This is a genomic window from Chryseobacterium potabilaquae (genome assembly GCF_902728265.1).
GTDB lineage: Bacteria > Bacteroidota > Bacteroidia > Flavobacteriales > Weeksellaceae > Chryseobacterium > Chryseobacterium potabilaquae.
Window position 1 is genome coordinate 173,015 of the sequence record NZ_CACVBR010000002.1, and the last position, 57,671, is coordinate 230,685.

Sequence of the window (57,671 nt, forward strand, 5' to 3'; positions counted from 1 at the left end):
TTAGGAATAGAACTGCCTTTTAAGATACAATATTTAGGATTATTTGTTACTCTTTTTTCCTGTCTGAGACTCGCTATTTTCAATTTAGATGAAGAACAGAAATATTATTTTAAAGGCTTAAATACTCCATCAAATACGATTTTAATTTTCGGTTTATATTATGCATGGAAAGAAAGTGGAAATTTTCAATTTTTATTTGAAAGCGCTTTATTTCTCTTACTACTTACTGCTATTTTATCATGGCTTTTAGTCAGTCCTATTAAAATGATTGCCATGAAATTTAAATCTATGAAATTGCAAGATAACTATCCTAAATTAGCTTTATTGATAGGTGCAATTATCATTATAAGTATTTTCAAAATAGTTGGAATCCCCATCATAATTATTTATTATATTTTTATATCTATAATTTTTCAAAAACAACTCAACTAAATGGTATGAATATATCATATTACTCTAATTTATAACTAAAAAATGAATTTAAAATTACATAAACCCTTGTGTGTTTTTGACCTAGAAACAACAGGAACCAATATCGGAAAAGATAGAATAGTTGAAATATGCATATTGAAAATAAATCCGGATGCTTCCCGAGAGAGTAAAACATGGAGAGTAAATCCGGAGATGCCTATTCCAAAACAATGTAGTGAGATCCATGGTATTTATGATGAAGATGTAAAAGATGCTCCCACTTTCCGGGATATTGCTTCTAAAATAATGGAATTACTTGCAGGAAGTGATCTTGGAGGTTTTAATTCCAACCGTTTCGATGTTCCTCTTTTGGCTGAAGAATTATTGAGGGTTGGTGTCGATTTTGATTTGAGCAAATTCAAATTAGTAGACGCTCAAACTGTTTTCCATAAAAAAGAGCCTAGAAACTTAGGGGCTGCCTACCAGTTTTATTGTGGTAAGACGCTTGAAAACGCTCACTCTGCAGAAGCTGATGTGATGGCTACTTTTGAAGTATTGGATGCCCAGGTTGGCAAATATGATGATATTCCTAATGAAATTGCAGGATTAAGCGAATATTCTTTCCATAATAAGAATGCAGATTTAGCAGGTTTCATAGGATATAATGATCAGCAAGAAGAAATTTTCAACTTTGGAAAATACAAAGGACAAGTAGTAAAAACGGTTTTCCAAAAAGATTTAGGATATTTCGGATGGCTTCAGAATGCAGAGTTTCCTTTGTACACAAAGAAAATATTCACTAAAATTCAATTATCAAAATTATCAGGTAAATTTTAATTATGTCTCAACTTATTACATTTCAATTCTATGAAACTGCACTTCAGGCAAACCGTGAAAAACAAATTTTAGCTGAGAATGGTATTAATAGCTATATTGCTAACGAACAATTGATACAATCTGATTGGCTTCTTTCTCAAGCAGTCGGAGGAATCCAATTACAGGTTTTTGAAGAAGAGGTAGAAAAAGCTAAACAAATTTTACAAGAATATAAAGACAACAATGAGTTTTCTTTAGAAGTAGAACATACTATTGAAAACCCTGAATTTGATTTTGTCTGTCCTCAATGCAAATCAAATCACATCTATAGAGATGATAGTGCAACTAGTTTTTTTGGAATTTCAATTTTAACAAGTCATACATTTATTTGTTATTATTGCGGTAATAATTTCACTCATTAAAATAGTACTCAACACTCTATTTTACAAATATTTATTGCATTTGTATAAAAATAAAAAATGTACATTATAAAAAATTATGAAAATTATCTGCATAGGAAGAAACTACAGTGAGCATGCAAAAGAATTGGGAAATGAAGTTCCTGAAAATCCAGTTATATTTATAAAACCAGATACAGCAGTCTTAAAAGGTAATGATTTTTACCTTCCCGATTTTTCTAATGATATTCATTATGAGCTAGAAGTTGTATTAAAAATTTCTAAAGGAGGAAAATACATTCGAAAAGAATCTGCCCACAAACATTTTGAAGAAATTACATTGGGAATTGATTTTACCGCAAGAGACCTTCAAAGTGAGCTTAAATCTAAAGGACTACCTTGGGAACTTTCAAAAGGTTTTGATGGTTCTGCAGTGGTTGGAAACTTTTTTAAAAAAGAAGATTTTAATCTTGAAGCACTTCCTTTTTCTTTGCTACAAAATAATAAAGAAGTTCAGAATGGAAATACAAAAGATATGCTTTTTTCATTTGACGAGATCATTTCTTTTGCTTCACGATATTTCACCTTAAAAACAGGTGATCTTATTTTCACAGGGACTCCAAAAGGTGTTGGAAAAGTGGAAGAGAATGACATTCTTGATGTACATCTTGAAGATAAAAAAATTCTTAGCATACGAATATTATAGCTAAATTAATACCATATATCGCATTTTTTTCTTATCTTTAAACAACAAAATTAAAGGTAAAATTAAAAATTATGATAAATATTGTATTACCCGTAGATTTTGGGGATAGATCAGAACAACTTGTGGACGCGGCAGTAAAATTTGCAAAACAAGTTAATGGTAAAATTTTTCTAATTCATGTAGCCCCTTCAGATATTGGCTTTGCGATCGGTGATATGGGATTTCAATATTTTCCTGAGGTAGAGGAAAATGAAATAAAAGAAGAATTGGTTCAACTCAATAAAATCGAACAAAGAATTATTGCTCAGGATATAGATTGCGAACATCTTCTAAAGCAAGGTATTGCCAAGGATATTATTTTAGAATATTCACAATCTAAAAATGCAGATTTTATTGTCATGGGTTCTCATGGTAGAAGTGGTATTTATGATGTTTTTGTAGGAAGTTTAACAAAAGGGCTTACAAAAGATTCGAGTATTCCTGTTTTAGTAATTCCCATACACGATTGATAAACAAACAGAATAGATTTAATCAATTATTAAATTAAAAAAGCCGATCAAACAAGTTTGATCGGCTTTTTACTATATAACCAATTAATTAACCTTCTTTTTTATATATATTCGGATCATAGTAAGGAAACTTACCTTCCGTTGGAGAATGATAGTCTTTATCTTTATCACCGCCTAATGTTACTACTAAAACGTAGCACCAATATGTAAATAATATACAACAAACGATAAATAGGATCCAGTTTAACACATTTCCAAATGCATCAAAAAAACCGAAAGACCATTTGAAAACTTTGCTTAAGAATAACCAGAAAGACGTCATTATTTTCCTTTTTTAAATTAACTTTGTACAAATTTATAAAAAATGTTTAAATTACTTTCAAAAGAAAGCAATATTTTTTCAATTCCTGTTTATATTGGTTTTCTTCTTTTAATAGTAATCATATTTAACATACTGAATTTCAACACATATGAAGCTATTATAGCAGGAATTACATTCTTGGGAATTGCTTTGGGATATTTCTGTTTTCATAGTATTGCACTGAATTATCAAACGCATCTCCCTTTATTTTTATATACATTTTTTATTTTCGGATTGTATCCCGGCAGTTTAGATATAGGTATATCTATTTCATTACTTACCAACTCTTTTCTTTTATTACTTCTCACGAGCACCAATGAAGAGATTAGAAAAAAATCATATGTTTTGGTAGGGTCTATTGTATGTCTAAATTTTATTTTCCTTCCAACCACTTGGCCCATGGCTGTTTTTGTGATTATCCATGTCATTGCAACTTCCGAAAAAGTAGGGTTAAATCTTTTTAGATTTTTGCTAGGGATTATTTTGATTGCATTTAGCTATTTTTCTATCATGTTTTTCCTTAGATTTACTTCATGGGATACTGATTATTTTCCTTTTGGAAAAATGCGTCCGCTTACTTTATCCGAATATATAGCTTTATTACCTTTAGCCCCCACTATACTAATGCTACTGTATGCTCTTTATGATCATTTTAGCAATTACAATAGGAAGAGTCCTATAACTCGTTATAAGTATACTTTTTTATTGGTATTTTCTATGGCCCAGCTTGCTATTATTATAATGTATATGAATACAAGTTATGAATATTTATTACTTCTAGCATTCCCTTCTAGCATTATATTAAGCCGAATGCTTAAGTTTTTACCTAAATATTGGATTCAAGAATTAAGTTTATGGTTGATTATTTTCAGTTTAATCACCTTTAAAGCAACTACTTATTTTGATTTATTTTAAAGATTATGATTCAAATAGACGATAAATTGATTTCTGAGGAGATATTCTCCGAAGAGTTTGTTTGCAATCTTACAAAATGTAAGGGTGCATGCTGTGTAGAAGGAGATGTGGGTGCCCCACTAGATAAAGATGAGCTTGAAATTTTAGATACGATCTTTGATAAAATTAAACCTTATCTTACCGCAGAAGGCATCAAAGCGCTTGAAGAGCAAGGAACATGGACTACAGATCCTCTTGATGGGATGTATGTAACTCCTATGGTTGAAAACAGAGAATGTGCCTATGTAACTTTTGATGAGAAAGGCATCACAAAGTGTGGGATTGAAAAGGCTTACGAAGATGGTGCTGTAGAATGGCAAAAACCAATATCTTGCCATCTTTATCCTATTCGCATTACGGAATATTCCACTTTCACCGCATTGAATTATCATGAATGGAGTGTTTGCAGCGATGCTTGTACATTAGGAAAAGAACTGCAAGTGCCTGTATATAAGTTTTTAAAAACACCTTTAATCAGAAAGTATGGCGAAGAGTTTTATACTATTCTGAGTGGGGCAGCAGAAGAATGGAAAAAAGAATATGGCTCTTAATACAAAAAACCACAGATTAATCTGTGGTTTCTCAGTTAGTTATAAATAAATGATTAATTAATTACTCCAGTACTTACTGTTGTAGAAGATTTCGCTTCTTGATTTTTATCTTTTTCCCATCCATCTTCAGGCATTAATGTCGCTATTATTTTCCCTTTTGTAAGGTATTTTTTAGCCACATCTTGCAGATCTTTTATTGTAAGAGCCTTTACTTTGGCTTCATAATTTAAGATTTCATACTTATCAGTTCCATCTAATTGATTCTTAGCTATAGAAGTTAGCCAGAACATATTATCTTTCAGGCTTGTTTTATGATCATTGTACTCTCCTTCTTTATATTTATCAAGATCTTTTTGCTCAGGGCCTTTATCAATAAGTTTTTGAACCTCAGCTAACGCACTTTTAGTTAGTTTTGCTGAATTTTCAGGACCACAAGGGAAGCTTATGCTAAAATTATAGGTATTATAAGGTACTTTATTCATATTTCCTCTAGCTCCTCCTCCATAAATTCCACTTTCCTCTTCCCTTAATTTTTCAATTACTTTAATGGTAGCCACCTCTCCTAGAGCTTCTAATGCCAACGCTTCTTTTTCATTATATGGAACTTCACCACTGTAAGCGATGGTTACCATACTTTTAGGATCTTTTCCTTTCTTATACACTTTTGAATAATCACCTGTTACTTGTCTATATCCAGTATCTTTAAATGTAGCAGCGACACCTGTAGAAGGAAGACTTGCAATATATTGTAAAACATCATTTTTAAAGGTAGCTTCATCAATGTTACCTACAAAATAGAAATGAAAGTTTCCTGCATTGGCAAATTTTTCTTTATAAATGTCATATGCTTTTTTATAGTCTGTATTGGCCCATTCTTTTTCCATAGGAACTACCCCAATAAATCTAGGATTTTTCTGATTCAGGAATTTAGCATGCTCATTGGCAAAATAAAACTGAGGATTAGATAAAAGATTATCCAACATCGCTGATTGTTTCATTTTATAAGCATTGAAAGCATCTGTGCTATAATTAAGACCTGTGAAATAAGAATACAATAGCTCCATTGCCGTATTTAAATCCTTCCGTGTTGTTTTTCCCGAAACTCCTTCCGTTAAACTACCTATTGATGGATTTACACTTACTTGTTTTCCAGCGAGATAATTGGTAAGTTCTGATTTTGAATATCCGTTCACTCCAGCCTCTGTCAATGCAGAAAATGCAAACTGAACTTTATTATAGTCAACATCAGGAATTAAAGAACTTCCCCCCAAACTTCTTGCGGAAAATACAATTTCATCATCCTTATAATCTGTTTTTTTGAAAGTAACTTTCGCTCCATTGCTTAGTGTCCAGGTTGTTGTTCCTAATTTAGCATCTGTTTCTGTTTTAGCAATTTTACCTTCAGACTTAAATGGTTTTACTAGGTTTTTGATAGCAGCCTTTTCCTCATATGGCTTAAGATCCGCCATTTTAATACTTTCAAAAGTATTAAGAACCATTGCTTCCGTAGGCATTATTACCTTGTCTTTCTTAGGACCTGTTATCACGATTACTCTACTATCATCTTTTACCATTTGTTTGATAATAGCATTTGTTTGATCCAATGTCACAGATGGTAAGAACTTCTTAGTATCCTCGTATTCCCATGCTATTCCAGGTATCGGTTCTTGCTCTAGAAAATTTCTTACGTATTCTCCTACCAATCTATCACTTTCTGTTTTATCCCTGTTATTATAGGATTTTTCAAGATTGGATAAAATTTGTGATTTTGCACGATCTAATTCTGTTTGGGTAAAACCAAATCTTTTTGCTCTTTCCACTTCTTCCAAAAGAACTTTAAGCCCATTCAATTGATCTCCTTCTTTCGTCATAGCAAATCCCTGAAAAGCTTCTTTACTTCTTGCATAAGTACCACCATGATAAACGGATCCAAAAGTAAACGGAGGGTTATTCGAATTGATTAACTCTCGCAGCCTATTATTTAACATCGTTGTTGTAAGGCTTTCTATCTGGCTTTGGTTATATTGTTCAATAGTAACATCCGGCTGATAGGCTTCAGCATCTTTCATAATAAACTGTACCATTGAGCTCGTTGCGTCCGGGTCTGTTTCAATAGACACAAGAGTTTCTTTATGATTAGGAAGGTCAAAGTTTTTTCTCTCCCTTGGTTTTGATGGGTTTTTATATTTACTAAAGTTACTTTTAATTTTCTTTTCTATCTCATCTACATTGATATCTCCTACTACTACGATTGCCATTAAATCCGGTCTATACCAATCTTTATGGAACTGTCTAATTACATCAGGTTTAAAATTCTGCAAAACATCTTTTGTTCCAATAGGCAATCTATTTGCATATTGAGAATTATACAACATTTTTGGAAGGTATTTCTCCATCATTCTTTTATCTGCTCCTAACCCTAATCTTAGCTCCTCCAATACCACTCCTCTTTCTTTATTGATTTGCTCATCAGAAAGTGTTGCGTTAAATGCCCAATCTTCCATTACTTTTAAACCAGCATCCAAATTTCCAGGCTTATCCAATGGTACCGGTAACATATATACCGTTTCATCAAAACTTGTATATGCATTAAGGTGTTGGCCAAATTTCACTCCAATAGATTGAAGAAAATCAACAAGTTTATTATCTGGGAAGTTTTTAGTTCCATTAAAGTTCATATGCTCCATAAAGTGAGCTAATCCTCTTTGATTTTCGTCTTCAAGAATTGACCCAGCATTGATTGCCAGACGAAAATCCACTTTCTTTTCAGGTAATGTATTTTTCTTGATATAATACTTCATCCCATTTGAAAGGGTGCCTATTCTCACTGATGGGTCCACAGGAATATTCTGCGCAAATACATTTGATGACATCAAAAAGATAACAGCAAATGATGATAGAATTTTCTTCATAATATGTTATTAATTTCTTTACGGCGTTAAAATTATTAATTAAAAACAACCTAAAAAAACACAAAACACCATATTAAAGTTAAATTTGAGTTAAAATTATAAACATAAATAAAAAAAGACCGGAAATTCCGGTCTTTTTTTATTTATGTTTATTAAATTCTATTTAAAGTCAGCATCAGTAACATCAGCATTGATTACTACTTTCGTTGTTTTGATTACCACTTTCTGCCCGTTTCCTTCTGCTTCAATTTCTGAAGGGAACTTAACTCCGTCTACTGTTAAATACCCTTTAATAGTAGCGTTTCCTTCTGCAGAAGTTGATTTGTATAACAATCCTGTAGAAGCGTCAAAATAATGTTTACCTTTATCAGAAGTTAATACATTATAGTCTTTTCCATCTATTTTTTCAACATTTACAGTAGGAAAATTAGCAGGATTATAACTTAAAGCATCAATAGTTTGACTTTTCTTTAATTCCGGGATTTTATCTGCAGGAATATCCATTTTCTGACCCATCTGATCGAAATATCCTTTTTCTCCATCAAACACCTGAATCATTTTTTGTCCCATTACACTTTGTTCGGACTTGAACTTATTTCCCATTTTTTTAGTGGTCATACTCACTTCCATACCTTGAAGGGAAAGGGTGTTATCGGTAACGGTAGTTTTTATAGCTTCTAATTTATCTTTACCTCCTAAAGCTTTAAGGTAATTATCTATAACTTCTTTAGCAGTTAGTTTTGATTGTACAGCTTCAATTTTCTCAGGAGCAGCTGACTGCTGTGCATATATAGATGTTGAGCCAAGCATCAAACAAAAAAACGGAATGATAATCTTTTTCATATATTAAGTTTAAGGCCGTAAATATATGAATATTGGCCGAAATAAAATAAAAAACTACATTTAATAAAAAAACCGCCAAATTTGGCGGTTTTACCTATTTATATCAAAATATAATTACTTTTTAAGCTCAGCTAGAAACTCATCATGAGAAATTTTAGTTTCTTTTTTACTTGCTTTATCAAGAATAGCATCTTTCAATTTAGCCATAGCTACTTCAGAAGAAATCTGTCTTACTTGCTCTTGATCTTTCAACATCTCAACTGCATATTTCTGAATTTCTTCATCTCCTAAATGATGAATTCCATAAATAGCCAATTGATTTCTTACTAACTGTTCAGCTTGTGCCAAAACATCTGTATAATCTAATTGGATATCATTATCAGTCATCAATTTACCTTCGATAATTTGATTTTTCAATTGATTTTTCTCTGCCGCAAGAATTTCTTTAGCCTGCTCTTCTGTTTGGATATTCTGATTAGAGAATAACAACCATTTTACCAAAAATGCTTCTGGAAGTACGACTTCTTCTTTTTCTGAAACCTGCTCCAATACTTTATTTACAAAATGAACATCTGCATTTTGTTGGAAATATTCATCTAGTTCAGACTTTACCTTTTCTTTAAGCTCATCTTCAGACTTAATATTTCCTTCTCCGTATACTTTATCAAAAAGACTCTGATCTAGTTCAGCAAGATTTAGAGAGTAAAAATCTTTTACTTTTACTTCTACCTCATTATGGTGTAGATGCTCAACTTCTTCTTTACTGAATCCTAATTCTTTTGCTAATTCTTCGTCACCCGCAAGAGTTTCTTTAGAAACTTTTACAGCTCCATCCATTTTCAAAGACTTTACTAATTTAAAAGCTTCTTTGTTTTCAGCCGTAATCGTAACATTCTTTGGATGGTGGTGGTGCTCTCCTTCAGCATCTTCTTCTACAACTTGAGAAACCTCTAACGCAATATAAGAGTCTTTGGTAATTTTATCTTGAGGAACCTGCTCAGCGAAACGCTTTTGCATGTTTTCAATACTCTTGTTAATTTCTTTTTCAGAAGCTTCTACTTTATAATGAGGAGCTTCATATTTAGCTAAATCTATCGTGAATGCAGGCTCATATCCTACTTCAAAAGCAACTTCTAACTGATCAGCATTGTAATCAAGTTCGTTTACTGGTTGAGGAACAGGCTGCCCAACTAATCTTAATTTGTTTTCATTAACATAGTTGTTGAGGGCATCTGAAACCTGCTTGTTGATTTCTTCAAACGCAATTCCTGCCTCGTATTGCTTTCTAACCATACTTAAAGGCACTTTCCCTTTTCTGAAACCAGGAACTTGCGCATTTTTAGCATAATTAATCAATTGCTTTTCTACTTTTTCTTTATAGTCAGATTTTTCCAATGTTACTGTAAGTAATGCACTTACATCATCATGGTTTTGTGCGGTAACCTTCATTATCGATTAAAATTTTAGGTTGCAAAAGTATGAAATTTTTATGAAAATAACTCATTTCAAATAAATTCTTAATAGACAAAATATTATAAATAAAAAACCATTGAATTCTTCAATGGTTTTTTTAACAAGATTAAAAGGTATATTAGTTTATAATATTATAACTTGCCTGGGCATCAGTTTCTCCTCCCACCTGCGTTCCGAAAATGATTCCATTTCCATTTGTTTGAGAGTCTTCAGTAACACTTGCCGGCTCATGATATAAAGTGAAGATCAATTGACTTGTTGCTGAAGGATTCTTTTTCGCTTTGTTCACCACCCATTCTGTTCTCAATCCTACGCGCTTTTCATCACCCCTTGTAGAGTTAGCATCATCTGTACGAGTTAAAGAAATATCAGAATTTGGGAAATTAAAAATTAAAAAATGTTCATTTTTCGCATCTATGATTTCCTGAGTTACATCTTCATTTCCATTTTTAAACTCTGCAATTACTTCATATGTTTTTCCGTCTTGTAGCTGAATTGTCGGAGCTCCCCCTGCTCCCATACTATAATTATATGGAATTGCCGGAGCCGTGCTCCCTGGAGAAATATCTCTTACTTTTAAAATAATATTGGTAAGCTCCTCCTGCGGAAGGTCATCTTCTGCCACTGAACCATTTCTCTGACAAGAAACGATAGTAATTGCGATCATTAAAACAGCTAATACATTGATTATATTTTTAGTATTGAATAATTTCATTTTTTTTTAATTTTTAAGGTTGTAAATTGTATTGTAATAATTTTTTTGAAGTCTTTAGAACCTGTATCTAAAGTTTAAAATAAAATTTCTACCTGCCTCATCCGCAAAGAATCTCATTCGATTCAAATAGTCTCTATATGAAACATTGAAAAGATTATTTACAATAAGACCTGCAGAAAGATTTTTGCTAATATTGATCCCCATTTGGATATTCCAAAGAGAATAGCCTGCTGGTGGAGTACTCAAATCAACTTCTTTTTGTTCTTCTTCCCCGTTTATATAAATAGGAATAGTTGCATTATAAACCGGAAATCTGTCTTGCTTTAAAAACGTCTGATTTTCTACTATACAATAGAAATGATTCCAGTTTTCTTTATTGAATTGCAATGCATTTGAAAAATTCGGAGGCATCATCAAAATCAATGGAACACCGTGTGTCTCGTCTTGTCCATACACATAACTTCCTTTTCCTATATACGAAAAATGATTGGTAAGTTTAAAGTTAATATCTAAGTCTATACCATACATTTTGGCATCAATTTGCTGATACGACCAAACAGGAAATACTCCTCTGATTGTATTTTGGACTCCTGTCGGAACTTCATTAATGAAATTTTTAGTAATAAAAAGATAAGGATTCACAGAGATATTTAATCCTTTCAATACATTGAATTTTGAATCCACCGTTAGATTAAATTGATGCCCTTGTTCATTTTTCAATCCCATATCTCCAATTTCAATTACGGAAGCAGAATGATGCAGTCCGTCTGAAAACAATTCAGCAATATTGGGGGTTCTTCCCACTTTCGCATAATTAAATTTCACATCCAAGATTGAATTTGGGCGATATTCTAAGCCTGCATTGAATGAAAAATTCTGATAATTCAATTGAGGACGTGTAAGAATTCTGTTTTGATTCGTTTTTACATAAAACTGAGGATAAGAATCTGCATACCGTTTTTCCCAATCACTTTTGTCATACCATTTCGTCACATCATAGCGAGTGAAATCATATCTTACTCCTGCCTCTACATTAAAATCATGCGAAATTTTATATTTGAAAATAGAATACATTCCGGCAGCATATTTGTCATAATTTGGAATCAAGCGTCTCGCCTCTGTTGCAGGATCTGAATAATTATTTTGAAAACTCGCATCTAATCCTGTTTCCAAAGAAAACTTACCTCTCTCCAATAAATCATTAAGATTGAATTGATGCGTCATTAATTCCAAATCTAAAGATGGCGTATCTGCTAAATCTCCTCTTCTGATATCATATTCTTGTCTATGATTATACTGATAGCTGTAAGTTGCAGAAATTTTTCCGATATTTTCAAACCTTTTGAACGCTGAAACTTTTGCAATATGATGCTCAATCACTTGTCTCGGATTATCGATATCATAACTGAAATTTCCCGTATATACCGGAATTTTTGAAGTAGCTGCATTATAGAAATCTTCATTATTACCAACATGAGAGCCTCTATAAATTCCTATATTTTGGTTGGTTAAATAATAATCAAATGAAATTCCCCTTTCATAGGTATTATTTTGAACGGTAAAATTGAAGGAAGAAAAATCCATTCCCGTATTCATCAAATTATAATCGGGAGCATGTTGATCTCCTAATTTTTTGATACCTCCACCCGATTTCACTGCCCATCCGTTTTTCCATACTTTTGCTACGTCTACTTCCAGTCCAAGACCTCTTCCATTAGAAATTCCGGATAGATTTACAGAACCTTTTATGGTATCTTTTTTAGGGAAAACTTCAGGTTCCATAACGACCACTCCACCAATCGCATCACTTCCATACTTCAACGCAGAAGCTCCTTTGATCACGTCGATATGTTGAAAATTATTAATATCAACACTCGGTGCATGCTCAACTCCCCACTCTTGTTCCGCAAGCTTTACTCCATTATTCAGAATAGAAATCCTACTTCCATATAACCCATGAATAATAGGTTTAGAAATATTATTTCCCGTTTTCAATGCACTAACACCCGAAATTTTCGAGAGCAAATTCCCCAGATTATCCGTAGAATTCCTTTCAATTTCAGATTTATCGAGTATTTTAATAGATAAAGAACCATTCCTTTTGTGACTTCCGTGAATGGTTACCGTTTCAATATCTTGAACATGGTGCTCAAGGGTAATATTCAAATGCATGTCCTGACTAACTCCTATATTTTCAGTATAATCATTACAATCAGGGTGATTTACCATAAGTACATATTGTCCTGCAGGTATTTTACTAAAAGAAAATTTCCCTTTTTTATCTGTTTTTGTAGAAAACTCTCCAATTTTTACCACCGCACTTTCCAACATTGTTTTGTCATGGAAATCTTGGACAATTCCTTCTACCCTATAAGTTTGTTGTGCGTTTGTAAATGCCAACCCGCAAAGGATTAACATTAAGCTATATATCAATTTCATTGTTAAATAGATTGATTAGGTACTTTTTATAAAGTACATTTTTTCGAAAAATAGATCGGATATATTATATAACAATTTATAACATACACTGTATGAAGTATATTATAATGTCCTCTATCTCTTAAAATCATTAAGCCATTTAATAGCTAAAATTTTACTAATAAAAAACTTAAGAAATAGGATAAATCCAATAAGAAAATCTATAATTATGAAATAGCGGGAGGTCCCCGAAGCTGAAATGTAAATTTAGTCTGAGACCATATTTTCTCCTGAACGAGTATAATTTCTTCTACTTCATGGGTGTACGCTTCAAAAGAAAAGGTAAATTCTTCAGGAACTAAAGTATGTCCATTAGCAAGAAAATGACAAGCCAAACATTCTCCGGCTTTTTCCTTTGCTATATTTTTGGAGATGGAATGTTCTGCTTTTTTAAGATTTAAATTCTTGAAATAATCCACAGAATCATGATGATGAAAACTTTGAAAAAATAACGCAATAAAGTATATTCCAAACAAGAGCTTGGAAATAAAACCTTTACAATTTTCGTTTTTTTCAAAAATCATACTTCAAAATTATAAAAATAATTTAATTTTTAAATCAAATATTAATTAAAATTCCATTAACACTATAATATTAATCAAGTTGTGATCCCAAATACTCCCATTCTTGTAGAGCCAATTCCAGCTCTTCTTTAGCTTTATTATACGTTTCTAATGTTTCCTCAGAAGGGTTTTCTTTGGTAAAAGAACTTTCCATTTCTTGCACTTTAATTTCAAGCTCAGAAATTTTCTCTTCAATCTTTTTTAATTTATTTTGAATATTTTTTTGTTCTTTACTTATAATTGTTGAAGACTTTTCCTCAACAATTGTTTCTTTAGGAGATTGTTTTACCTCAACTTTAGGTTCATCACTATGAAGTTTGGCCTTTTCAGCAGAAATCTCTCTTATCGTTTCTTTTTGTCTGTACTCTAGATATTCATTAATACTTCCTAAAAACTCTTTCATTTTTCCTTCACGGAATTCGAAGATTTTATCACAAAGACCTTGTAAAAATTCTCTGTCGTGAGAGATGACAATCAGTGTACCTTCAAATTTTTGAAGCGCCAGTTTGATGATTTCCTTAGATTGAATGTCCAAGTGATTGGTAGGCTCATCCATTATCAAGGTATTGAAGGGGCGTAATAGCAATTTACAAAGTGCTAAACGATTTCTTTCTCCTCCGGAAAGTACTTTTGTTTTTTTTGTTACGGCCTCACCCTGAAATAAGAAAGATCCTAGTAAATCTCTTACTCTTGGTCTTGTTTCTTCTGTTGCAGCATCTTCTGCTTCTTCCAACACTGTTTTATTGGGAGTTAAAACTTCTTCCTGATTTTGGGCAAAATACCCAATATTGACATTATGTCCTAAATTCCACATTCCGGAATACTCTTTAATATCTCCGGCAAGAATTTTAGCTAAGGTAGTTTTCCCTTGTCCATTTTGGCCTAACAGAGCAATTCTATCTCCTCTCTGGACAAAAAAGTCTACCTCATCAAAAATTTGTTTCTGCCCATAGGCTTTACCTAGGTTTTCTGCTTCAAAAATTACTTTCCCGGGAACAACAGATTGAACGAAACGGATATTAAATTTCGAAACATCTTCATTATCGACCTCTATTCGTTCAATTTTATCTAATTTTTTAATAAGTGATTGTGCAAAAGATGCTTTTGTCGCACTCGCACGGAACTTATTAATATTATCCTCCATTTGTTTGATTTCCGCATCTTGATTCTTCTTAGCCTGAATAAGCTTTTCACGACGCTCTTCACGCATCACCAAATATTTTGAATAATTGGCTTTGTAATCATCCACTTTTTTATTGTTGATATCAAACGTTCGGTTACAAACCGCTGTCATAAATTGTTTATCGTGACTCACTAACACAATAGCTCCCGGATAATCTTTAAGAAAATTTTCTAACCAGATAATGGATTCCATATCCAAGTGATTAGTCGGTTCATCAAGAAGCATGATATCATTTTTCTGAAGTAAAAGCTTTGCCAGCTCTATTCTCATTCTCCAACCTCCGGAAAATTCATCTGTGATCTTTTGGAAATCTTCTGCTTTAAACCCTAAACCAAATAATACTTTTTCCATATCACCTTCCAAATTGTAGGCATCATGGTTCATGAGTAGATCATTGAGATCTGTCATTTTATTGATTAAGTCGGTATAAGAGTCACTTTCATAATCCGTTCGAGTTGCCATCTGGTGATTGACTTCATCAAGTTCATTTTTCCAGCTATTAATCTGTTCAAATGCTTGCATTGTTTCATTCCACACAGTTCTTCCTTTTACAAAATCAAGATCTTGCTTTAGGAAGCCAATCGTAATATTTCCTTCAGGAACTACATTTCCTTCATAGAAGTTAATTTCTCCTGAAAGCATTTTTAATAACGTGGATTTCCCGGCTCCATTTTTACCTACTAAACCTACTTTATCATCTTTTTTAATTGTGAAATTCACATTTTGAAACAAATAGTTTCCCGAATGATGTAACCCTAAACCTTGAACAGAAAGCATGTTATTTTAATGATTATAAATGAATAATGAATTTTCGGGTGCAAAAATACGGAAAAAGAAATGAATGAACTACAAATAAAAAAACTCCTTTTACAAGGAGTTTCATATTATCGTTAAATAATCAATAATTTCTAACCGTAATGTGATAACAACTTTGTTGTTTTTCTTTGATATAATAAATCTTTCCTGTATTTGCAAAATATTGCAAGACCTTTTCCAACGCTTGTTCCATTTTGGGATTGTATTTTAAAACATCATTAAATCTTATATAAGAAATATCAAAGGAATTTCCATAATTATGTGAGCTTAATCCTAAAGAAGCATTAGAATTAATATGTCTTAATTTACACTGATCTTCCAAAGTTCGTGTAATGGACGTTACTGTAAAGGTATGTCCTTTTGTTTCTTTAGTAAACCTCATCCCTATTTTTTCTAAGATTAAGGAAGCCTTTGAAACCATCCAAGCACTGCTATAATTCAATTTTTGTACACGATATCCTTTTCCTTTCTTTTTGATTGCATGGAACTTTCCGTTAGAAATATACTTCCGAATAGTTTTGGTGTCTTTAAGTAATTTTACTCCAAAGCTCTTTGATGCATCAAGATGAAGTTTATAAAGAGGAGTTGGTTCAACCTTTAATACATCCATCAAATCATAACAGGATGTTTTTTTACTAGGGTTTTGGGAATAATGAAGATTAAAAATAAAAGTTACATAAATCATGCATAACAACCTTTTCATTAAATAGCCTTTTAAGTTTGCTCGAAAATAGTCATTTTTACAATATGATTCAATACCAAGAAAGAAATTGTGTAAATAACCTTTAAAAATACAAAACCCTCATCTTTTATTTCAGAGTATCCTTAATGTAGATCATTATATATTAGAAAAATTTCTATCGTATTTTCCACATCTAGTTTTTCATATATTCTTTTTTTATAAGTTCCTACGGTAGGGGGTTCTAAATTTAAAATACTTGCAATTTCAAGATTTCCATTTCCTTTTGCCAATAACTCGAAAACTTCATACTCTCTTTTTGATAATATCGTTCTGGGATCATTATTTTCTGAATTATTTCTCATTTTTTTTATAATTTGACGCGAATAATAAAATCCATCCTTAAATACATTATTTACGGCATCAACTAAACTTTCCTCATCACTTAACTTGTTTAGGAAGCCATCTGCTCCCTCATGAATATATTGAATCGCTATATGTTCCTTATAATTTGAAAATATGATAATCAACACATCCTCTTGAATAGTTTTTAATTCTTTAACCATTCCCTTACGAATACTTCCAGGCATATCAATATCCAGAAATATAAGGTCAAATCTATCGATTTTTAATTTTTCTTTAACCTCCGGATAGTTGATGGCATATTCAATGGAGTAATCCGGGAACGTCTTATTAAGAACGAGGGCAGTTCCTACTCGAACCACATGGTGGTCATCTGCAATTAATATTTTTTTACTCATAGTGTGATAATATTTATATTGTGTTATAATTGTGGGTCTAAAATTATACTTACAATGGTTCCATGGGGAACATTGGCCTGAAAACGCATTTGTGTATTAGTTTTTTTAACTAATTGAACAACCATATGTAAACCTAATCCATAATCCTTAAACTCGTCCCTTCCCTGGAGAACCTCAGTATAATAATCCATTTGTTCTTGAGACATTCCTATCCCTTTATCAGCTATTTTAATTTCAACATACTTATCATTTATTTCTGTAGAAATTATAATTTCACTTTTTACCGTATGCTTTACTGCATTATCAATAAGATTATGTAATATTGCCCCCATCACATCTCTATTTATATTGATTTTCAATTTTTGATCACAAGAATTCTTGATAAAGGTCCCGTTCTGCTTGGCAATATTTTGGAATATTAATATTTTTTCTTGTACTAAGGGATAAAGCACATATTCCTCACTCTTAATATCAATTTTTTCTTTATACAATTGAGTATAGGATTTTAACCCGAGAGTAAATTTGTATAATTGCTCGGCCGATTCATAAATGCTCTCAAAATATTCTTTTTGAACAGAAGGACTGTCTATTTCACGAAGCTGTTGTGATAGTAAAGAGATAAATCTTAAAGGACTGGTAATGTCATGACTTATTGATTCTACCAACTGTTGTTGATATTGGGACTCATTTTTCAGTTTGATTTTGGTTATCGTAAGATTATGACTTGTTTTTTTCAGCTTTTTATTCAAAGAATATGTTCTTATTCTTATAAGAAAAACAATGATTGTAAGTCCTAAAGCAATAACTAAAATCCGAAATAAAAAGGTTTCATAAAATCGCGGAAGAATCTCAACACCTACTTTTTTATAAGCAAAAGTCCCGTTTTCTGAAGTTATAAATCGAACCAATAAGTTATATTTTCCGGGTGGCATCTTATTGATCGTATATTTTCTATCATTATTAATCACTTTCCATTCTCCCCTATTATCTTTTTCCAGCTTGGCTTCCATATAAGTATTTTCTATGTCCTTATAATAATAAGGAATGTCTATATATATATCGGTCACTTTATAGGTTCCGTCAATCGAAAGATTATTTTTAAAAGCTATTGGTTTATTATCAATAGATGCTCTTTCAATAAAGATATGATCCTGCTTTGGAAAATATGTTTTTATTTCATCAGGGTTAAAAAAAACAAATCCTTCCATGGAAGGAAAAACAAAGTCTCCATCTTCCAATATATTAGCAGCTGGAGTAGAACTTCCATTAAATTCATTATTTAAAAAACCATGTTCAGTAGTATATCTATAATAATTTACTTGAGTTTTTTTATCCTTGACATAGTTGAGTAATTTTTTTTTAGCAATCTTAAATAATCCGTTATTGGAACTGATCCAAAAATCATTTTTATGATCTTCCAAAATCATATGTGCTTCTGCTAAATAATTATTTCTATCATTAGGCAGCTTAAAAAGTGTATTATTTTTAAAGAAAAAAAATCCATTCCCATGTGTAGTAACCCAAAGATTTCCATCTTTAGTTTTTATAATATTCTTAATGGAGATATTGGCAGCAAGTTTTTTTTCTATTTTATTTTTTTTAACAGAGACTAAATACAATCCATCATCACATCCTACATATAACAAATCATCATTTAAGCTCAATATAACATTCACACCGGAAGGAAATAATATTTTATTTCTAATACAACTAAAACTTTCATCAGTAAAAAAATACAAGAAGCGTGGAGCCATTTTGGTATCGAAAACCGTCATCATATGTTCTTTTCCACTTTTAAAAACGGCTTTCATTCTCCTGAAATAATTAATAGAATCTTCTTTAATAAAATTTGACTTTTTACTACGTATCCGAATCTTAGAGAAATACTCATAAATCAAATTATGAGAACTATCATACAAAATAGCCCTAGGATCCATTCCTCTTTTATAGGGAAATATAAGTCTAGTTTTATCTCTATAATATTCAATCCCCTCTTGAGTAATAACAGAATTTTTACTGTATGGTAAAGCTGCATATATAGACTCCTGGGCATAAGGAATTTTTTTTTGAGAAGTGTAAAATTTTGTAAGAGTCAAAATATTAAGTCCTTTTGTAAGAGTCCCCATATATAATTTCCCAAATTCTTCATCGTAAAACATAGATGTTGAGAATTCTCTTTCAAGATTATCATATTTAACTAGATGCACTAACACCAATTTATTATTAATCAACTTACTTATATAAATATTCCCGCCATTAAGAATAAAAACTTGGTTGGTTATCGAGTGCCAATAAATGTTAGATTTAGGATCATTATATAATGTCGGAGTATTATCATAATATGCTTTTCCTTCATGAAAAAATACTGTTCTTCTTCGTTCTGGCTCCGCTATAAATAAATAGTCATTATGGGAGAAAATACTTCTTAAATTTTTGGAAGTATATCTAAAATTTATATTTTCTTTTTTTAATTTATCTTTATTTTCAAACTCAATATCCCCGTCATTATTTAAATAATATATTCCTGAACCTATCTTAATAAAAAAAGAATCAATACTATTATCATTTAATAAACTATTTTTTACTAGCCTATAGTATTTATTTTTAATAAAAGAACTGTCATCTTTTTTCTTGGACCACATTGGATTTCTTTTAGATATAATGACACTCCGATCATCATGAAGAACTGGAACACTTATACTATCCTTATCCACATTTCCGAAAAAATTACCCCCATATATTCTATCAAAATTCTTATAGATTAGAAACTTTTTTCCATCGTATTTTAGTAACCCAGATTTTGTAGAAAACCATATAAAGCCATACTTATCTTTAATGATATCAATAATGCTATTTTGTGGCAACTCTTCCCCATTACCACTTCCATACCCGTTTCCATACCATTTATAACTGTAATTTTGAGTATGTGCCTGTATAAAAAATAAGAGAAAAAGTAAACAATATAGCCTCATTTGTGATATTCCCATCGTGTTTTCGTGACAAATATAGCGAACTACACCTATATAAATGTAATAATAAATCTACAAAAAAAACACCACATAATGACAATTTCAATTGAAAATATTAAAAATACTTATAAGGAATTTTTATGAAAAGTATATTTCCCGGAAGGTATATTGATCTAAAAAACAAAATTCCGGAGAAGATTATCTCCGGAACAAAAATACATTAAGGATGATGAATGATGTATCTACACTAATTTATAATTTTTATATAATGTATTTTTTATATTATATTAAATTAAAATAAATACTATTCATTTATTCTTGGATACAACGAACCGGTTGACCATTGGTTTTTTTATCCGAACGTGCAGGAAATATCTCACCTGATAAAAGATTAAAGTTATGGCCATAGGCATTAGTATTATCAATAGCTGTACTACTTGAGTAACCACCTCCTAATCCTCGGTTTTCCAAGGATCCATTATTGATAGAGCGTCCTCCAGTAGCCGGTAGTGTTATTTTATTATTTCCGCAAGTATAAATAAGAGCAGATCCAAAATTGGAAGCACTATTGGTGAAGGAACCTGTTTTACTAACAGTACTATTATTTCTTAGAGCACCCCATTCGTTTCTTGTTGGGACACGGAATCCTGAAGGGCATGGATCATTTGCTGTTTTCATAGGAGCATTTTCATTTCCACTTCCATTCCAAGACAAATCAGGAGCATAAAACGCAGCATCCCATCCACTTATAGCACCTGCTGGCGTATCAGCGTCCGCTACAATCGTACTACTTCCCCACTGGTAATAATTTCCATGAATTTGCTTTATAGGAATATCCGGATCAAGACTTGTATCTGCTCCTAAATTATGTGCCATCCAGACTTTCGTCGTATTATTCCCCATACACATCGTCACTACACTTCCGCCTCCCGCTGTGGTCACTACTGTACTTACATTACATGAGACATTGCCAAAACTAATAGGAATAGACATCGTCAAGGCACTGGTTGGAATACCCGAGATAGTATATATAAAATTCCCATTTCCGGTGGCTAATGTTCCCGCAGGCAGTGTAAAGGTTAAACCATTTTGGCTAAACTGTTGCTGAGGATAAGAGTCACCATTTCCTCCTGTGTAAGGAATAGTAAGAGTGCCCGTATAAGACTGCCCTTGAATGATAGATGCCGGAGAGAATACACCGTTACCACAATCTATTGAAGTAACACTTGCAGTAAAATCATCTACATCCACCGTAAATGTACACGTTTTTTCTCCTACCGTAATGTTAAAACTAGCCGTACCCGCACCTGAAGGTATACCAGTAATCTCAAATACCAAAGAACCATTCCCATCAGAGATAAATCCATCATTTATATGGGCAACTAACCCGGTTACTCCCGTAGAATTAAAGTTCCCCGCAAAGTGCGTTCCATTATGGCCTCCCGAATAAGGGATAGTGGTAGTTACTCCACTTACTATAATTCCGGAATGTAAAGCGCCTGAAGTAGTTGCGTTTGCGCATTGAAGATCATCAATAATTCCGGTAGCAACATTTGTCGAGCATAACGAGCCCCAATTAGGGGTAGTAGGAGCAACAGAATCATTGATCATTAAGCATCCTTTATTCGCACCAAAACAATCTGTACAAAAAACAACAAGGCCATACAAAGGATTCTGTATCGCATCCATCTGAACTTTAGTCATTCGCGGAGGCAAAAGTCCAAGGGTAGTACTGGTAAGATCCAATATGGCTGAAGGATCGGGAGAGCTTGTCCCCATCCCAATTCTTCCACCGGTAAAACCTAAATTATTTCCATCCATTATAACATGACGTGTACTAGATAAAGTTCCATCTGAGTTATAGATATTACTACTACTCCCCAATTTTTTCCACCGATTTTGACCAGCATCAAAATAATAGAATCCGACCTCATCAATTTGAACCGTCTGTCCTATCTGATTGGCATTACTGGCAGGTTGCGTAACAAATACTATAACACCATTCTGATTTGATCCATACGTTCCTAAGGTGGAAGCAGTAAAAAGAACATCTCCCGTGAGTTTAGGAACAAGAATCCCTTCGGGTAAACTACCATCGGTATTTTTTGCCACAATATCTACAGTGGCCTTCGGAGAAGGGGTGTTTATCCCAACCTGTCCCGAAGTCATTATACCAATAAAAACTAAAGGTAATAATTTTCTCTTTTTCATTGTTTTCAAGTGTATTATGAGTTATTAGTGAAGCACAACATATTTGTGCTTTCTTCAAAAAATTCATTTTGTTTTTGAAAACCCAAAGAATAAAACTCCCAATGATTATTTATTGTTGAACTATTTAGTAAAATCCCAGAGGTACGATTTCCTTTTGGATCTCGTGTATCACATTACAATGAAAACATTTTATTTATAGTGTATATACAATCATTCATACATCTCAATGTGATCTGAATTAGAAAATAGAATAAATATTTCCGGTTATTTTTTCCTTTGTTTTTTATATTTAACAAAAGTCGTTTTTATTTGAGCTAAAATACAGACCATTCCATTTTAAGAATGAATGGATTCAATGATACGATTGTAGAATTACGATGACACGAAAACTTTTTGGCAACTCCAGCTTTATTTCTATATTCCTATAAATAAGGCGTTCTGCCTCTTCCATTAAAATCTGACAGAAACGCCTTAATAAAATAGTAATAATATAATCCTTCTTTAAAAACGATTTATTTTTGGAACTCAACAAAAATATACCCCAAAGCCCCAAAACCTAAACTATCTCCGTCAGCAATATGCACATTCACTCTATAATAAGTTCTATCTACATAAGAGAAAAAAGAAAATTGAGCATGCCCATCCTGTATACAGTTCATAGGAGCCATTGTAATATCCATAAATGTAGGAGAAATAGTGGTTGGCAAAGTATTCACAAAGCCCGTAGTGTTTTGGGCAGACAGATAAGCGCCATGAATCATTCCTATATTATTTGAACCCGAAGTAGAACGTATTTGCATATAAGAATTAGCTCCCGAACAGTTCGTATTAGCATACCTGAATTCAAGAGTTCCAATAGTAATTAAAGAATTAGAAGCCACATTCTGATCAATACTAAATGATTTAAATGCGGTTAATATAGGAGCTGTACTTTGAACTCCTACATTACCATTACTATCAATTCCTAGACTTGCTATATTACTGTTGGGAAGTGTAGAACTATTAATATTATTAAACTTCAAACCTGAAATTCCATTCGTTCCCGAAGTAATTTCCAATTTTGCCGTAGGGTTTGTTACTCCTATTCCTATATTTCCCTCCGGTGTTACCACCACATCATTGGCTTGTTGTGCAACAGAAGGCATACCTATTGTTGGATTATCTTTTCCTCCATCAATATTAAAAGTCCCTTGAGGATTAATTGTATTAATACCGACTTGCCCTGATACAATACAACTACTCACTAATAAAAATAATGAAAATTTTTTCTTCATGGTTAATAAAGTTTTAAATGTTTTAATATTATCATTTTTATCTATCATTATAGATAAATGTTCTATTTTTATAATTCTCTTTGTATTTTAATGAGTACTGAGAAATATCATAAAGTATTTATTGAAACTAGCTATCTAATAAAAGAATTTGAGGAAAAAACCTTGCTATCTCTTACACAAGATATCTCTTTTTCCATTTCCTAAGAGTGTATCGGCTCAACTTAAAATGTTTGGCCACTTGAGAATTATTAAGCCTATTTTGTTTTTGATAATCCAATATATATAAAACACTAGACTGATTATAAGCTTTGTGGTTTTGGTTAAAAGATTCTGTTTTTTCATCAACAGTATCAAAAATTCTTTTATTCAAATCTATAATATCTATTGTCGATAATATTTCTTTATTGAGAAGATCTTTACATATCTCCTTTTTTTCCGGGTATTTTTGGTCCAAAATATCCGAAAAAATGCGTTTATAATTAATCGTGGATTTCATTCTAATTAACAGTTTATTTACATTGTTTTTTTAATATTCTTACTTAAAAAGGGAATATTTTAATTAAGGGGTGTAGAATAAGAGACATTTCTTTCTCCATTATTCTATAGTCTGTCCATATTTTATGAGCCATGTATGCAACGTGCTGGAAGGGACTCCATAATCTTCCATAATTTTTTGAGGGGTCTTCTTTCCTTTATTGATAAGATCCAAAATAAAATCAATAATCCCTTTGGAATAAATATTCTTCCGAAACTCTAAAGGTTTACTACTCTTTTTTGGACTCTTTGCCCAAGAGGTTGAATACCGCGTATAAAGAATAAGATGTTGAGAATAAATTCTGAAAAAATCATACTTTAGGAGTTTACTCCAGGCTAGCAAAATATCCAAATCCAGACTGTTAGAAGCATACATTTTTTCCAGTTCCTCTTCTTCACAATTAAAAAGACTACAGATATCGAAGGAATCTATTCTATCTTCCAACACTTTAAGATGAATCAATTCCCCTATATGAAAATTCTTAAACGTAAAGGGTTTCCTTTTCATACTTACATTGAATTAAAAAGTAAAATATTATTCAAATTCATTTCCGTGGCTCATATATACTTTATGTTTATTATGGAAATTGATAAGCTCAGCCAAAGAATTGATTTGAAGTTTCTCAAAAATGTGTTTTTTATAAATGCTGGCAGTTGATTGATGAATTTGCAGTAGATTAGCAATTTCCAACATTCCATTTCCTTCCACTAAATAATAGAAAACCTCTCTTTCTCTCTCTGACAATCTCTCTAGGGAAGTATAAGGATGCATATTTCCTCCTTTCATCTTATGGATTAAATCATGGAATAATTCCTGTTGATAATAAAACCCCATACTAAAAATAGATTGTAAAGCTTCCCGTAATTGTTCCTTTGTAGCTGATTTATAAAGATAAGCTTGCGCTCCTCCACACAAATAAGGAATGATCAAATCCTCATTACTCTCTGTAAAAACCATGATTTTAAGATCGGGATTAAGCCCTTTTAATTCGCGTATAATAGGAGCAAAAATATTTGAGAATATTTTAATCTCCAAAATCAGAAGGTCATATTGATTATATGTGATTTTTTCTAAAAGACTTTCTTTGTCTATAACGTGCTCAACAGCAATATCCGGATTAATACATTTTAATATAGATGTGATTCCTTTTACTGTTACATAATGATGATCAGCAATAAGTATTTTATTCATGCTTCATACCCTTTTTAAGTTTATATTGATGCTTATTTACTTCTTAGTATTATAAGATATCTTCTGCTTTCGCATAAGTATTCATGATATTGAATACATTCCAGATACTGATCCTAGAGCAGAAGCTCTATTGGTGAATAGCTGCTAATGCTTTACTATCATTAATGAATGTTGGAGATAGACGGGAGAATGATCTACCGAGAGAAATCCGAGGATATACCATTTCTTTTCCCATATTAGCTGATGAATTAAAGATCGGATTAGAAGAGGTATCTATGAAGTAGAACTATTGATTACTACTTGATTTAATACTATTGGTAATTCTTATTTAGCCATTATAGTACCTTACTGACAGTATAAAAACGACAGTAAGTACATTTTTTTATAGATAAATTTATTTTTCATATTTTTTATGTTTGGGATTATTTACTACAAAATAGCAGAGATCAATCATCCTATATCCAATTCATATAGCTACCTGAATATGTATTTGTACTATTGAAAACCATATTTGGTTATTTTATAACAATAAAATTTTATTTAGTAGAGAGAATGAAGAATGAATAAAGATGGGCTCACCCGTTACTATAATAAGTTATGAGATCGTAAATATCTTAACCTGCCTGAGCTACTTTTCCCTATTACGACCTGCCCATATGCAATGATCCAAAAAGCGTAAGAGGTAATGCATTATTGTTTTTTTCATTGCTATGAAATATAATAAGATAAAAGAGATCCAAGGACTAAGGGTCGTCATATAGCCCTTGGAAAACTCAATTACGATGAAAATTTACTTTTCTATCTTTTGATTTTTAACAAATAATTTTTATTCTGCTATACAGCGGATGGCGGTTCCATTAGATTTGAAAGCTGCTGCACTACTTAAGGTACTATTAGTAAAGCTAAGCGAAATAGCAGCAGTATCATTATTGGGTGTACTACTAAAATAGAAGCCCCCATACCCAAACTCATAAACTGCCCCATCGAAAGAAGTTCTTCCACGGACTCCACTCGCCGGCAAAGTTAGTTTATTAGACGAACAAGTAAGCACCAAGGCCGAACCTTCGTATGTATAAGTATTTAGATTAGTCGCCCATGTTCCTATACGACTTGGTGTATTGTTGTTAATTAAGGTACTCCATTCTGTATTTGTTGGCACACGGAATCCTGAAGGGCAAGGATCATTGGCTGTATTTTTAATAGGAGAAAATTCTGTTCCCAAATTCCATGAAGTAGCAGCTATAGAATTATTACTATCCCAACCAGGCTGGGCACCTAAACTTGTACCTGTACCTCTTACTGTATTTCTTCCCCACTGATAATAATTACCTATACTATTTATAGTAGGTGTGTCAGGATTATTTGTATCCGCTCCGATATTAGATCTTTTCCAAGCTTTACTAGAACCACACATTACGACTGTATCAGGATTAGAAGGATCAGGACCTCCACCCCCAACAACAGTTCTCGTAAAAGAACAAACTTGCTCTTGAAAAGTAAAAACAAAAATTGCTGTTCCTGAATTAATAGTTTGGCCGCTAATATCAAATATTAATTGATGATCACTCATTTGACCTGCTCTCAAAGTAGCAACTAACCCCAATACTTGACCATCCGAAGGAATTGTTTGACTCCCGTAAGTTCCAGTTCCTCCGGTAAATGGAATAGTAGTATAATACGTACCTGGGTATAAAGGAGGATTCAAACTTTGAGGAATATTGGGATTTGCCAGAGGATAATGTATAGCTCCACTACAGTTTAGCACAACCGGAGATGATGCCGGCGCAACCGTCACTTGTAAATCACAACTTTGTCCTCCGAATAAAATCGCAAAATGTGCTGTACCCGAATTCGCAGGCGTACCCGAAATGGTATAAGTTAACGTACCATTTCCATTCGCCAAAGTACCCGCTTGTAAAGTAGCAGTAAGCCCCGTTACATCTGTAGATGGAATAGCTGTTCCTGCGGAATAAGCTTCTCCATTACCTCCGGTATAAGGAACTTGTACACTTACACTGGAAGCAGCGACCCCTTGCGTAAGGGTTCCTGTAGTGGTAGGTTGTAAACAATTAAGTGCCGTAATCACCGGAGGGTTTGTTTGGGAACACAAATTATCTCTCAGAGGTCTCCATGTTCCTCCTTCAATATTCTCAGATGGATTGTCATAATACCAAAACCCTCTACATAATTGTCCTTCTGTATTCCCTACTAAAGCCTTCTCACCATTAGCAGTATTAAAAACTATAAAGCCGTCATAGTAATATGGATAATTGTTTGCCAAACCGTTAAATGGTCCTTGGGAAAAAGCATTAAACTTAGTTAAATCTGTTCTTGGAAATAATAACCCTTTACCTATATTAGGGGTCAAATTAGTTTCAGGGTTGGAAGAAGCATCAATAAATGCTGAACTATTAAATGCTACCGGAAGTTGATTACTATTCACAACTCTCACTTGTCCATAACAATAACTTACCAGCAGTAAAAGAACCAACGGAAGTATTTTTTTTATATTAATAAATTTATTTTTCATTTTTTGGTATTCTTATGTGTTAATATATTTTTAAATTCTTACTAATATCCTGTCACCCAGTCCCATGACCCTGTACCAGTTCCTCCTATATACAGCAGTATACCTGATGCTCCGGCCTGCACTTGCATTGTTGAAGTATTGTTAGGTACAGGATAAATATCGATGTTACTCGATCCGGTATTGGATACATAGATCTTTTTACCTACCGCAATTCCGGATGTAGGAAGGGTTAAAGTGTGTCCGGAAGTAGTAATTCTCAACTTAATATAATCATCAGTTGCTAAAACTGTATAATCTGAAGTCTGCTCCGCTGTTACATTAAAAGAGGCTGAAGCTGAATTTCCTCCTACAATTTTCCACTTGGAAACAGAATTGTCATAGTAATAAAACCCCGATCCGATAATATCAGAGGTTTTCCCTGAGGATCCCGTGCCTGAGGTAACAAATACGAGTACTCCATCTTGAGAAGCACCATAAGCAGCGTCTTTAGCTGCAAGCTGTGCTACCGTGAAGCGAGGAACCAATACTCCGTCAGGGGAATTTGCAGAAGAAGTTCCTACAATATCTAATGTAGACTGGGGAGTCTCTGTATTTATTCCCACTTGTCCTAACGCAAATGCGCTCATTAATACTGTCATCGCTGTAATAAATTGTTTTTTCATTTTTTAAGTATTTTTTATTGTGTTTTTAATTAAGCCATATACTCGAATTTCCTTCTCTACCTTTTTAAGGCTAGAGCAAATTCCTTTCAATATTAATTAGGTTTTGATTCCATCTACTCTAGATGACGAAGAGTAGTAATAGGAGGAAAATAATCATCGTTTATTAACATTAATTTTATACCAAGGACTCAATAAAAGCCCTTGGATAAAAAATCAATTACGAGGAAAATCTATTTATTTTGTACTATTTATTTCATAAACAGCGCTAGAAATACCCTACAAACAAACCTAATTTTAAAATTCAACTTGTAATAGACTTTACAATCTATTATATTCAAATGATTATTTCCATCATCATAATCAATCCCTATTTATCCTACACCATTCAACTATTACCCTCAAATTTTCCGGGTTATTTTCTAAATAATTTAAAAATCGTATCCTTATTTTTTGGCATTCATTTCCTATGAGTAATAGAAAAGCAGTGAGTAAGGGATATTTATTTTATGTAAAACACATTTACAATCTTTTTTTTCACACCGCTAAGGTATAGTGTATTTCAAATTCAAAATGAATGGATGCGATGAAGTGATTGTAAAATTACAATGACATCTAATATTTGATTACAAAATATGTGGTGTCTTATTCTTAATAAGAAGAAAAAATAGAACGTATCGACTGTATAAATAAAAAATCTGGCATACCCTTTTATACATCAACTCCCCTAACAGTTGCCTGCTAGGGGAGTTTTGCATTATGTTGATAGAAAATAGTCACTATAACTATCTTTTAAATGGTAAAGTTCAGTAAATTTTACTCTCCTTTTCATTTTACCATTCCATTTATATCAGCCTTTACTATTTTCTTTTTATTTCCACGACAAGAGCATTATTTCTTATATCTTTTGTGGCATTCAGTATGGCTGCGCCTCCTCCATTAATACCGTCTTTATCTTCCGCAGGTTTTGCAATAGTTGTTTGGATGTCTTTATAATTATCAAACAGTTTAGAGCGAACCCCATATCCCATGTTTTGACTTCTATAGCTTATATAAGGATATCTATTATCACGCGTATGATCTTTTTCTTCAAATTTAATATCATCCGCCGCATTCCCTTTATTAAGGTCAATTTCTTTTATCGGACTATTTTTATAGGTAAACTGCCTTAAATTATTATTGTAAGGAAGTTCAATTTTTTCTCCGCTTCCAAGATAATATACACTATGGTTAGAATTGCTTTCTGTTCTAAAAATAATAGGAAGTGTGGCATAATCTACATTTTTTAAAACAAATTTGTAAGTATTGTCCACACAGTTTCTATAGCTTACCGGCGCTGTTACTTTTACAGTAACTGGTAGATTGGATGCAATATTGATGGCAGTATACTCAATAGGGTATCCAGGATTTGTTTTTGAAGTTTCTGCACCGGTCACTATAAAGTTTCTTACCGCATCAAAACTTCCTGCTAACGTACTCATTGAAGATTCTAGTCCTGCTGTAGCACTTCCTCCCAATTGTTTTACATATACTCTGGCATTTTGTAATGTAGAGGCAAAAGCTGCTTTTTGAGAAGCGCTAATAGAAGCTGCCGGATTTTTATAGGCAAAATTGAGCGCTTGTTCAATTTTTGTAGCACTTTCTTCCGATTCATAAACAAGAGTATAAAGTCGTCCATACGTTACCGTTGAAATATACGTTGGTGGATTATCTTGTTTGATATAAGGGGTCAATTGCGCTTGCGGATAACTGCTTTTGATCCATCCGTCATTCCCTTTTAACCCTGTTTTTGCATGAACAGAAACTTGGAAAAATTTTTGCTTAAGAGTAACAGCATAGTATGTTTTATTTTTATTGAAATTAAAGCCAAAATTAGTCCCTCCATCAAGACCTGCCGTGCCTGTATACCCTATATTAAGAGCTAATTGTAGCTGCTTACTACTAAATGTTCTTTGTATATCAATACTATAGTTAGCCGGAAAGCTGGTTCCTGAATCATAATAACTATTGATAATTTGTCCCAGAGCATTTTGTACTTTTCCCGGAGTAGGATTGTCTATAACTCTGGAGCTACGAACACGAGAGTTTGAAGAAAATGCATCTACTTTTACTTCAATAGGATTTCTTCCTTGGTCACTAATAGGAATAGTGGCCAATTGACCTGTTTTAATCGTTTTTCCTTGGATAATATTGCCGGGCCACATCAATTCAGCACCCGTCCCAAGTCTTGTAAAACTATCAAAAGTTTTTTGTTGATTTTCAGTGATTTCCTCACAATTCGAAGCATTTTTACCGGAATAGCTCGACGAATTATTATTTATTTTTGTTTTGATTAATTGAGTAGCCGGTCCATCATAGATACTCCCTGGTTTTGACGAGTTTTGATCAGGGCTATTTTCTTCTAAAATGTGCTCATCCTTGCAACTACATAATAAAACGACAATTATAATTCCTACCGAAAAATTGAATTTCATTTTTTTAATGTTTTAAATTATTACTATTCTAATATTCTTTATTGTATTATTTAGCTTAATAAATGTTTTAAATAAGACATGATGATCAATAGAAGTCTCCTAGATTTGATTTTACAAAATATAGGAGACTGATTTTTAATTTTAATCTCTCCTATGTCTATAACTATTTAAGGTAGCTGTTGTTTTTTCATAGCAGTTATCATAAGATTGAGTATATCTACCCCCCCTAACCTTGTGTAGTAGATAAGATTTACTTGAGGTAGTAAAGGCCGAGGCTATCTTATAAGGCATTCTCTCATTATAATTCATACCACTTTTATTAAGACACTTATCCTCCCACTCTTTCACAGACATAGGTGTATCTTGAAAAGCAGGATCTATTACCATTTTATAACCATTTGTAAGCTTTACCGCTATAGTTACATGCCACCCCCATCTAATTGTTTTATTACCACTTTTTGCTCTTAGATTACCAAATAACCAAATTTTCTCACATTTGTAACCATAGTTTTTTAATATCTGTCTCATTCTATGAGCTCTCGCATAACATCCATCTGTCCTATACTCAAAGTTGGGAATTCCCCATGAATAAGCAGTAAAACCGTTATTACGTTGAACCGGAGTTCGCTTATAGCTGCCTGCCTTCGACAGTAAACTCGCAAAGTTTTTTATTTGGCCCAAGTTACTAAAATCTTTAAGGCCCTTATAATCAGCCTCAGGACAATCATATGAACGACGAGGATAGGAAGAGTGTGCTACCTTCGCACTAGTAATCGAATTATTATTAATAGAAATTGAAAGCGAACTTTCATTTTCTATCGCTTTATCTATTATTTCTACATATTTTTTATTTTGTTCAGTATCTGATATTGTATAAACTGATGTCTCTTCATCAAACAATACATCATAAGCATTATTTACTTTATTAATACATATAGGAATCATTTTTTTGTTATGCTCCTGACTAACTTTGCTACTTAATACTGATTCCATATTAGGATTTGCATCAAAAGATTCATTCATATCCCTATCCTGGTTACAAGAAGTCACTGTTGCCATTACCAAACACATGGCTGCTAAAAAAATTGTTTTTTTCATTGTTTTAAAAAATTTTAAGTTATTTTATATTCTTACTATTTGGCTCAATTAGCCTCAGAAATCCGAAAATACTTTCCTTTCCCCGATTACAGGAAGTTATTTTATTCATTAGAAAGCATGTGAGCGCTAAAAAAGTCGTTTTTTAATTGTTTTATAATTTGTATTCCTCATAAGGTTCAAGGAGACAGATTCTTACTTTCTTAATCCATCCATTAATCCTTCTTACTATTATATTCCCTTAACAACTTCGTTGTTTCTGTATAACAATTATCATATTGTCGAGTAACATTAACACCATTCCCTCTTTTTGATACGTTTGCAAGTGTATAACAATTACTTTCTGTAGTAAAAGCTGAAGATATTTTATAAGGCGGTTTAAATCCTCTCGGTAGCCCAGTAGTATTTAAACATTTAGCTTCCCAATCCCCCACAGTCATCGATTTTTTTTGAAAAGCAGGATCTATTACTCTCTTCTGGCCATTTGGAAGCGTTAATGCTATAGCAACATGCCATCCCCAATTGATCGCTCTCCCATTCTCAGTGATAGCTCTTAATCTCCCAAACAACCAAATTTTCTCACATTTATATCCCTTATACATTAATAACTGTCTCATTCTATGCGCTCTTGCATGGCATCCGTTTATTCTATATTTAAAGTTGGGTAGTCCATTTGACACGAACTGGTTATTATTGATTGACTTCACTGCAATACTCACATATTCCGATCTTTTCGAAAGCATGTTCGCCAGCTGATCTACAGTAGCAAGACTAGATACACCCGACAGATTGTTATAGCCAACTTCATTACAAATAGGTTGAGCAACATATACAGCGTGTGAGTCTTGTACATTAGTAATTGAATAATTATTACTCGTAATTAAAAGCGCTTTCTCTCCAATTGCTCCTTTTATTTTATTGAGATATGCTGCATTTTGTGGAGTATCTAAAAGGGTGTAAAGAGAGTTATCATCATCAAACAAAATATGATACTCATTATCCACTTTATTAATATTGATAGGAATTAGACTCCTACTTTCTTCCGTATCAGCTCTATTACTCAACGCAGATCCTATATTAGAATCCATATGAGCTGGTTCATTCAGGTCTCTATCCTGATTACAGGAAGTTGTTGTTGTGATCACTAAGCACGTTAGTGCTAAAAAAATTGTTTTTTTCATTGTTTTAAAAATTTTAAGTTATTTTATATTCTTACTATTAGCCCCCAACTACTTCCAGAAATTCGAAAATACTTTCCTGCCCCCGATTACAGGAAGTTATTTTGTTCATTACAAAGCATGTGAGTACTAAAAAAGCCTTTTTAATTGTTTTATAATTTGTATTCCTACATAAGACTCTATTAGTTTCAGAAATTTGAAAATACTTTCCCTCTCCTGCGATGGATTATGATCACAGGAGAATCTAAGATTCAATACATATAATGATTAAAGTTTAGAATGGGGGAAGTATTTTACGTGTACTTCTACCCTATAACATTCATTAAAAGAAGCTGGTACAAGGGAGTAGATTCTCTTTTGGAGTAACTCATTGGTAGAATTTCCAAAAAAAACGTCATCAAATCTCCTCCTTAAAAGTTCATTACTTGGAATACTATTGTATTATACATACAGAATAAGAATTCTAACGGGCTGTAAATCCTCCCATACAATGGGTTACATTAACAGGGATACCATTCCTAACACTATTTACAATAGTATTTATCACACAATCAGTTGCCGTATAATTATTATCCGTAGTATACTGACCTGTTCTTCCAATTTTATGAATATCTCCTGAAGGAGCATATCGAGAAGCATCCGTAGTCTCCATAACCACTACTTGATTATTATATGCTTTGCAAGCTTGCACCCACTCTTCCTGAGTAATGGGCTTCTCGTATAGTGAAGGATCTAGAACATAATTATCTATCTTTAGAGCAACATGATATGACCAACCATTTTTTAATTGCCTACCTCCTCTTTCCTTATAAACCCAAACTTTTGCCATATTCCTTACTCCCTTTTTTTCCAATAACTGCTTCATTTTATGGGCTCGTGCGAAGCAACCCTCAGCAGTATATCCAAAAGGAATATTGCTACTTGTTACCGTACGATAGTTATCCCATGCCACGTGATTGTTTGAAGGATGATAAGCACTATAAGCACTACGGGAAGTCAGATTGGAAGAAATAGTTGTATTTACATTTGAACTTGCGCTTATGGCATCATCTCTATCCTGATTACAAGAGGTGAATGTGGTCATTAAAAGCCCCATGATGGCTAAAAAAACTGTCTTTTTCATTGTGTTAAATTTTAAATTGTTTTTATTATATATTTAGTTTTATTGTTGTATAAATTTGAAAATACTTTCCCTCTCCTGCGATGGATTATGATCACAGGAGAATCTACGATTCAATACATTATAATGATTAAAGTTTAGAATGGGGGAAGTATTTTTACATGTACTTTTACCCTATAACATTCATTAAAAGAAGCTGGTACAAGGGAGTAGATTCTCTTTTGGGATAACTCATTGGTAGCATTTCCAAAAAACGTCATCAAATCTACTCCTTAAAAGTTCATTACTTGGAATACTATTGTATTATACATACAGAATAAGAATTCTAACGGGCTGTAAACCCTCCCGGACAACCGCTTATATTAACAGGGATACGATTCGCTAAACTATATAGAATAGTATTTATCACACAATCAGTTGACTTATAACTATGATCATAAGAATACCGACCTGTTTTTCCAAACTTATGAATATCATCTGCAGGAGCATAGCGAGAAGCATCCGTAGTCTCCGTATCCACTACTTGATCCTTATATGCTTTGCAAGCTTGCACCCACTCTTCCTGAGTAATGGGCTGCTCATATAGTGAAGGATCTAGAACATAATTATCTATCTTTAGAGCAACATGATATGACCAACCATTTTTTAATTGACCTCCTCCTCGTTGCTTATAAACCCAAACTTTTGCCATATTCCTTACTCCCTTTTTTTCTAATAGCTGCTTCATTTTATGGGCTCGTGCGAAGCAACCCTCAGCAGTATATCCAAAAGGAATATTGCTACTTGTTACCGTACGATAGTTATCCCATGCCACGCTATTGTTTGAGGGATGATAAGCACTACGGGAAGTCAGATTGGAGGAAATAGTTGTACTTACATTTGAACTTGCGCTTATGGCATCATCTCTATCCTGGTTACAAGAGGTGAATGTGGCCATTAAAAGCCCCGTGATGGCTAAAAAAATTGTCTTTTTCATTGCGTTAAATTTTAAATTGTTTTTATTATATATTTAGTTTTATTGTTGTATAAATTTGAAAATACTTTCCCTCTCCTGCGATGGATTATGATCACAGGAGAATCTAAGATTCAATATATCACAAGGATAAGAGTCTAAAAGGTAGGAAGTGTCCCGTCCTTTACTTCTGCCGTATAGCACTCATTAACAGGGGAACCTTGTCCTAGAGAGCTTCTTCTTTGGGTAAATAAATCATAGCTTATCCAGAAAAAGCCATTATCAGCAAAATTATTACCAAAGGAGTTCATCACTTTAAACGCTCTTCTATTATCATCATATCCTACTACACAAACTGCATGCATAGGGGTAGCGAAAGCATTAAAGGACTCACAAGATGTTACAGCCCAACCTGTTGAAGCACTGATAAGACCAAAGGAAGAATTCATTGGCACACTTATAATAAGTGGAAAGTTATTTGCCAAAAGTGTTTTAACCTGTTGAAGATTCGTATTATCTACTGTTGCCCACTTTGTCAATTTATGAGAGCTTGCTAGATTTCTTTGAAATTGAGAAGGAGCAAAAGAACATTGTCCTTGAACATAAGGCATTTCCTCAATACTACAAGCCCCTGAGCTTACTAATGTATTTAATCCATTGATGATTCCCGGAGTAGTAGTACAAGATCCATTATTTATTTGGTTGTATACATATCTAGGGCTTCTAGGTGACGCATTAGAATTGATGAAGTTACGTTCAAGAATCGTTGCAGCAGCATATGTGGTAGACCAAGCTACGCAAGATTGATCTGTCCCTTGATTACCAGCTGATGGGAGATAAGGAATAGTATAATTTGCGCGAGTAGGAGAACCATATTGTCTTAATAAAGCATTGCCATCTACACTATTACTAGCACCTCTAGAAGTGCTTTCATTATATTGTTTACCTGGATTCATTGACAAAGAACCTTGGCTTTCATCCCTATCTTGATTACAAGAAGTTACCGTTGCCATTACAAGACCTGTGATTGCTAAAAAAATTGTTTTTTTCATTGTGTTAAATTTTAAATTGTTTTTATTATATATTTAGTTTTATTGTTGTATAAATTTGAAAATACTTTCCCTCTCCTGCGATGGATTATGATCACAGGAGAATCTAAGATTCAATATCATAAGGATGAAAGTCTAAAAGGTAGGAAGCGTTCCGGCTTTTACTTCTGCCGTATAACATTCATTAACAGGCGAACCTTGTCCTAGAGAGCTTCTTTTTTGGGTAAATAAATCATAGCTTATCCAGAAAAAGCCATTATCAGCAAAATTATTACCAAAGGAGTTCATCACTTTAAACGCTCTTCTATTATCATCATATCCTACTACACAAACTGCATGCATAGGGGTAGCGAAAGCATTAAAGGACTCACAAGATGTTACAGCCCAACCTGTTGAAGCACTGATAAGACCAAAGGATGAATTCATTGGCACACTTATAATAAGTGGAAAGTTATTTGCCAAAAGTGTTTTAACCTGTTGAAGATTCGTATTATCTACTGTTGCCCACTTTGTCAATTTATGAGAGCTTGCTAGATTTCTTTGAAATTGAGAAGGAGCAAAAGAACATTGTCCTTGAACATAAGGCATTTCCTCAATACTACAAGCCCCTGAGCTTACTAATGTATTTAATCCATTGATGATTCCCGGAGTAGTAGTACAAGATCCATTATTTATTTGGTTGTATACATATCTAGGGCTTCTAGGTGACGCATTAGAATTGATGAAGTTACGTTCAAGAATCGTTGCAGCAGCATATGTGGTAGACCAAGCTACGCAAGATTGATCTGTCCCTTGATTACCAGCTGATGGGAGATAAGGAATAGTATAATTTGCGCGAGTAGGAGAACCATATTGTCTTAATAAAGCATTGCCATCTACACTATTACTAGCGCCTCTAGAAGTGCTTTCATTATATTGTTTACCTGGATTCATGGGCAAAGAACCTTGGCTTTCATCCCTATCCTGATTACAAGAAGTTAATGTTACCATTACAAGACCTGTGATTGCTAAAAAAATTGTTTTTTTCATTGTGTTAAATTTTAAATTGTTTTTTATTAATTATATGTTTACTATTATTTCTAATTAGACTAAATTAATTTTATAAATTAGAAAATACTTTCCCCCTCCTGCGATCACCTGTGATCACAAGAACATTTAAGATTCGATAAGTTGTAAGGATTGGAGATGAATATGTTGGAAGTGTTCCGGATATTACTTCTACTCTATAGCATTCCTTAACCAGGATATCCTCTCATAGGAATCTCTTGGAATAAGTGTATTATAGTCTATCCCCAAAGCCATTATTATGACATGACGTAGGAGCTCCCTACTTCATAATAATGCGTATTAATAATGTACAATATGGTTATTTATACTCCAGAAATGAGTCGATGATAATGCTTACCTTCATGGATTGTTAATGAATCGAAGCTTACACTATTTTCTTGATTGTTACAAGAATTGAAAAATACTGCTAAAAATAATTTTTTCCCCATTGTTATTTTTTTTAATATTATGATAATTGTTAAACCTTTTTTTAAGTTCTTAATAATATAAGATAACTCTATACTTAATTTATTATATTGAACTACTCATTCCTTAGGATTTGTAATTCAATTAAAAATTTATTGTATTTAATATCTAATAAATTCCAGAACTAAAATAAAATGATAATGAAATATAGGAATACTATATCTTGTAATTATATATTTCTAATGAACTAAAAATCATTTAGAAAATAATATATAAGAAGAGCATGATATCTTTGATAAAAAATTACTATTGCTCTTATTCTTTTTCTCTATCATTTGTATTGCAAAGTAACAACAATAATCCAACCCACCCAACATAAAATTGAATTAAAACCATAAAAATGACAAATGTCATAAACTATTCTCAAAGATTTTAAGATAAAAATGAATTAAATTCACTTTTACGTGGAAAAAAATGTAATACACACATTACAAAAACAGAAAACATTAAATGACAGGAATACAAGTACAATATTTACAAGAAATGAAAATACTCTATTACAAAGTTAAAAAGTAAAAACAAGAGATAACTACGAAAGATTTTATACTTTCAAAGGATAGAAATTGAGAAGAAATATACGCAAAAGCGCTTGATATCTACAAAGATATCATATCAAAAATGTATTGTTGTAATTCTAATTACAACGTCCTCACTTATCAACAAATTTTATACCAAACTCAACATTTCGAAACTGTTGAATTTTATAAAAATAACTTAACTACAAAAAAACAACACTTTGAGAAATAAGAAATTTGAAGCGATGTTCTACCATCAGAAAAAATTCGAAATTTGATCTCATTCTTTATTATTTTCCAGAAAAAAGTATAAATATAAAAATTGAAGGACTCCTTTAGAGTGAAAATTAAGAATATTGAATGTATATTTTTGAATGCTTATACATAAGAATTAAAACCTACGTTACTATTAAAGTTAAGTAAATATTAAACTTAAAACAAAACATACTGCTATAAAACGAAACCAATGCATCGAAAATACAGTTTAATTCCCCATACAACCCTGAAAGTAATATTGAAATCCGCTTTTATAGCTTTAATTGAAAAAGGCTCGGATTTTTTATAATCCCAGCCTAATTAATAGATAAAATGAAAACATCGAAATGATAGACAAAAGTCCAAAGAAAAATTCCTTTGGATTTTAATAGAAATAAAATCCCCTCTCAGATAACTGCTAGGGGAATTTTGGATTTTGTTTTATTAAAACTTCATATCAACAAATATGGAAAATAGTGCCTTTTATAATTTTGAATTATCCTTGATTTCAATCATAATAGCATTATTATTTTCATCTTTTGAATTTTTCAATAATGCTTCTGGCCCATTTCCATTATTATTAATACCGTCCTTATCTATGGCGTTTTCTACGTTGACATCTCTTATATTTTGATATCGTTTAAAAATTTGATGTAAACGATCACCTCCTGCACTCTTAGATACATATTCAATAGTAGGTTGACGATCATAGTATGGATACTTTTTGTGAAAAACAATATCATCCGCTTTACTATCACCATTTAGAGATATTTGTTCCACTACTTTCCCATCATACATAAACCCATCACGATTTTCATCGTACGGAAATTCAAGTAATTCTCCAAATCTCAAATTATACCTCAAACGATTATCATTATTAACCTTTAAAGGAAGCATAGCACTATAATTATTTTTCAATATAAGCCTATATGAAGGTTTGATATTTACACTTCCGTTTACCTTTTTAGTTACAGGCAAGCATACCTTACCCGGAGCTGTATTTATAGCTGTATATTCTATAATTGCCCCCATATTATCTTTTGAAACAACCGAACCTTCTAGTATATTATGCTTAACATTCTCAAAATCATTTCCAATCGCAGCCATCCCATGAATAGGACTCCCTCCAATTTGCTTTACATATACATTTGTATTTTTCAAAACATTTTGATGCTCCATACTAAGGTTTCCTTTTAATAATCCTCCTGTAGTAGGGTATAAAGCACTAAGAGTTGCACTTAGCGCAGATTCAGTAGCATCTGATTCATAGATCAAAACATAAAGTCGTCCATATGTGACCGTCTCAATAACAATAGGATTTTCGTTTACATGTGCATTGGGTTTAACCCAACCTCTATCTCCTTTAAAATAAGGTTTATCACAATCTACTGAATAACTAAAATATTTTTGTTTAAGAGTAACAGCAAAATATGTTTTATTCCTTTTAAATTTAAAACCCAATTTACTACTTAAACTCCCTAAGCCCGTATACCCGATATCTAATGCGGTATTCATTTGTGTATCATCATAGATAGCGTTCATTGTTATTTTATAATTCGCGGGAAAGGATGTTCCTGATCTAAAATATTTGTCTAATAAATTTCCGAGTGAATTTTGCACACTACCCTGATCCGGATTTTGTATTAATTCAGCTCCTCCACCATTTTCATTTACATTAACAGCATCAATTTTAACTTTTATACTATTTCTTTGTTCATTAGGCAAAGGAACTGCCGCCATATTACCAGAAAAAAATGTTCTGTTTTGAATAAAACTTCCTGGCCATAATAAATGCTGTCTTGAAAAACTGGTAAACGAACCAAATGTTTTGTTATAATCATATCTCTTAACACGACGTCCCATCATTCCCTTACCGTTTCTACCGAAGCGGGCATATGAAGTATCATCTAATAATGTTGTTGCTCTTAGCTCCGTAGCCGGTCCATCATAGATAAATTCATTTTTTGCGTCTAATGAAGACGAGCTGATGTCTTTGTTTTCTTCTGATATTATTTCATCGTTGCAACTAACAAGTGTCATTACTAACACGAGAGCCGCCGAAAAATTGAATTTCATTTTTTTAATGTTTTAAATTATTACTATTCTAATATTCTTTATTGTATTATTTAGCTTAATAAATGTTTTAAATAAGACATGATGATCAATAGAAGTCTCCTAGATTTGATTTTACAAAATATAGGAGACTGATTTTTAATTTTAATCTCTCCTATGTCTATAACTATTTAAGGTAGCTGTTGTTTTTTCATAGCAGTTATCATAAGATTGAGTATATCTACCCCCCCTAACCTTGTGTAGTAGATAAGATTTACTTGGGGTAGTAAAGGCCGAGGCTATCTTATAAGGCATTCGCTCATTATAATTCATACCACTTTTATCAAGACACTTATCCTCCCACTCTTTCACTGACATAGGTGTATCTTGAAAAGCAGGATCTATTACCCTTCTATCCCCATTTGGAAGCTTTACCGCTATAGTTACATGCCACCCCCATCTAATTGTTTTATTACCACTTTTTGCTCTTAGATTACCAAACAACCAAATTTTCTCACATTTGTAACCATAGTTTTTTAATATCTGTCTCATTCTATGAGCTCTCGCATAACATCCATCTGTCCTATACTCAAAGTTGGGAATTCCCCATGAATAAGCAGTAAAACCGTTATTACGTTGAACCGGAGTTCGCTTATAGCTGCCTGCCTTCGACAGTAAACTCGCAAATTTTTTTATTTGGCCCAAGTTACTAAAATCTTTAAGCCCCCTATAATCAGTCTCAGGACAATCATATGAACGACGAGGATAGGAAGAGTGTACTACCTTCGCACTAGTAATCGAATTATTATTAATAGTAATTGAAAGCGAACTTTCATTTTCTATCGCTTTATCTATTATTTCTACATATTTTTTATTTTGTTCAGTATCTGATATTGTATAAACTGATGTCTCTTCATCAAACAATACATCATAAGCATTATTTACTTTATTAATACATATAGGAATCATTTTTTTGTTATGCTCCTGACTAACTTTGCTACTGAATACTGATTCCATATTAGGATTTGCATCAAAAGATTCATTCATATCCCTATCCTGGTTACAAGAAGTCACTGTTGCCATTACAAAGCACATGGCTGCTAAAAAAAATGTTTTTTTCATTGTTTTAAAATTTTAAGTTGTTTTTATTAAATATTTATTTTTGTTGTTAATTTTTATTTTTAATTAGAATAAATTAATATTAAAACCAAAAGCAATTCTCCCTCACATGTTAATCTTATCAAATGTGCATCAAAGAATCGATACTTTAAAGATGTAATTGAATGTAGTATGGAAAGGAATTTTCAAAGATTCCAGCTTTTATTTTGTTGTATAACATTTGTTAACAAAAACTCTGTATGAAGGAGAAATTACCTTGGTAAATAAATGAATGAATTTTTATTTTATCCGCGATCACATTAACGAGCCATAAATCATCCTGTGCAACGAGCTATATCAATCGTACTATTAGGATCATGCCTCACTTTCCTCCTCCAATTTTCAAAATTATTTTTAATCGTGGTTAGTACGCAAGTAGTAACTCCATCAAAGTATGCCTTATTACTAATCGAATAAAAGCTATAATTATTAACTTTATCCTCCGCATTCCAAATTCTTTTCCCCGACTTATCTACCTTTATCTTAGGAGCATAATACTCAAGTTTAGAGACGGCAGATTTATTCGATGATCCATTATTACATTTATATGCCCATTCTTGGGGAGTTACAGGTCCGTCGGGAAACAATGCAGGGTCTATCACCATACCGTTCAGTGGATTTCCACCCGATCCCACTACAACCAAAGCCACATGATACTCCCATTTCTTAAGTAAATCACCACGACTATTACCAATCCATATTTTTTTCAGATGAGAAGGATGAATACCATACTTAGCTTGTAAGATCTCCCCCATTTTATGGGCTCTAGCAAAACATCCGTCCTTTTCGTACTTCCATGTAAAAGCTTCGTCAAGTTTGATTGTATTAAAATATTCAGTAAAATGAGTATATTCATTACGAGAAAGCACATGAGCTTCTGTTACGCTTGTGTTTACACTCATACTTACATCATCCAACGAATCATCTCTATCGTGGTGACATGAAGTCATTGTTGTCATGACAAAGCATATAACTGCTAGAGAAAAAATCTTTTTCATTGTGTAAATTTTAATTTGTTTTTATTAAATATTCATTTTTGATGACGATTTTTATTACTACTTAGAATAAATAAAAATAACAAGCGTAATGATACTTCCCTTCTCCTCGTATTGAACTCTATCAAAGGAGAGGCAAAAAATGGATAAGTCTTAATGATTAAAGTGTAGACGTCGGAAGCGTTCCGGCTTTTTACTATTTTTTACTATGGAGAATAGTATCTATTAAAAATACTTTTATGGAGATAAACTAAGCTATTTAACGAGCTGTAATTACACCTTTAGTAATTCTATAATTTATTTTATTAATTTTATCCGGTATCTTATTAATAAGAGAATTCCTAGAAGCATCTGTAGCGATATCAACAGCATCCCGATCAATAGATTTACAGGCCTCTATCCACATTTCTCTGGTCAAGGGCTTTTGAAATTTTTTCAGTGATGGATCTAGAACATTATTATCAATTGTTTCTTTTCCTTCACCATAACTTATAAATAGCTGTATCATCTTTATACTATTTTCAGGGAAAAAGCTCTATCTAGATTGGAACTCCTATTTTTATCCGTATTATATGAAGTTATCACTATTCTTACAAAGCGCATAGCTGCTAAAAAAATTGTTTTTTTCATTGTGTTAATTTTAATTGTTGATTAATTTATAATTTAGAATATAACCAAAGCAACTCTCCTCTCGGATGGTAATCTTATCAAATGGCTATCAAAAAATAGATGTTTTAAAGATTTATTTGAATGTAGAATAGAAGGGGAATTTTAGAAGGTTCCCACTTTTATTTTGTTGTATAACATTTGCTAACAAAAACTCATTGTGAAGGAGAAATTGCTTTGGTAAATGAATGAATTTTATTTTATCTGGATCGTATTAACGAGCTGTAAATCTTGTACATCCATTTATATTAATAGACTGATCAGGAAGTGATGGATTAAAACCATTAGAAATAGTATTTAATATACAGTTAGTAACCTTATCAAATTTTGATTTATGAGAATATGAAAAATTACCAGGAATATTAAGTGTATAATTGTTAAAATTAGTAATAATGTTAGTCGCTGTCCAATAGTTAACTCCATTCACCCTAGAAATATTTTTAGGAGTGTAACATCCAATATCAGTGGTTGTAACTTGATTATTTGAATCATTAAACCTATCCTTATCATCACGCTTATTACACTTATTTCTCCAGGTTTCCATATCTACTGGAGAGTCAAATAATGATGGATCCATAACCTTACGTTCCCCATCTTGCCCAACTACTACCAAAGCAACATGATACGTCCATTCATTAAGCAAACTACCGTTAGTATTACCAATCCATATCTTTTCAAGTTTAGAATAATCAATATCATATTGATTTTGCAATATCTCTGCCATTTTATGAGCCCTTGCAAAACATCCGTCTCTTTTGTACCGCCATTTAAAAATTGGAGTTTCTTTTATTGTTTTAAAATATCCATTATAGTCTGCATATACATAGCGTGAAACCATATTAGCATCTGCCTTATTTGCACTGACACTCACACTCGCCCCACTAAATGAATCATCTCTATCCTGATTACATGAACTTACTGATGCCATTACAAAAGCCATAGCTGCTAAAAAAATTGTCTTTTTCATTGTGTTAATTTTAAATTGTTTTTATTATATATTTATTTTTTTAAGTAATTTTTATTTCTAATTAGAATAAATAAAAATTATGTTTTGGGTAATATTTTCCCTCTCCTGCTATCGAGAATGTTAGCAGAAAATGTAAGAAATGTTAAATTGTAAGGATTGGAGACTAGATTAGTCCGTTGGAAGTGTATCGGGTTTTATTTCTGCTGTATAGCCTTCTAAAAGAAAAGCACCTGGTGATTTTTCTGTAGGTCCGTGAAAAACATCATATGATATCCAGAAAAAACCCTCATCTCCAAAATCTTTTCCATATGAATTCATTACTTTAAATGCCTTTTTATCATCATCATACCCCACCACACAAACTGCATGTCGAGTCGTACCAGTATTATATACAGGACAATATGTTACAGTCCAATCTGTGTTTTTATTGATACTACCAAAAGAATCAATCATAGGTACACTTATAATAATCGGAAAATTATTAGCCAAAAGCGTTTTCACCAATGCTTTATCTTTAAGATTTACTGTTGCCCACTTGGTAAGCTTATGTAACTTTGCTTGAGCTATTTTGTCTTTAGAAACTTCCTGACTACATTCTCCCGGATTATAAGGCATTTCATCGATACTACATGCTCCTAATTCAACTAACTTATCCAATCCCTCTTTAATCATTGGAGTAGCAGTACATATACCATTATTTATTTGATTATATATAAACCGGGGACTTCTAGCCGGCGCATTACGATCAAAAAAATTACGTTCAAGAATCGTTGTGGCCGCATATGCAGTAGCCCAAGCGACACAAGATTGTTCATTATATCCCTGATTACCAATTGAAGGAAGATGGCGAATAATATGATTAGGTTTAGTAGTAAGTCCATACCTACTTAACATCTTACGTTTAGACACAGGGCGATCAGAAAGTTCGGGACTTAATCGAGAATACATTCCACTTTGAGTTGTTGATAATGAACCTTGGCCTTCATCCCTATCTTGATTACAAGAGGTTATCGTTGTCATGACAAGTCCCGTGATTGCTAAAAAAACTGTTTTTTTCATGTGTGTTATTTTTGTTGTTATACTATTTATTAAATAATTTTTAATCTTTTTACCATTTAGGAACATATTAAAATCTATTTCTTCTATCTAGATCAATGATATATTCCAGAAATTTAAAAATGACAGCGAATTAAAAGAGAATACTATATAGTATAATGTGTATTACTACCTAATAAAAACATTCTGAAAACAATAGATATCAAGAGTTTATTTAATATAAAATTACTATTGTTATTATTTGTTTTCTCTATCATTTGTGGTGCAAAGAAACAAGAATATCATCATTCAGTCCAAATTTAAAATGAATAAAAATTAAAAAAATGACATGTATCATGAATTATCAATAATAAAATCAAGATAAAAAAAGAATAAAATTCATAATTTAAGGAAAAATTCAATAATATATATATTACAACCAATGAAACATTATATTACAAAATAAAAAGTTACTCTATCAATTGTTGACAAAGTATTTAGGACTATCCAAGATGGGGGAAATATACAATAAATCACTTTTCATTGAACCCATTTTAAAAGTAGTGAAATAATGACAAATTAAGTAAATAAAAGCCTTCAAAATAATATAGGAAAAAAAATAACAACTATTTTTGTAGTTTAAATAATACAATCTAAATACATATAGTTTATTATATTTAAGGCCTTACAGAAAAGAATACATTGTATTGTACTCAAATACAAAATGTATTACATATAATTATATTCAAATTTTATACCAAACTCAATTCTTGTGAATAAAAGATAAATTAAGGGAAATGGGTATCGAGAATATATTGAAGATAATAAAGAGATTCTTGGGAAAATCTTAGAATTACTCAATAGCCATTCCAAAAATTTCTTTAATCGGAAACGTAGATATTTATTAAAAAATAAAGCATTCAAAAAGGTTGGGGAATTCTTTTCTGTTTTTATAATTATAGCCTCATGCCGGAATTTTAAATAACACAACAAGCGAAAGAAGATTCTAAGAAAACAATAGAATTACGAATATTAAAAAAATTGAAAAGAAGAATCATTAAACAATTCTCTATTCTATAATTTATTTATAAAAGAAATTATTTCTTCTTAATGTCAAAGGGATTTTTAAAAATGAGCTCTTCATGTTTGCCTTTTATCTCCATTTTACGTTGAAGTAAATGCAAGGCCATTTTGCGCATAAAAAGATCTTTATCATTGAGCTTCCAATAGGAATCTCCATGTCTCCTGTGAGGAGATCGAATGAAGTAAAATTCAGTTTTCCAGTGATCCACATCATGATAAAATTCAATAATCCCACAATGTTCCGGAATCAAAGAATGATCAATCATTCCCATAGGAACAAGAAAACTAAATTCATTACACACATAATCTCCACAGGATATTTTATCATGTTTTAGGAATTTTTCACCGGTCATAGTATTGGTATAAGACTTTTTGAAATCATTCTTAAAATCACTTTTTGAAAGCTTAATCTCAATTTCATGGCTGAAACCTTCCGCATCAATAATCAATATATCCGCCTCCCAGTCTGCTTGAAAATGATGAGTTAAAACAATATCTTTTTCAAAATCACAATGCGTATGAATAAATGCATGAATAAGTTCGTCTATTTTTAACATGAATTTTGAATAATTAATGGAATCTTAGTAGGAATTGCTGTTATCACCTTTTAACTCACTAGCAAACTACATCCCCTAATATCAGAGTGATCAATCCTCCCCAAAACCTGAAATTTATTATTTTCTATTTTTCCTAAATCTTGAGTGGCAATAAAAGAACAGGAATGTATATTAGCCAAATCAATAATATTGATAGCTCCCGTTTTTCCTTCTTTTTCATATGTGAAAGGATCTTCCACATTTCTTATCAATACTTTCATCCATGCAGGACAATCATATTGATTATTCCCCAGAGAGTATGCTTGTGAAAGAAGCTCCGTCATGGAATATTCTGAATAAATTCTATGGGTTCTAAAACCATTCTGCAATATTTTCAACAACTCATCTTTGGTCATCTCTTCTTTTCTACCTTTCATCCCACCTGTTTCAATAATAATAAGATTTTCAAAGATATCCATTTCCTTATCTACCACCGAATCAAGAAAGTCTAAAAGAGCAAAAGACACCCCAAAAAGAATGACTTTTTGATCCCTCAACCTATGTAAAAGATGGAATAAATCTTCATGGTTATACAGAAAATATCCGTTTTCAGGTTTACCGGATTTTTTCATCAAGTAATCAACCATATAGATTAAAGAAGAATGTTGCTTTTCCAAATAACTAGGTAACAAACCTAAAAAAATGAATTCTTCCGGTTTTCCTATAAACTTTTCAAAACTTTTATAAATACTATTTTGATACAGATTTTCATCCGCAATAAAATGTTTAGATAAATTCATTTGTGTGGTTCCCGAACTTTGAAAAAACAAATCAGTAGACACATTTTTATCTAATATCACATGATTTTTAAACATTTCTATAGGAAGAAAAGGAATTTTACTAAGTTCTTTAACCTCCGTAGGGTTTATCTTCAAATAGTCGACAAACTTTCTATAGATCTCAATATTATCATATTGATAATGAAAAGTCTGTAATGATTTTTCTAAAAATTCGTCCTCATCAACGATGTTAAACCTATTTTTCAATGTATAATTTATTTAAATCTTTGTATATAAAAAAAACAAATCAACTATAAAGAGAAGCATACTTTTTAATGTTTTTTTAATTTATACAATTTGTTTTTGGTAAGCTTCTTGCTATATTATATTCGGAATATGGATTAAAAACAAGAATGGTTTTTTACCATTCGAAAGTTACCTCTTTTTTAGAGGTAATTTTTTTTATCTGTCCCAAAAGTTTTCAATTCAAAATCATTTTCGAATACGCCATAAGTGAAATAAGATATCCAATCTCCTAAGTTGATATACTTGGACTGATTACCCAGCTCTAATACCATGGGAAGGTGACGATGCCCATATATAAAATAGTCAATATGCTGTGTTTTTAATTTTTCTTTTGAATAGATAATCAAAAACTCTTTATCTTCTCCTAAAAATGCTTTATCCTCTTCTCCTGAAATCATTTTATTTTTTTGAGAAAGATATAAGGCTATTTTCATAGCAATATCCGGATGCAACCATTTAAAAAACCATTGAGCAATTGGGTTTGTAAATACCCTTTTCATTCTTTTATATCCTTTATCACCAGGTCCTAAACCATCTCCATGAGCTAATAAAAACTGTTTTCCTGCGATTTCAAAATATTGTTTTTTGTAAAAAACCGTACATCCAATCTCTTCTTCGAGATAGTCTTTCATCCAAAGATCATGATTCCCTACAAAAAAATACACATGTATTCCTCTATCCTTCAACTCTGCAATTTTCCCTAAAACACGTACATAACCTTTAGGAATGACATGCTTCCATTCATGCCAAAAATCAAATAGATCACCCATCAGAAATAAAACCTGTGCATCTTCTTTTATTTCATCCATCCAACGGATAAATTTCTCTTCCCTTATTTTACTTTCTTTGGGAGTAGGTGCACCAAAATGTTGATCTGAAGCAAAATAAACCTTCTTTCCAATTTCTAAATTGATGATTGTTTTTAACACGACTTTCAGTTTAAAGGATTTTATGAATTATCTTCTGCAAACCATTCTCCATAAGAATTCTCCGTCTCATGAAGTTTAAGATAAGCTAAAGAAACTTCAGCAGGAAGCTTGGATTTGATTTTAGCAGCAATAGCAGATAGCATATTTTCACAGGTAGGCTGAAAAGTACAGTAAATCACCTTATGTCCTTTATTTTCAAGATCCTCCCCCAATTCTTTATGAGGAGAAAGCCCATTAATAAGTACTGCATGATCCCAAACATCTACTATTTCAGATTTTACGATACTTTTAATATCTCCAAAATCCACTACCATTCCATTTTTAGGGTTATTCAAATCATTGATAGGCTTTCCTTTTACTGTTACAAACAATTTATAGGAATGTCCATGCATATTTTTACATTTCCCATCATAATTGTAAAGTACATGGGCAGTCTCAAATGTAAAAATCTTTGTAATACGTATCATAGTACAAAGATATAACAAAACAGATGAACATAGAAAGTTTGAATATCATCATTTACACGATTATATTCAACCAATCTTTTTCCAATCTTTTTATCTTTTGTGTCTCCATATCGACCAAAACCCATAACGTATGAGAATCAACCACAATCTGATCATTACAATAAAACTCCACTTTACGCGGCTGCTTTATTCCTTCAGGAGGCATCGGATATGTTTTAATCGTAATAATATCATTGAGGTATACTTGTTTTTTGTATTGAATATGATGATCAAAAAGCATCCATGCGTAGGTTGAAAATTCAGTTTTATATTTTACACTCTCCCAATGTTCCACAGCGATTTCTTCTACCCAATGAACATATTGTACATTATTAACATGATTATTTTGATCAATATGCCCCTCTGTTACTTGTATTTCTTTTTGATATATTAAACCCATTATAGCTCCAAAATTCCCTTTAATATACAAATATATAAACTTTTTGCCCTTAATTTTATTCATCATATAAGAAAAAAAGCCCTCTCAAAATGAGAAGGCTAGAGAAATCAAATTCTATTTATATATGGAGAGTCGTTCTTAATGAAATTGTGCAGTTTCTGTTGAATCTTTCATAGCTACCGTTGTAGAAGAACCATTTGTAACTACATTCTGAACCTCATCAAAATAACCCGTTCCTACAAAAGACTGATGCTTAACAGCTCTAAAACCTTTCTTTTGTAATGCAAACTCACGTTCTTGAAGCTCAGAATATCCGGCCATTCCTTTTTCTTTATATGCTAAAGCTAACTCGAACATCGCTGTATTCAATGCATGGAAACCGGCTAGTGTAATAAACTGGAATTTATATCCCATTTTAGCCAATTCTTCTCTAAAATTCAACATTTCTTCAACGGAAAGTTTTGCCGCCCAATTGAATGAAGGTGAACAGTTGTAAGCTAACATCTTACCTGGGAATTGCGCATGGATTCCTTCTGCAAATTGTCTTGCTTGTTCTAAATCAGGGTTAGAAGTTTCCATCCAAATCAAATCTGCATAAGGTGCATAAGACAACCCTCTATCAATTCCTTGTTCTACTCCATTTTTCACTACATAAAAACCTTCTGAAGTTCTTTCTCCCGTTACAAATTTCTTATCTCTATCATCAATGTCTGAAGTCAATAAGTCCGCTGCATCAGCATCTGTTCTTGCAATAATCACAGAAGGAACACCTAATACATCCGCAGCCAAACGAGCAGAGATCAATTTATTAATAGCTTCTTGAGTAGGCACTAAAACTTTTCCACCTAAGTGGCCACATTTTTTTGCAGAAGACAACTGATCTTCGAAATGTACCGCAGCAGCACCCGCTTCGATCATTTGCTTCATTAATTCAAATGCATTCAGATTTCCTCCAAATCCAGCTTCTGCATCTGCAATAATAGGAACTAAATAATTCTTATCTCCACCTCCGTTAACAGACTGAACTTGATCAGCTCTCAATAAAGCATTATTGATCTTTTTAACCACAGAAGGTACTGAATTAGCAGGATAAAGAGACTGGTCAGGATACATTTCTCCAGACAAATTAGCATCTGCTGCTACTTGCCATCCAGAAAGATAAATAGCTTCTAAACCAGCATCAACTTCCTGTACTGCTTGATTTCCTGTTAAAGCACCAAGACCTGCAACAAAATCTTGAGTCTGTAGCTTATCCCAGAATTTTTTAGACATTTCCGTTGCAATCGTATAGTCTATTTTATAAGAGCCACGAAGCTTCAAAACATCTTCTGCCGTATAAGGTCTTTTTACACCTTGCCAACGAGGATCAGTAAGCCAATTCTTCTCTAATTCTTGGATTTGTTCTTGTTTAGTTTTCATAAATATTTGGATTTTAAAATTTTAGAATTATAATAATGAGACAATCACCCATAAGTATGTAGTACTCAATTTTACATTTTTATATTAAATAAAAGGGTATAGTTTTAAGGTCAAGAACTCTTCAAATTCTTCAGCAAAAATTAACTCATTGAAAAGTTCTTTTGCAAGATTAAATTTTCCATTTTTAAAACGTTCTGCACCTACATATTCTTCAATATTTCGCATTTCTTCGCCTTCCCATTGAAGAACCATTTCTTTCGTTAAGGTTCTATCATCATTTAATACCACTTTATTCTTTAGCCATTGCCAAATTTGGGTTCTTGAAATTTCAGCTGTAGCAGCATCTTCCATAAGATTGTATAATGCAGCAGCACCTATTCCCATCAACCAGCTTTCAATATAAAGGATCCCTACGTTAATATTTTTTCTGATTCCTTTTTCTGTCACATCTCCTTTTGGAACCTGTAGTAAATCGTTTTCTTTAATATGATAAGCAAACTTTTTATCAATTTGATTTTGCAAAGGCATATATTGATCGAATATTTCTTTTGCAACGGACACCAATGCCGGATGTGCCACCCAAGTTCCATCGTGACCATTTTTTACTTCTCTTTCTTTGTCACATTTTACTTTTTCAAAAGCAATCCAATTTGCACTATCATTATCTTTCACGGGAATTTGCGCTGCCATTCCGCCTATTGCATGTACATTTCTTTTATGACAAATTTCAATCACTCTTTTTGAATAAGCACTCATAAATGGGGAGGTCATTTTCACTTGATCTCTATCCGGAAGGATAAATGCTGAAATATTCCTAAACTTCTTAATAAATGAAAAAATGTAATCCCAACGCCCACAATTCAATCCTGAGCTATGTTCTTTCAATTCATATAGTATTTCGTCAATCTGAAAAGAAGCGGTAATAGTTTCAATCAAAACAGTTGCTTTTATAGTTCCTTGAGGAATTCCTACATAATTTTGTGCGAAAATAAATACATCATTCCACCAACGTGCTTCTTTATAATGCTCTAGCTTTGGAAGATAAAAATAAGGACCACTTTCATTTTCTAAGAGTTGTTTAACATTTCTAAAGAAATACATCCCAAAATCAATTAATGAACCTGAAGCTTCCTCTCCGTTAATTTCAATATGCTTTTCTGATAAATGCAACCCTCTTGGACGAACTATCAAAACTGCTGTTTTTTCGTTCAGCTGATAAGATTTACCTTTTTCATTCGTAAAATCAATAGTACGATTAATAGCATCCGAAAGATTAATTTGTCCTTGAATACAATTATTCCATGTAGGAGAATTGCTATCTTCAAAATCAGCCATGAATGTAGATGCACCTGAATTCAATGCATTAATAATCATTTTTCGATCAACCGGGCCTGTAATCTCTACTCTCCTATCTAATAAATCTCCCGGAAGAGACGCACATATCCATTCTGTATTCCTTACTTCTTCTGTTTCTTTCAAGAATTTAGGTAAAATCCCTTTGTTAAATTCCTCCTGAGTTTTTTTTCTTTCACCTAAAAGCTCTAGCCTTTTCTGATTAAAGTTCTGATGAAGCTCAACCAAAAAATCCATTAATTCAGGAGTAAAAACTTCTTGAAATTGCGTTTGGCCCTTTAATTTTAATTGTGTTTTAGTTTCCATAACTTAATGTATTTAGTGATTTTATATTACAAACTTAAATAAAAATTTTCACAATTAGCGAACGTTCGCTAATTATTTTTAAAAATTATTATGCGAAAAATCGCAATCAATTTTTTATATTTGAATAATGAATGCGGAAAGTGACTTTATAAAAACGGTTTTTGGACTTAAAATAAAACAACAAAGGCAAAAGAAAAATTGGTCTTTACAAGATCTTGCCATAAAAACGGGGCTCTCGAAATCTTATTTAAATGAAATTGAAAATGGTAAAAAATATCCAAAACATGATAAAATCATCCAAATTTCCGATGCCTTAGAATGTACGTTTGATGATTTGGTTTCCACCAAACTAGATAAAAGCTTAACTCCTTTTAATACTATTCTCCAATCAGATTTTTTTAAAGAAATTCCATTAGATCTCTTCGGAATTAATAAAAATAATCTCATCAGTATCATCAGTGATGCTCCCAAGAAAGTAACCGCCTTCATCAATGCTTTAATTGAAATTTCACAAAATTATAATTTAGGAAAAGAACGTTTTTACTTCGCTGTACTCAGGTCTTTTCAGGAATTATATGACAATTACTTTCCGGAAATTGAAGAGAAAGTCATTCAATTTGCCCATGAAAATCAATTAGAACTCAATACCCATCTAGAAGCTGAAGCCTTAGAAAATATCTTATCAAAAAAATGGGGCTATACCATTCAATCTGAAAAGTTTGAAAAGTTTGAGACTCTGGATCATCTTCGGTCTTTATTTATTCCTGAGAAAAAACTACTTCTTCTTCATAAAAAACTTGAGAAAGACCAAAAAGTTTTTATTTTAGCTAAAGAGACAGGGTTCAATGTATTAGAATTAAAAAATCGGCCTAACACCTATTCATGGTTAGACTTTGGAAGTTTTGAAGAAATTTTGAATAATTTTTATGCCTCTTATTTTGCGGGTGCCCTATTAATTCCAAAACAAAAAATAATTGAGAAAACCAGCGAATTCTTTACACAAGATCATTGGAATCCTCAATCCTTTGAAAACCTTATCAAAAGTTTCACCCATTCTCCTGAAACATTTTATTATCGATTAACGAATATTCTTTCTTCAGAACTTGGAATTAAAGATTTGTTCTACCTTTGTTTGGTAAAAAAGAAAAACTCGGATAAAATTCAAATTCTGAAAGAGCTACACCTCAATCATCAACAAGCCCCTCACGCCAATGCTACTAACGAACATTATTGTAGAAAATGGATTGCGGTAAAAAACCTTCATCATTTAAAGGAAAATGAAACGTTGACAGACGCACAAATTTCACACTATAAAGATCATGGAGTAAGTTATCTCGTTATTTCCACATCCCAGAAAAATCCTTTTTCTGATGGGAGCAACCGAAGCTATTGTCTAGGCATTCTTTTAAATGCTCAAATGATCCGAAAAATCAATTTTATAAAATCATCCTCTTTAAAAACTATTAATGTAGGAGTTACTTGTGAGTCATGCAGTATTGCCGATTGTGAAGTAAGACAAGCTCCTCCCATTCGTATAGAAAAAGAACGCTTTAATTTAAATATGAAAAATGCTATTGAACGATTACGAAAAGATATTTTGTAATTTTCATAGAAAATAAGTAAAAAAGATTAAAAACACTTGTTTTCATCCCTATTCACATCAATTGGTTATATTCGCATCATAAAAACACTTATGATTTTAGATCTACTTTTCCCCAACCGTTGCATCCATTGCAACAGGATCATTGAAGGAGACTTACTTATTTGTAATCTATGCTTTGATCAAATCCATTTTACCCACTTCGATTATTTTGAAGAAAATCCATTAAAAGAAAAATGTAAATTACTTTTTCCTGTTCAAAACACCTACGCTTTAATGCATTTCGAAAAAGAAAATATAAGTAGAAAAATTATTCATGAACTCAAATACAGAAACAGAGAGAAGGTAGGAAAAGTGATTGGCGAATGGGTGAATGAACGCTTGGATTTTAGAGATAATAAACCTGATATATTGGCTTCAGTTCCTCTTCATCCTAAAAAACTAAAAGAAAGAAACTACAATCAACTTCATTTATTCACCGAAACCCTTTCTCAATTTCACCATATCCCTTTTGATCATACTCTCATTAAAAGAAACGAGTATTCAAAAGCTCAGGCTCTACAGGATAAAAAAAATCGACTGGAAAATCAAAACCTATTTTCCATTACTAAAGACACTTCAGGAAAACATATACTTCTGATCGACGACGTTTTCACAACAGGAAATACCCTCACAACAATTGCTTGGGAACTTCTAAACCAGGACAACAAAATCAGCATTTTAGTGATGGCAATGGATACATAAATAATGGATATAATATATAGATATTGATTCTTCAACTATTTTTCACTAATTTTCAAAAGAAACAAATTAATTATGCCACATTTACTTTTATTACATGGCGCTTTAGGTCATAGTGATATTTTTAACTCCATAAAAGATAAGCTTAATCCTTATTTTGATATTCATACTCCTTTATTTTCCGGGCATGGAAATACTGAATTACCAAAAAATGGAATTAGTATTGAACAATATACCCAGGAACTGAGTGCCTATTGTGAAAAAGAAGACTTGGAAAACGTTCATATTTTTGGACACAGTATGGGAGGGTATGTAGCTCTTTGCTATGCTTTGCAAAAACCTGAGAACATCCACTCTATAATGACATTAGGAACAAAGTTTAACTGGACAGAAGAAGGAGCTTTAAAAGAAAGTAAAATGCTAAACCCTGATACCATTTTAGAAAAAGTGCCTCACTATGCCAAGTTACTAGAATTACAACATGGCTCTAAATGGAAAGAACTTCTTCCTGCAATAGCCGAATTAATGATTTCTTTAGGAAAAAGACCTCCTTTACAAAATAATATAGAAAATATCCATAATTCTATCCAAATCATGGTTGGAGATCAAGACACTATGGTAACTATAGAAGAGTCTAAATCCATATATCATAGTCTTCCCAATTCAAAATTGGCCGTACTACCGGATACAAAACATCCCATGGATAAAGTACGACCTAATTTACTATTTGATTTAATGAAAGACTTTTGGAATCTTGCTTAAAATTTTATTGTTGTAATTTTCCACCATAACTTAGATCACCGGCATCCCCTAATCCTGGGGTGATGTACCCTTTAGAAGTAAGTTGTTCATCAATTGCTCCTACCCAAATCTTAGCATTTGGATACGCATTTGCAATCGTTTCAACTCCTTGTTTTGAAGCAATAGCCACCACAATATGTAATTGTGTAGGAGTTCCGTGAGTTAATAAATCTTTAATGGCTTCAATTAAAGATGCACCGGTTGCCAGCATGGGATCAGCAACAATTAATGGCCTATTATCAATATTCGGACAAGTCAAATAATCTTGCTTAATAGAGAAATAATCATTCGCGTCATGCTTTCTATAAGCAGCAACAAAACCACAATCAGCGTGATCAAAATAATTTAAAATCCCTTGAAATAAGGGAACTCCTGCCCTCAAAATAGTAGTAATAACAGGTTGAACAGCAATATCTATAACCTTAATAGTATCTAAAGGAGTCTGAATTTCAATTTCTTTTTGTTCCAATCCCTTACTAATCTCAAAAGCAGCTATTTCTCCGATTCTTTCCAAATTTCTACGAAATCTCATTCTGTCATTTTGAACTTCTACATTCCTCAATTCATTAATCCAAGAATTAACAAGTGAAAACTGTTGTGATAATACTGTTGTATTCATTACTTTGAAAAAGCTTTTATCTAAATTATTAATTATGAAGAAAATCCCTTTCAGAAAATCTAAAAGGGAAATATTTTTATTTTTGTCGGAAATATATTTCAATGGGAACTCCAGTAAACCCGAATTCTTTTCTCAGTTGATTTTCTGTAAATCTTTTATAAGGTTCTTTTACATATTGGGGCAAATTACAAAAGAAAACAAATTGAGGTGAAGGGGTAGGAAGTTGAACACAATATTTGATCTTAATATATTTACCTTTGTTGGCAGGTGGAGGTGTTCCTTCAAAAATCGGGAGCATAACTTCATTTAATTTTGAAGTTTTGATTTTCTTTTTACGATTTTCATATACCTCCATAGCGGTATCAACAGCTTTCAAAATTCTTTGTTTCGTCAATGCTGAAACGAATAAAACCGGAATATCATTAAACTGGCCTATTTTATCTTTGATTGCTTTTTCGAAATCACGCATCGTATTGGTTTTCTTATCCTCAATCAAATCCCATTTATTAACCAAAATGACCACTCCTTTTCTATTTTTCTGAGCAATTCCAAAGATATTCATATCTTGTGATTCCCATCCTTGAGTAGCATCTACCATAATGATTACTACATCAGAGTTTTCAATAGCACGAACAGAACGCATTACAGAATAAAATTCTAAATCCTCATTTACTTTAGACTTTTTACGCATTCCAGCCGTATCCACTAATACAAATTCATGCCCAAATTTATTATAAAGACTTTGAATACT

The 57,671-nt window shown here is 32.2% G+C and carries 51 protein-coding genes (2 of these 51 running past the window's edge); 10 read left to right on the forward strand and 41 right to left on the reverse strand.

The genetic code is table 11. The annotated features are described in order from the left end of the window. The 5 genes from CHRY9293_RS02065 to CHRY9293_RS02085 form a co-directional block, all read left to right on the forward strand. Positions 1–432 carry the 3' portion of a CDP-alcohol phosphatidyltransferase family protein gene (locus CHRY9293_RS02065; RefSeq protein ID WP_162031377.1) on the forward strand. The gene continues 282 nt to the left of window position 1, outside the view, so only the last 432 of its 714 coding nucleotides appear in the window; its start codon lies off the left edge, out of view; it ends in the stop codon at positions 430–432. A 42-nt stretch (positions 433–474) separates the two neighbouring features. Continuing rightward, complete coding sequence (locus CHRY9293_RS02070; protein WP_162031378.1) at positions 475–1,248, forward strand: 3'-5' exonuclease; 774 nt, start codon at positions 475–477, stop codon at positions 1,246–1,248. 2 nt (positions 1,249–1,250) lie between these two features. Next, positions 1,251–1,649, forward strand: a complete 399-nt coding sequence (locus tag CHRY9293_RS02075; RefSeq protein WP_162031379.1) for a putative signal transducing protein — start codon at positions 1,251–1,253, stop codon at positions 1,647–1,649. A 76-nt stretch (positions 1,650–1,725) separates the two neighbouring features. After that, on the forward strand, positions 1,726–2,331 hold the full coding sequence (locus tag CHRY9293_RS02080) for a fumarylacetoacetate hydrolase family protein (protein WP_162031380.1): 606 nt from the start codon (positions 1,726–1,728) through the stop codon (positions 2,329–2,331). A gap of 71 nt (positions 2,332–2,402) precedes the next feature. Then, complete coding sequence (locus tag CHRY9293_RS02085) at positions 2,403–2,840, forward strand: universal stress protein (RefSeq protein ID WP_162031381.1); 438 nt, start codon at positions 2,403–2,405, stop codon at positions 2,838–2,840. Positions 2,841–2,928: 88 nt separating this feature from the next. Here CHRY9293_RS02085 and CHRY9293_RS02090 read toward each other — a convergent pair whose 3' ends face one another. Beyond that, the gene (locus CHRY9293_RS02090; protein ID WP_122546362.1) at positions 2,929–3,162 is read right to left on the reverse strand and encodes a DUF6341 family protein; all 234 of its coding nucleotides are present in this window, start codon (positions 3,160–3,162) and stop codon (positions 2,929–2,931) included. Between the two features lie 42 nt (positions 3,163–3,204). Between CHRY9293_RS02090 and CHRY9293_RS02095 the strand changes: the two genes are divergently transcribed. Together CHRY9293_RS02095 and CHRY9293_RS02100 are read left to right on the forward strand one after the other, a co-directional pair. Then, positions 3,205–4,116 (forward strand): DUF6427 family protein, encoded by a 912-nt coding sequence (locus CHRY9293_RS02095; RefSeq protein ID WP_162031382.1) that lies wholly within the window; start codon positions 3,205–3,207, stop codon positions 4,114–4,116. A gap of 5 nt (positions 4,117–4,121) precedes the next feature. Beyond that, on the forward strand, positions 4,122–4,706 hold the full coding sequence (locus CHRY9293_RS02100) for a DUF3109 family protein (RefSeq protein ID WP_162031383.1): 585 nt from the start codon (positions 4,122–4,124) through the stop codon (positions 4,704–4,706). A 53-nt stretch (positions 4,707–4,759) separates the two neighbouring features. On the opposite strand, the gene CHRY9293_RS02105 is transcribed toward CHRY9293_RS02100, so the two are convergent. From CHRY9293_RS02105 to aceB, 38 genes are all read right to left on the reverse strand, one after another. Next, a complete protein-coding gene (locus CHRY9293_RS02105; RefSeq protein WP_162031384.1) occupies positions 4,760–7,618 on the reverse strand; it encodes a M16 family metallopeptidase in 2,859 nt (952 codons plus the stop codon). A gap of 159 nt (positions 7,619–7,777) precedes the next feature. Further along, positions 7,778–8,461 carry a LolA family protein gene (locus CHRY9293_RS02110; protein ID WP_162031385.1) on the reverse strand — a complete coding sequence of 228 codons (684 nt, stop codon included), beginning with the start codon at positions 8,459–8,461 and terminating at the stop codon, positions 7,778–7,780. Positions 8,462–8,575: 114 nt separating this feature from the next. After that, the gene (locus CHRY9293_RS02115; protein WP_162031386.1) at positions 8,576–9,910 is read right to left on the reverse strand and encodes a trigger factor; all 1,335 of its coding nucleotides are present in this window, start codon (positions 9,908–9,910) and stop codon (positions 8,576–8,578) included. Between the two features lie 142 nt (positions 9,911–10,052). Then, positions 10,053–10,649: a hypothetical protein gene (locus CHRY9293_RS02120; RefSeq protein WP_162031387.1), complete on the reverse strand. Its 597-nt coding sequence runs from the start codon at positions 10,647–10,649 to the stop codon at positions 10,053–10,055. Between the two features lie 54 nt (positions 10,650–10,703). Continuing rightward, positions 10,704–13,088 carry a TonB-dependent receptor gene (locus CHRY9293_RS02125; RefSeq protein WP_162031388.1) on the reverse strand — a complete coding sequence of 795 codons (2,385 nt, stop codon included), beginning with the start codon at positions 13,086–13,088 and terminating at the stop codon, positions 10,704–10,706. A gap of 206 nt (positions 13,089–13,294) precedes the next feature. Beyond that, positions 13,295–13,651: a hypothetical protein gene (locus CHRY9293_RS02130; protein ID WP_162031389.1), complete on the reverse strand. Its 357-nt coding sequence runs from the start codon at positions 13,649–13,651 to the stop codon at positions 13,295–13,297. Positions 13,652–13,721: 70 nt separating this feature from the next. Further along, on the reverse strand, positions 13,722–15,650 hold the full coding sequence (locus CHRY9293_RS02135; RefSeq protein WP_162031390.1) for an ABC-F family ATP-binding cassette domain-containing protein: 1,929 nt from the start codon (positions 15,648–15,650) through the stop codon (positions 13,722–13,724). A gap of 121 nt (positions 15,651–15,771) precedes the next feature. Then, positions 15,772–16,392 carry a DUF5715 family protein gene (locus tag CHRY9293_RS02140; protein WP_162031391.1) on the reverse strand — a complete coding sequence of 207 codons (621 nt, stop codon included), beginning with the start codon at positions 16,390–16,392 and terminating at the stop codon, positions 15,772–15,774. Positions 16,393–16,514: 122 nt separating this feature from the next. Then, positions 16,515–17,129, reverse strand: a complete 615-nt coding sequence (locus CHRY9293_RS02145; protein WP_162031392.1) for a response regulator transcription factor — start codon at positions 17,127–17,129, stop codon at positions 16,515–16,517. A gap of 23 nt (positions 17,130–17,152) precedes the next feature. Next, the gene (locus tag CHRY9293_RS02150; protein WP_162031393.1) at positions 17,153–20,116 is read right to left on the reverse strand and encodes a sensor histidine kinase; all 2,964 of its coding nucleotides are present in this window, start codon (positions 20,114–20,116) and stop codon (positions 17,153–17,155) included. 294 nt (positions 20,117–20,410) lie between these two features. Beyond that, positions 20,411–22,309, reverse strand: a complete 1,899-nt coding sequence (locus CHRY9293_RS02155) for a fibrobacter succinogenes major paralogous domain-containing protein (protein ID WP_162031394.1) — start codon at positions 22,307–22,309, stop codon at positions 20,411–20,413. A 512-nt stretch (positions 22,310–22,821) separates the two neighbouring features. Continuing rightward, positions 22,822–23,583 carry a hypothetical protein gene (locus tag CHRY9293_RS02160; protein WP_162031395.1) on the reverse strand — a complete coding sequence of 254 codons (762 nt, stop codon included), beginning with the start codon at positions 23,581–23,583 and terminating at the stop codon, positions 22,822–22,824. A gap of 172 nt (positions 23,584–23,755) precedes the next feature. Further along, the gene (locus CHRY9293_RS02165) at positions 23,756–24,079 is read right to left on the reverse strand and encodes a helix-turn-helix domain-containing protein (protein ID WP_162031396.1); all 324 of its coding nucleotides are present in this window, start codon (positions 24,077–24,079) and stop codon (positions 23,756–23,758) included. A gap of 99 nt (positions 24,080–24,178) precedes the next feature. Further along, complete coding sequence (locus tag CHRY9293_RS02170; RefSeq protein WP_162031397.1) at positions 24,179–24,625, reverse strand: transposase; 447 nt, start codon at positions 24,623–24,625, stop codon at positions 24,179–24,181. 27 nt (positions 24,626–24,652) lie between these two features. After that, positions 24,653–25,309, reverse strand: a complete 657-nt coding sequence (locus CHRY9293_RS02175) for a LuxR C-terminal-related transcriptional regulator (RefSeq protein ID WP_162031398.1) — start codon at positions 25,307–25,309, stop codon at positions 24,653–24,655. Between the two features lie 826 nt (positions 25,310–26,135). After that, entirely contained in the window at positions 26,136–27,839 is a 1,704-nt protein-coding gene (locus tag CHRY9293_RS02180; protein WP_162031399.1) for a fibrobacter succinogenes major paralogous domain-containing protein, read from the reverse strand. Between the two features lie 41 nt (positions 27,840–27,880). After that, positions 27,881–28,501, reverse strand: a complete 621-nt coding sequence (locus tag CHRY9293_RS02185) for a hypothetical protein (protein ID WP_162031400.1) — start codon at positions 28,499–28,501, stop codon at positions 27,881–27,883. Positions 28,502–29,358: 857 nt separating this feature from the next. Beyond that, on the reverse strand, positions 29,359–30,972 hold the full coding sequence (locus CHRY9293_RS02190; RefSeq protein WP_162031401.1) for a thiol-activated cytolysin family protein: 1,614 nt from the start codon (positions 30,970–30,972) through the stop codon (positions 29,359–29,361). 141 nt (positions 30,973–31,113) lie between these two features. After that, entirely contained in the window at positions 31,114–32,070 is a 957-nt protein-coding gene (locus CHRY9293_RS02195) for a protein-glutamine glutaminase family protein (protein ID WP_162031402.1), read from the reverse strand. 212 nt (positions 32,071–32,282) lie between these two features. Then, entirely contained in the window at positions 32,283–33,248 is a 966-nt protein-coding gene (locus CHRY9293_RS02200) for a protein-glutamine glutaminase family protein (protein ID WP_162031403.1), read from the reverse strand. 460 nt (positions 33,249–33,708) lie between these two features. Beyond that, a complete protein-coding gene (locus tag CHRY9293_RS02205; RefSeq protein ID WP_162031404.1) occupies positions 33,709–34,368 on the reverse strand; it encodes a protein-glutamine glutaminase family protein in 660 nt (219 codons plus the stop codon). A gap of 322 nt (positions 34,369–34,690) precedes the next feature. Further along, positions 34,691–35,341, reverse strand: a complete 651-nt coding sequence (locus CHRY9293_RS02210; RefSeq protein WP_162031405.1) for a protein-glutamine glutaminase family protein — start codon at positions 35,339–35,341, stop codon at positions 34,691–34,693. Positions 35,342–35,475: 134 nt separating this feature from the next. Next, the gene (locus CHRY9293_RS02215) at positions 35,476–36,369 is read right to left on the reverse strand and encodes a C1 family peptidase (RefSeq protein ID WP_162031406.1); all 894 of its coding nucleotides are present in this window, start codon (positions 36,367–36,369) and stop codon (positions 35,476–35,478) included. A gap of 132 nt (positions 36,370–36,501) precedes the next feature. Beyond that, positions 36,502–37,395: a C1 family peptidase gene (locus tag CHRY9293_RS02220; protein WP_162031407.1), complete on the reverse strand. Its 894-nt coding sequence runs from the start codon at positions 37,393–37,395 to the stop codon at positions 36,502–36,504. Between the two features lie 341 nt (positions 37,396–37,736). Beyond that, positions 37,737–37,862 carry a hypothetical protein gene (locus CHRY9293_RS18860; RefSeq protein ID WP_262686213.1) on the reverse strand — a complete coding sequence of 42 codons (126 nt, stop codon included), beginning with the start codon at positions 37,860–37,862 and terminating at the stop codon, positions 37,737–37,739. Between the two features lie 1,290 nt (positions 37,863–39,152). Beyond that, positions 39,153–40,745: a thiol-activated cytolysin family protein gene (locus CHRY9293_RS02225; protein WP_162031408.1), complete on the reverse strand. Its 1,593-nt coding sequence runs from the start codon at positions 40,743–40,745 to the stop codon at positions 39,153–39,155. A 141-nt stretch (positions 40,746–40,886) separates the two neighbouring features. Beyond that, the gene (locus CHRY9293_RS02230; protein ID WP_162031409.1) at positions 40,887–41,843 is read right to left on the reverse strand and encodes a protein-glutamine glutaminase family protein; all 957 of its coding nucleotides are present in this window, start codon (positions 41,841–41,843) and stop codon (positions 40,887–40,889) included. Positions 41,844–42,154: 311 nt separating this feature from the next. Next, positions 42,155–42,877: a protein-glutamine glutaminase family protein gene (locus CHRY9293_RS02235; RefSeq protein WP_162031410.1), complete on the reverse strand. Its 723-nt coding sequence runs from the start codon at positions 42,875–42,877 to the stop codon at positions 42,155–42,157. Between the two features lie 256 nt (positions 42,878–43,133). After that, positions 43,134–43,382, reverse strand: a complete 249-nt coding sequence (locus CHRY9293_RS02240) for a hypothetical protein (protein WP_162031411.1) — start codon at positions 43,380–43,382, stop codon at positions 43,134–43,136. A 372-nt stretch (positions 43,383–43,754) separates the two neighbouring features. Next, positions 43,755–44,507: a protein-glutamine glutaminase family protein gene (locus tag CHRY9293_RS02245; protein ID WP_162031412.1), complete on the reverse strand. Its 753-nt coding sequence runs from the start codon at positions 44,505–44,507 to the stop codon at positions 43,755–43,757. A 168-nt stretch (positions 44,508–44,675) separates the two neighbouring features. Beyond that, positions 44,676–45,566 (reverse strand): C1 family peptidase, encoded by an 891-nt coding sequence (locus CHRY9293_RS02250; protein ID WP_162031413.1) that lies wholly within the window; start codon positions 45,564–45,566, stop codon positions 44,676–44,678. Between the two features lie 1,073 nt (positions 45,567–46,639). Then, positions 46,640–47,182 (reverse strand): hypothetical protein, encoded by a 543-nt coding sequence (locus CHRY9293_RS02255; RefSeq protein WP_162031414.1) that lies wholly within the window; start codon positions 47,180–47,182, stop codon positions 46,640–46,642. 50 nt (positions 47,183–47,232) lie between these two features. After that, positions 47,233–48,207 carry a LuxE/PaaK family acyltransferase gene (locus CHRY9293_RS02260; RefSeq protein WP_162031415.1) on the reverse strand — a complete coding sequence of 325 codons (975 nt, stop codon included), beginning with the start codon at positions 48,205–48,207 and terminating at the stop codon, positions 47,233–47,235. A 179-nt stretch (positions 48,208–48,386) separates the two neighbouring features. Continuing rightward, the gene (locus tag CHRY9293_RS02265; protein WP_162031416.1) at positions 48,387–49,175 is read right to left on the reverse strand and encodes a UDP-2,3-diacylglucosamine diphosphatase; all 789 of its coding nucleotides are present in this window, start codon (positions 49,173–49,175) and stop codon (positions 48,387–48,389) included. A gap of 20 nt (positions 49,176–49,195) precedes the next feature. After that, positions 49,196–49,642, reverse strand: a complete 447-nt coding sequence (queD, locus tag CHRY9293_RS02270; RefSeq protein WP_122546323.1) for a 6-carboxytetrahydropterin synthase QueD — start codon at positions 49,640–49,642, stop codon at positions 49,196–49,198. A gap of 52 nt (positions 49,643–49,694) precedes the next feature. Further along, a complete protein-coding gene (locus tag CHRY9293_RS02275) occupies positions 49,695–50,144 on the reverse strand; it encodes an acyl-CoA thioesterase (RefSeq protein WP_228455443.1) in 450 nt (149 codons plus the stop codon). 75 nt (positions 50,145–50,219) lie between these two features. Beyond that, on the reverse strand, positions 50,220–51,500 hold the full coding sequence (aceA, locus tag CHRY9293_RS02280) for an isocitrate lyase (protein WP_162031417.1): 1,281 nt from the start codon (positions 51,498–51,500) through the stop codon (positions 50,220–50,222). Between the two features lie 84 nt (positions 51,501–51,584). Beyond that, positions 51,585–53,159: a malate synthase A gene (gene aceB, locus CHRY9293_RS02285; RefSeq protein ID WP_162031418.1), complete on the reverse strand. Its 1,575-nt coding sequence runs from the start codon at positions 53,157–53,159 to the stop codon at positions 51,585–51,587. A gap of 127 nt (positions 53,160–53,286) precedes the next feature. Here aceB and CHRY9293_RS02290 point away from each other — a divergent pair, with 127 nt between their 5' ends. The 3 genes from CHRY9293_RS02290 (at position 53,287) to CHRY9293_RS02300 (ending at position 56,262) form a co-directional block, all read left to right on the forward strand. Then, positions 53,287–54,762 carry a helix-turn-helix domain-containing protein gene (locus CHRY9293_RS02290; RefSeq protein WP_162031419.1) on the forward strand — a complete coding sequence of 492 codons (1,476 nt, stop codon included), beginning with the start codon at positions 53,287–53,289 and terminating at the stop codon, positions 54,760–54,762. A gap of 90 nt (positions 54,763–54,852) precedes the next feature. Then, positions 54,853–55,503: a ComF family protein gene (locus tag CHRY9293_RS02295; RefSeq protein WP_162031420.1), complete on the forward strand. Its 651-nt coding sequence runs from the start codon at positions 54,853–54,855 to the stop codon at positions 55,501–55,503. 72 nt (positions 55,504–55,575) lie between these two features. Beyond that, positions 55,576–56,262, forward strand: a complete 687-nt coding sequence (locus tag CHRY9293_RS02300) for an alpha/beta fold hydrolase (RefSeq protein WP_162031421.1) — start codon at positions 55,576–55,578, stop codon at positions 56,260–56,262. A gap of 4 nt (positions 56,263–56,266) precedes the next feature. On the opposite strand, the gene upp is transcribed toward CHRY9293_RS02300, so the two are convergent. After that, positions 56,267–56,920 (reverse strand): uracil phosphoribosyltransferase, encoded by a 654-nt coding sequence (upp, locus tag CHRY9293_RS02305; protein ID WP_162031422.1) that lies wholly within the window; start codon positions 56,918–56,920, stop codon positions 56,267–56,269. A gap of 76 nt (positions 56,921–56,996) precedes the next feature. Then, positions 56,997–57,671, reverse strand: the 3' portion of a protein-coding gene (gene der, locus CHRY9293_RS02310; protein ID WP_122635704.1) for a ribosome biogenesis GTPase Der. It continues 636 nt past the right edge of the window; only the last 675 of its 1,311 coding nucleotides appear in the window; the start codon falls outside the window, past its right edge — the gene reads right to left on this strand; it ends in the stop codon at positions 56,997–56,999.

What these genes read in the sequence shown, in the direction of transcription:
- CHRY9293_RS02150 (WP_162031393.1), bottom strand. Translation starts at nt 20,116, where the DNA reads ATGGGAATATCACAAATGAGGCTATATTGTTTACTTTTTCTCTTATTT.
- CHRY9293_RS02195 (WP_162031402.1), bottom strand. Translation starts at nt 32,070, where the DNA reads ATGAAAAAAACAATTTTTTTAGCAGCCATGTGTTTGGTAATGGCAACA.
- upp (WP_162031422.1), bottom strand. Translation starts at nt 56,920, where the DNA reads ATGAATACAACAGTATTATCACAACAGTTTTCACTTGTTAATTCTTGG.
- CHRY9293_RS02210 (WP_162031405.1), bottom strand. Translation starts at nt 35,341, where the DNA reads ATGAAAAAGACAATTTTTTTAGCCATCACGGGGCTTTTAATGGCCACA.
- CHRY9293_RS02125 (WP_162031388.1), bottom strand. Translation starts at nt 13,088, where the DNA reads ATGAAATTGATATATAGCTTAATGTTAATCCTTTGCGGGTTGGCATTT.
- CHRY9293_RS02205 (WP_162031404.1), bottom strand. Translation starts at nt 34,368, where the DNA reads ATGAAAAAGACAGTTTTTTTAGCCATCATGGGGCTTTTAATGACCACA.
- CHRY9293_RS02295 (WP_162031420.1), top strand. Translation starts at nt 54,853, where the DNA reads ATGATTTTAGATCTACTTTTCCCCAACCGTTGCATCCATTGCAACAGG.
- CHRY9293_RS02250 (WP_162031413.1), bottom strand. Translation starts at nt 45,566, where the DNA reads ATGAAAAAAACAGTTTTTTTAGCAATCACGGGACTTGTCATGACAACG.
- CHRY9293_RS02105 (WP_162031384.1), bottom strand. Translation starts at nt 7,618, where the DNA reads ATGAAGAAAATTCTATCATCATTTGCTGTTATCTTTTTGATGTCATCA.
- CHRY9293_RS02215 (WP_162031406.1), bottom strand. Translation starts at nt 36,369, where the DNA reads ATGAAAAAAACAATTTTTTTAGCAATCACAGGTCTTGTAATGGCAACG.
- CHRY9293_RS02255 (WP_162031414.1), bottom strand. Translation starts at nt 47,182, where the DNA reads ATGTTAAAAATAGACGAACTTATTCATGCATTTATTCATACGCATTGT.
- CHRY9293_RS02275 (WP_228455443.1), bottom strand. Translation starts at nt 50,144, where the DNA reads ATGAATAAAATTAAGGGCAAAAAGTTTATATATTTGTATATTAAAGGG.
- CHRY9293_RS02155 (WP_162031394.1), bottom strand. Translation starts at nt 22,309, where the DNA reads ATGAAAAAGAGAAAATTATTACCTTTAGTTTTTATTGGTATAATGACT.
- CHRY9293_RS02095 (WP_162031382.1), top strand. Translation starts at nt 3,205, where the DNA reads ATGTTTAAATTACTTTCAAAAGAAAGCAATATTTTTTCAATTCCTGTT.
- CHRY9293_RS02235 (WP_162031410.1), bottom strand. Translation starts at nt 42,877, where the DNA reads ATGAAAAAGATTTTTTCTCTAGCAGTTATATGCTTTGTCATGACAACA.
- CHRY9293_RS02190 (WP_162031401.1), bottom strand. Translation starts at nt 30,972, where the DNA reads ATGAAATTCAATTTTTCGGTAGGAATTATAATTGTCGTTTTATTATGT.
- CHRY9293_RS02290 (WP_162031419.1), top strand. Translation starts at nt 53,287, where the DNA reads ATGAATGCGGAAAGTGACTTTATAAAAACGGTTTTTGGACTTAAAATA.
- CHRY9293_RS02180 (WP_162031399.1), bottom strand. Translation starts at nt 27,839, where the DNA reads ATGAAAAATAAATTTATTAATATAAAAAAAATACTTCCGTTGGTTCTT.
- CHRY9293_RS02080 (WP_162031380.1), top strand. Translation starts at nt 1,726, where the DNA reads ATGAAAATTATCTGCATAGGAAGAAACTACAGTGAGCATGCAAAAGAA.
- CHRY9293_RS02130 (WP_162031389.1), bottom strand. Translation starts at nt 13,651, where the DNA reads ATGATTTTTGAAAAAAACGAAAATTGTAAAGGTTTTATTTCCAAGCTC.
- CHRY9293_RS18860 (WP_262686213.1), bottom strand. Translation starts at nt 37,862, where the DNA reads ATGGGGAAAAAATTATTTTTAGCAGTATTTTTCAATTCTTGTAACAAT.
- CHRY9293_RS02225 (WP_162031408.1), bottom strand. Translation starts at nt 40,745, where the DNA reads ATGAAATTCAATTTTTCGGCGGCTCTCGTGTTAGTAATGACACTTGTT.
- CHRY9293_RS02070 (WP_162031378.1), top strand. Translation starts at nt 475, where the DNA reads ATGAATTTAAAATTACATAAACCCTTGTGTGTTTTTGACCTAGAAACA.
- CHRY9293_RS02185 (WP_162031400.1), bottom strand. Translation starts at nt 28,501, where the DNA reads ATGAAAAAACAATTTATTACAGCGATGACAGTATTAATGAGCGCATTT.
- CHRY9293_RS02100 (WP_162031383.1), top strand. Translation starts at nt 4,122, where the DNA reads ATGATTCAAATAGACGATAAATTGATTTCTGAGGAGATATTCTCCGAA.
- CHRY9293_RS02115 (WP_162031386.1), bottom strand. Translation starts at nt 9,910, where the DNA reads ATGAAGGTTACCGCACAAAACCATGATGATGTAAGTGCATTACTTACA.
- CHRY9293_RS02135 (WP_162031390.1), bottom strand. Translation starts at nt 15,650, where the DNA reads ATGCTTTCTGTTCAAGGTTTAGGGTTACATCATTCGGGAAACTATTTG.
- CHRY9293_RS02175 (WP_162031398.1), bottom strand. Translation starts at nt 25,309, where the DNA reads ATGAATAAAATACTTATTGCTGATCATCATTATGTAACAGTAAAAGGA.
- CHRY9293_RS02165 (WP_162031396.1), bottom strand. Translation starts at nt 24,079, where the DNA reads ATGAAATCCACGATTAATTATAAACGCATTTTTTCGGATATTTTGGAC.
- aceA (WP_162031417.1), bottom strand. Translation starts at nt 51,500, where the DNA reads ATGAAAACTAAACAAGAACAAATCCAAGAATTAGAGAAGAATTGGCTT.
- CHRY9293_RS02200 (WP_162031403.1), bottom strand. Translation starts at nt 33,248, where the DNA reads ATGAAAAAAACAATTTTTTTAGCACTAACGTGCTTAGTGATCACAACA.
- CHRY9293_RS02075 (WP_162031379.1), top strand. Translation starts at nt 1,251, where the DNA reads ATGTCTCAACTTATTACATTTCAATTCTATGAAACTGCACTTCAGGCA.
- CHRY9293_RS02145 (WP_162031392.1), bottom strand. Translation starts at nt 17,129, where the DNA reads ATGAGTAAAAAAATATTAATTGCAGATGACCACCATGTGGTTCGAGTA.
- CHRY9293_RS02110 (WP_162031385.1), bottom strand. Translation starts at nt 8,461, where the DNA reads ATGAAAAAGATTATCATTCCGTTTTTTTGTTTGATGCTTGGCTCAACA.
- CHRY9293_RS02140 (WP_162031391.1), bottom strand. Translation starts at nt 16,392, where the DNA reads ATGAAAAGGTTGTTATGCATGATTTATGTAACTTTTATTTTTAATCTT.
- CHRY9293_RS02240 (WP_162031411.1), bottom strand. Translation starts at nt 43,382, where the DNA reads ATGATACAGCTATTTATAAGTTATGGTGAAGGAAAAGAAACAATTGAT.
- CHRY9293_RS02245 (WP_162031412.1), bottom strand. Translation starts at nt 44,507, where the DNA reads ATGAAAAAGACAATTTTTTTAGCAGCTATGGCTTTTGTAATGGCATCA.
- CHRY9293_RS02085 (WP_162031381.1), top strand. Translation starts at nt 2,403, where the DNA reads ATGATAAATATTGTATTACCCGTAGATTTTGGGGATAGATCAGAACAA.
- CHRY9293_RS02230 (WP_162031409.1), bottom strand. Translation starts at nt 41,843, where the DNA reads ATGAAAAAAACATTTTTTTTAGCAGCCATGTGCTTTGTAATGGCAACA.
- aceB (WP_162031418.1), bottom strand. Translation starts at nt 53,159, where the DNA reads ATGGAAACTAAAACACAATTAAAATTAAAGGGCCAAACGCAATTTCAA.
- CHRY9293_RS02090 (WP_122546362.1), bottom strand. Translation starts at nt 3,162, where the DNA reads ATGACGTCTTTCTGGTTATTCTTAAGCAAAGTTTTCAAATGGTCTTTC.
- CHRY9293_RS02160 (WP_162031395.1), bottom strand. Translation starts at nt 23,583, where the DNA reads ATGAAGAAAAAATTTTCATTATTTTTATTAGTGAGTAGTTGTATTGTA.
- CHRY9293_RS02300 (WP_162031421.1), top strand. Translation starts at nt 55,576, where the DNA reads ATGCCACATTTACTTTTATTACATGGCGCTTTAGGTCATAGTGATATT.
- queD (WP_122546323.1), bottom strand. Translation starts at nt 49,642, where the DNA reads ATGATACGTATTACAAAGATTTTTACATTTGAGACTGCCCATGTACTT.
- CHRY9293_RS02170 (WP_162031397.1), bottom strand. Translation starts at nt 24,625, where the DNA reads ATGAAAAGGAAACCCTTTACGTTTAAGAATTTTCATATAGGGGAATTG.
- CHRY9293_RS02220 (WP_162031407.1), bottom strand. Translation starts at nt 37,395, where the DNA reads ATGAAAAAAACAATTTTTTTAGCAATCACAGGTCTTGTAATGGTAACA.
- CHRY9293_RS02120 (WP_162031387.1), bottom strand. Translation starts at nt 10,649, where the DNA reads ATGAAATTATTCAATACTAAAAATATAATCAATGTATTAGCTGTTTTA.